The sequence below is a fragment of the Haemophilus seminalis genome, from assembly GCF_006384255.1.
Taxonomy (GTDB): domain Bacteria; phylum Pseudomonadota; class Gammaproteobacteria; order Enterobacterales; family Pasteurellaceae; genus Haemophilus; species Haemophilus seminalis.
The window spans coordinates 57672-100163 of sequence record NZ_VCED01000008.1; the positions used below are offsets into that span (position 1 = coordinate 57672).

General features: G+C 37.9%; 59 protein-coding genes (1 of these 59 cut by a window edge). 51 read left to right on the top strand and 8 right to left on the bottom strand.

Annotated elements, in window-relative coordinates:
* The 7 genes from FE813_RS10570 to FE813_RS09505 all read left to right on the top strand — a co-directional run.
* Positions 1-963, top strand: partial view of a YadA-like family protein gene (locus tag FE813_RS10570; protein ID WP_258038809.1) — the 3' portion only. It extends 3933 nt beyond the left edge of the window; the window shows 963 of its 4896 coding nt (coding positions 3934-4896); the start codon falls outside the window, past its left edge; it ends in the stop codon at positions 961-963.
* A 129-nt stretch (positions 964-1092) separates the two neighbouring features.
* Positions 1093-2667, top strand: a complete 1575-nt coding sequence (locus FE813_RS09480) for a DNA recombination protein RmuC (protein WP_139990344.1) — start codon at positions 1093-1095, stop codon at positions 2665-2667.
* A 207-nt stretch (positions 2668-2874) separates the two neighbouring features.
* Positions 2875-3807 (top strand): uridine-preferring nucleoside hydrolase UriH, encoded by a 933-nt coding sequence (uriH, locus tag FE813_RS09485; RefSeq protein WP_048953168.1) that lies wholly within the window; start codon positions 2875-2877, stop codon positions 3805-3807.
* A 43-nt stretch (positions 3808-3850) separates the two neighbouring features.
* Positions 3851-5098, top strand: coding sequence for a NupC/NupG family nucleoside CNT transporter (locus FE813_RS09490; protein ID WP_139990345.1), 1248 nt, complete (start codon positions 3851-3853; stop codon positions 5096-5098).
* An 82-nt stretch (positions 5099-5180) separates the two neighbouring features.
* A complete protein-coding gene (gene rbsK / locus FE813_RS09495; protein ID WP_048953170.1) occupies positions 5181-6104 on the top strand; it encodes a ribokinase in 924 nt (307 codons plus the stop codon).
* 27 nt (positions 6105-6131) lie between these two features.
* The gene (locus tag FE813_RS09500) at positions 6132-7136 is read left to right on the top strand and encodes a substrate-binding domain-containing protein (RefSeq protein WP_139990346.1); all 1005 of its coding nucleotides are present in this window, start codon (positions 6132-6134) and stop codon (positions 7134-7136) included.
* Between the two features lie 109 nt (positions 7137-7245).
* Positions 7246-7797 (top strand): TIGR00645 family protein, encoded by a 552-nt coding sequence (locus FE813_RS09505; RefSeq protein WP_139990347.1) that lies wholly within the window; start codon positions 7246-7248, stop codon positions 7795-7797.
* A gap of 128 nt (positions 7798-7925) precedes the next feature.
* On the opposite strand, the gene FE813_RS09510 is transcribed toward FE813_RS09505, so the two are convergent.
* Positions 7926-9350 (bottom strand): surface lipoprotein assembly modifier, encoded by a 1425-nt coding sequence (locus tag FE813_RS09510; protein WP_111408004.1) that lies wholly within the window; start codon positions 9348-9350, stop codon positions 7926-7928.
* Positions 9351-9442: 92 nt separating this feature from the next.
* On the opposite strand from FE813_RS09510, the gene FE813_RS09515 reads away from it, so the two are divergent.
* A complete protein-coding gene (locus FE813_RS09515) occupies positions 9443-9730 on the top strand; it encodes a type II toxin-antitoxin system RelB/DinJ family antitoxin (RefSeq protein WP_235898366.1) in 288 nt (95 codons plus the stop codon).
* 3 nt (positions 9731-9733) lie between these two features.
* On the top strand, positions 9734-10024 hold the full coding sequence (locus tag FE813_RS09520; RefSeq protein WP_111407995.1) for a type II toxin-antitoxin system RelE/ParE family toxin: 291 nt from the start codon (positions 9734-9736) through the stop codon (positions 10022-10024).
* 104 nt (positions 10025-10128) lie between these two features.
* Here FE813_RS09520 and FE813_RS10575 read toward each other — a convergent pair whose 3' ends face one another.
* The gene (locus FE813_RS10575) at positions 10129-11655 is read right to left on the bottom strand and encodes a factor H binding protein domain-containing protein (RefSeq protein ID WP_208430673.1); all 1527 of its coding nucleotides are present in this window, start codon (positions 11653-11655) and stop codon (positions 10129-10131) included.
* Positions 11656-11786: 131 nt separating this feature from the next.
* On the opposite strand from FE813_RS10575, the gene FE813_RS09530 reads away from it, so the two are divergent.
* Positions 11787-12197: a helix-turn-helix domain-containing protein gene (locus tag FE813_RS09530; protein WP_111407994.1), complete on the top strand. Its 411-nt coding sequence runs from the start codon at positions 11787-11789 to the stop codon at positions 12195-12197.
* A 231-nt stretch (positions 12198-12428) separates the two neighbouring features.
* On the opposite strand, the gene FE813_RS09535 is transcribed toward FE813_RS09530, so the two are convergent.
* A complete protein-coding gene (locus tag FE813_RS09535; protein WP_139990348.1) occupies positions 12429-13631 on the bottom strand; it encodes an aromatic amino acid transporter in 1203 nt (400 codons plus the stop codon).
* Between the two features lie 185 nt (positions 13632-13816).
* Here FE813_RS09535 and FE813_RS09540 point away from each other — a divergent pair, with 185 nt between their 5' ends.
* The gene (locus FE813_RS09540; RefSeq protein ID WP_139990349.1) at positions 13817-14680 is read left to right on the top strand and encodes a YicC/YloC family endoribonuclease; all 864 of its coding nucleotides are present in this window, start codon (positions 13817-13819) and stop codon (positions 14678-14680) included.
* 9 nt (positions 14681-14689) lie between these two features.
* Positions 14690-15529 (top strand): CAF17-like 4Fe-4S cluster assembly/insertion protein YgfZ, encoded by an 840-nt coding sequence (gene ygfZ, locus FE813_RS09545; protein WP_139990350.1) that lies wholly within the window; start codon positions 14690-14692, stop codon positions 15527-15529.
* A gap of 50 nt (positions 15530-15579) precedes the next feature.
* Here ygfZ and trmL read toward each other — a convergent pair whose 3' ends face one another.
* The gene (gene trmL / locus FE813_RS09550; RefSeq protein ID WP_139990351.1) at positions 15580-16062 is read right to left on the bottom strand and encodes a tRNA (uridine(34)/cytosine(34)/5-carboxymethylaminomethyluridine(34)-2'-O)-methyltransferase TrmL; all 483 of its coding nucleotides are present in this window, start codon (positions 16060-16062) and stop codon (positions 15580-15582) included.
* Between the two features lie 9 nt (positions 16063-16071).
* Positions 16072-16653, bottom strand: coding sequence for a 16S rRNA (guanine(966)-N(2))-methyltransferase RsmD (gene rsmD / locus FE813_RS09555; protein WP_139990352.1), 582 nt, complete (start codon positions 16651-16653; stop codon positions 16072-16074).
* A gap of 96 nt (positions 16654-16749) precedes the next feature.
* On the opposite strand from rsmD, the gene ftsY reads away from it, so the two are divergent.
* The 15 genes from ftsY to FE813_RS09630 all read left to right on the top strand — a co-directional run bounded on the left by ftsY (position 16750) and on the right by FE813_RS09630 (position 25397).
* A complete protein-coding gene (gene ftsY / locus FE813_RS09560; RefSeq protein ID WP_180978727.1) occupies positions 16750-18096 on the top strand; it encodes a signal recognition particle-docking protein FtsY in 1347 nt (448 codons plus the stop codon).
* Positions 18097-18114: 18 nt separating this feature from the next.
* Positions 18115-18771 carry a cell division ATP-binding protein FtsE gene (gene ftsE / locus FE813_RS09565; protein ID WP_005635730.1) on the top strand — a complete coding sequence of 219 codons (657 nt, stop codon included), beginning with the start codon at positions 18115-18117 and terminating at the stop codon, positions 18769-18771.
* 9 nt (positions 18772-18780) lie between these two features.
* Positions 18781-19713: a permease-like cell division protein FtsX gene (gene ftsX, locus FE813_RS09570; RefSeq protein ID WP_106013880.1), complete on the top strand. Its 933-nt coding sequence runs from the start codon at positions 18781-18783 to the stop codon at positions 19711-19713.
* Between the two features lie 319 nt (positions 19714-20032).
* Positions 20033-20344, top strand: coding sequence for a 30S ribosomal protein S10 (gene rpsJ / locus FE813_RS09575; RefSeq protein ID WP_001181005.1), 312 nt, complete (start codon positions 20033-20035; stop codon positions 20342-20344).
* Positions 20345-20360: 16 nt separating this feature from the next.
* Complete coding sequence (gene rplC, locus FE813_RS09580; RefSeq protein ID WP_005632753.1) at positions 20361-20987, top strand: 50S ribosomal protein L3; 627 nt, start codon at positions 20361-20363, stop codon at positions 20985-20987.
* Between the two features lie 15 nt (positions 20988-21002).
* Complete coding sequence (gene rplD / locus FE813_RS09585) at positions 21003-21605, top strand: 50S ribosomal protein L4 (RefSeq protein ID WP_139990354.1); 603 nt, start codon at positions 21003-21005, stop codon at positions 21603-21605.
* Positions 21602-21901, top strand: coding sequence for a 50S ribosomal protein L23 (gene rplW / locus FE813_RS09590; protein WP_005625900.1), 300 nt, complete (start codon positions 21602-21604; stop codon positions 21899-21901). Before rplD ends, rplW begins: the two co-directional genes overlap by 4 nt.
* A gap of 17 nt (positions 21902-21918) precedes the next feature.
* The gene (gene rplB, locus FE813_RS09595; protein WP_005625898.1) at positions 21919-22740 is read left to right on the top strand and encodes a 50S ribosomal protein L2; all 822 of its coding nucleotides are present in this window, start codon (positions 21919-21921) and stop codon (positions 22738-22740) included.
* A 25-nt stretch (positions 22741-22765) separates the two neighbouring features.
* A complete protein-coding gene (rpsS, locus tag FE813_RS09600) occupies positions 22766-23041 on the top strand; it encodes a 30S ribosomal protein S19 (protein ID WP_005539416.1) in 276 nt (91 codons plus the stop codon).
* Positions 23042-23052: 11 nt separating this feature from the next.
* Positions 23053-23385, top strand: a complete 333-nt coding sequence (rplV, locus tag FE813_RS09605) for a 50S ribosomal protein L22 (protein ID WP_005625897.1) — start codon at positions 23053-23055, stop codon at positions 23383-23385.
* A 17-nt stretch (positions 23386-23402) separates the two neighbouring features.
* Positions 23403-24110 carry a 30S ribosomal protein S3 gene (gene rpsC / locus FE813_RS09610; RefSeq protein ID WP_005625894.1) on the top strand — a complete coding sequence of 236 codons (708 nt, stop codon included), beginning with the start codon at positions 23403-23405 and terminating at the stop codon, positions 24108-24110.
* 13 nt (positions 24111-24123) lie between these two features.
* Positions 24124-24534, top strand: coding sequence for a 50S ribosomal protein L16 (rplP, locus tag FE813_RS09615; protein ID WP_005625890.1), 411 nt, complete (start codon positions 24124-24126; stop codon positions 24532-24534).
* Complete coding sequence (rpmC, locus tag FE813_RS09620) at positions 24534-24725, top strand: 50S ribosomal protein L29 (protein WP_005625888.1); 192 nt, start codon at positions 24534-24536, stop codon at positions 24723-24725. The genes rplP and rpmC overlap by 1 nt, the downstream gene beginning before the upstream one ends.
* Positions 24725-24982 (top strand): 30S ribosomal protein S17, encoded by a 258-nt coding sequence (rpsQ, locus tag FE813_RS09625; protein ID WP_053465800.1) that lies wholly within the window; start codon positions 24725-24727, stop codon positions 24980-24982. Before rpmC ends, rpsQ begins: the two co-directional genes overlap by 1 nt.
* A gap of 142 nt (positions 24983-25124) precedes the next feature.
* Complete coding sequence (locus tag FE813_RS09630) at positions 25125-25397, top strand: hypothetical protein (RefSeq protein ID WP_118861555.1); 273 nt, start codon at positions 25125-25127, stop codon at positions 25395-25397.
* A gap of 30 nt (positions 25398-25427) precedes the next feature.
* Here the strand turns inward: FE813_RS09630 and FE813_RS09635 are convergent, their stop codons facing one another.
* Positions 25428-26288 (bottom strand): viperin family antiviral radical SAM protein, encoded by an 861-nt coding sequence (locus FE813_RS09635; protein ID WP_139990355.1) that lies wholly within the window; start codon positions 26286-26288, stop codon positions 25428-25430.
* Entirely contained in the window at positions 26269-26508 is a 240-nt protein-coding gene (locus tag FE813_RS09640; RefSeq protein WP_118861557.1) for a hypothetical protein, read from the bottom strand. The genes FE813_RS09635 and FE813_RS09640 overlap by 20 nt, the downstream gene beginning before the upstream one ends.
* A 234-nt stretch (positions 26509-26742) precedes the next feature.
* Here FE813_RS09640 and FE813_RS09645 point away from each other — a divergent pair, with 234 nt between their 5' ends.
* From FE813_RS09645 to rplQ, 18 genes are all read left to right on the top strand, one after another.
* A complete protein-coding gene (locus tag FE813_RS09645) occupies positions 26743-27108 on the top strand; it encodes a hypothetical protein (RefSeq protein ID WP_139990356.1) in 366 nt (121 codons plus the stop codon).
* A 190-nt stretch (positions 27109-27298) separates the two neighbouring features.
* Positions 27299-27670: a 50S ribosomal protein L14 gene (gene rplN / locus FE813_RS09650; protein ID WP_005548786.1), complete on the top strand. Its 372-nt coding sequence runs from the start codon at positions 27299-27301 to the stop codon at positions 27668-27670.
* Between the two features lie 10 nt (positions 27671-27680).
* On the top strand, positions 27681-27992 hold the full coding sequence (gene rplX / locus FE813_RS09655; RefSeq protein ID WP_139990357.1) for a 50S ribosomal protein L24: 312 nt from the start codon (positions 27681-27683) through the stop codon (positions 27990-27992).
* A 17-nt stretch (positions 27993-28009) separates the two neighbouring features.
* Positions 28010-28549 (top strand): 50S ribosomal protein L5, encoded by a 540-nt coding sequence (gene rplE / locus FE813_RS09660; protein ID WP_139990358.1) that lies wholly within the window; start codon positions 28010-28012, stop codon positions 28547-28549.
* Positions 28550-28560: 11 nt separating this feature from the next.
* On the top strand, positions 28561-28866 hold the full coding sequence (gene rpsN, locus FE813_RS09665) for a 30S ribosomal protein S14 (protein ID WP_005625879.1): 306 nt from the start codon (positions 28561-28563) through the stop codon (positions 28864-28866).
* A gap of 36 nt (positions 28867-28902) precedes the next feature.
* Positions 28903-29295, top strand: coding sequence for a 30S ribosomal protein S8 (gene rpsH, locus FE813_RS09670; RefSeq protein ID WP_005625877.1), 393 nt, complete (start codon positions 28903-28905; stop codon positions 29293-29295).
* Between the two features lie 15 nt (positions 29296-29310).
* A complete protein-coding gene (rplF, locus tag FE813_RS09675) occupies positions 29311-29844 on the top strand; it encodes a 50S ribosomal protein L6 (protein ID WP_005625876.1) in 534 nt (177 codons plus the stop codon).
* Between the two features lie 13 nt (positions 29845-29857).
* Positions 29858-30211 (top strand): 50S ribosomal protein L18, encoded by a 354-nt coding sequence (rplR, locus tag FE813_RS09680; RefSeq protein ID WP_005625873.1) that lies wholly within the window; start codon positions 29858-29860, stop codon positions 30209-30211.
* Between the two features lie 14 nt (positions 30212-30225).
* Positions 30226-30726 (top strand): 30S ribosomal protein S5, encoded by a 501-nt coding sequence (rpsE, locus tag FE813_RS09685; protein ID WP_139990359.1) that lies wholly within the window; start codon positions 30226-30228, stop codon positions 30724-30726.
* A gap of 6 nt (positions 30727-30732) precedes the next feature.
* Complete coding sequence (gene rpmD / locus FE813_RS09690; RefSeq protein ID WP_005543631.1) at positions 30733-30912, top strand: 50S ribosomal protein L30; 180 nt, start codon at positions 30733-30735, stop codon at positions 30910-30912.
* Between the two features lie 3 nt (positions 30913-30915).
* On the top strand, positions 30916-31350 hold the full coding sequence (gene rplO, locus FE813_RS09695; protein ID WP_005625870.1) for a 50S ribosomal protein L15: 435 nt from the start codon (positions 30916-30918) through the stop codon (positions 31348-31350).
* A 7-nt stretch (positions 31351-31357) separates the two neighbouring features.
* Positions 31358-32683: a preprotein translocase subunit SecY gene (gene secY / locus FE813_RS09700; protein WP_005625869.1), complete on the top strand. Its 1326-nt coding sequence runs from the start codon at positions 31358-31360 to the stop codon at positions 32681-32683.
* 28 nt (positions 32684-32711) lie between these two features.
* Complete coding sequence (gene rpmJ, locus FE813_RS09705; protein WP_005625868.1) at positions 32712-32825, top strand: 50S ribosomal protein L36; 114 nt, start codon at positions 32712-32714, stop codon at positions 32823-32825.
* Positions 32826-32966: 141 nt separating this feature from the next.
* The gene (gene rpsM / locus FE813_RS09710; protein ID WP_005625867.1) at positions 32967-33323 is read left to right on the top strand and encodes a 30S ribosomal protein S13; all 357 of its coding nucleotides are present in this window, start codon (positions 32967-32969) and stop codon (positions 33321-33323) included.
* Positions 33324-33339: 16 nt separating this feature from the next.
* Complete coding sequence (gene rpsK / locus FE813_RS09715) at positions 33340-33729, top strand: 30S ribosomal protein S11 (protein WP_005543603.1); 390 nt, start codon at positions 33340-33342, stop codon at positions 33727-33729.
* Positions 33730-33758: 29 nt separating this feature from the next.
* The gene (rpsD, locus tag FE813_RS09720; RefSeq protein ID WP_005625866.1) at positions 33759-34379 is read left to right on the top strand and encodes a 30S ribosomal protein S4; all 621 of its coding nucleotides are present in this window, start codon (positions 33759-33761) and stop codon (positions 34377-34379) included.
* A gap of 31 nt (positions 34380-34410) precedes the next feature.
* Positions 34411-35400, top strand: coding sequence for a DNA-directed RNA polymerase subunit alpha (locus FE813_RS09725; protein WP_139990360.1), 990 nt, complete (start codon positions 34411-34413; stop codon positions 35398-35400).
* 40 nt (positions 35401-35440) lie between these two features.
* Positions 35441-35827, top strand: coding sequence for a 50S ribosomal protein L17 (gene rplQ / locus FE813_RS09730; RefSeq protein ID WP_065264904.1), 387 nt, complete (start codon positions 35441-35443; stop codon positions 35825-35827).
* Positions 35828-35962: 135 nt separating this feature from the next.
* Here the strand turns inward: rplQ and lpxH are convergent, their stop codons facing one another.
* Positions 35963-36673, bottom strand: coding sequence for a UDP-2,3-diacylglucosamine diphosphatase (gene lpxH / locus FE813_RS09735; protein WP_139990361.1), 711 nt, complete (start codon positions 36671-36673; stop codon positions 35963-35965).
* Between the two features lie 119 nt (positions 36674-36792).
* Between lpxH and FE813_RS09740 the strand changes: the two genes are divergently transcribed.
* The 6 genes from FE813_RS09740 (at position 36793) to hemG (ending at position 42182) form a co-directional block, all read left to right on the top strand.
* The gene (locus tag FE813_RS09740; protein WP_139990362.1) at positions 36793-37515 is read left to right on the top strand and encodes a 1-acylglycerol-3-phosphate O-acyltransferase; all 723 of its coding nucleotides are present in this window, start codon (positions 36793-36795) and stop codon (positions 37513-37515) included.
* A gap of 1 nt (position 37516) precedes the next feature.
* The gene (locus FE813_RS09745; protein WP_139990363.1) at positions 37517-38926 is read left to right on the top strand and encodes a multicopper oxidase domain-containing protein; all 1410 of its coding nucleotides are present in this window, start codon (positions 37517-37519) and stop codon (positions 38924-38926) included.
* Between the two features lie 70 nt (positions 38927-38996).
* Complete coding sequence (locus FE813_RS09750; RefSeq protein ID WP_235898367.1) at positions 38997-39470, top strand: PM0630 family protein; 474 nt, start codon at positions 38997-38999, stop codon at positions 39468-39470.
* A 111-nt stretch (positions 39471-39581) separates the two neighbouring features.
* The gene (locus tag FE813_RS09755; RefSeq protein ID WP_139990367.1) at positions 39582-40193 is read left to right on the top strand and encodes a YigZ family protein; all 612 of its coding nucleotides are present in this window, start codon (positions 39582-39584) and stop codon (positions 40191-40193) included.
* Positions 40194-40203: 10 nt separating this feature from the next.
* Entirely contained in the window at positions 40204-41667 is a 1464-nt protein-coding gene (locus FE813_RS09760; protein WP_139990364.1) for a TrkH family potassium uptake protein, read from the top strand.
* Positions 41667-42182 (top strand): menaquinone-dependent protoporphyrinogen IX dehydrogenase, encoded by a 516-nt coding sequence (gene hemG, locus FE813_RS09765; protein WP_139990365.1) that lies wholly within the window; start codon positions 41667-41669, stop codon positions 42180-42182. The genes FE813_RS09760 and hemG overlap by 1 nt, the downstream gene beginning before the upstream one ends.
* Positions 42183-42492 lie beyond the last annotated feature (310 nt).

Here is a 42492-nt window from a genome sequence, read left to right on the forward strand (position 1 = left end):
ACAACCGGTAATGTAAAAGTTAAATTAACTCAAACAAATGAAGGTTTGAAAGTATCTGATAATAACGATCAGGCAACACGTATTACCAATGTAAAAGCTGGTAAAAAAGATACTGATGCAGTAAACGTCAAACAATTAAACGCTGCGAAAACTGAAGTTACCGCAGGGGATAATATTGATGTGAGATCAAGTACAGGTGCTAATGGTCAAACTATCTATAAAGTGAGTGCTAATGATACTTCTGCAGCAGTTGAAGCTGGTTCTGATCACGTTAAAGTGACAAAAGCTGCTAATACGCATAAAGATGGTTCAACAACTGTGACTGACTATACCGTTGATCTTTCAGATAAAACGAAAGGTGATATTGGTAAAGGCGTTAAGGCATACGATAAAGTAACAAACGAAGGTTTAACCTTTAATGCAGATCACGGCACTACTGGTGTGAAAAAACTAGGTAGCAAGGTGGCTGTCAAGGGTGATGGCAAAAACATTACCACGACTGCAAATGAAAACGGTGTGACAGTATCGATGGAAGATAATATTAAAGTAAACTCTGTCACAGCAAAAGAAGTGAAAGTAGGTGACGTTAATATCAACGAAAACGGTATCAACGCTGGCGGTAAACGTATTACCAATGTTGCTCCAGGTAAAGATGGCACCGATGCTGTGAATGTAAACCAATTGAAATATGTTGCAGGTAATATCAGCAATCAAATCAATAATGTTGATAAAGGCTTACGTGCAGGTATTGCGGGTGCTTTAGCATCAGGTGGGTTATATCATGTTACGACAGCAGGTAAATCTATGGTGTCTGTCGGTGCAGGTACATATCGTGGACAAAATGCGTTGGCGGTGGGTTACTCTCGCTTATCAGATAATGGTAAAGTTGGGGTTAAATTCACAGTAAACAGCAATTCACAAGGCCACTCTGGTGCAAGTGCAAGTGTTGGCTACCAATGGTAATTAACTTGTAAGTAAAATAAAAACCCGGCGAAAGTCGGGTTTTTTGTTAATTGAGATTATTGCCTTCTATGGAAGGAGATAGACGGATTTCTATGTTACAATTCAGACCTTAAATTAAAGGGGGGAGTTATGTGGGATATGTCGTTATTATGGGTGATGGGCGTTGTTTCTATTGTCTTGATTTTACTGCTGATTCTATTTCAGCAGAAATATGCTTTACTTCATAAAACACTTCATAAAACCACAGAAGACTATAATCAACTGGCATCAAAATTTGATGGGATAAATAGCCTTAAAAATCAATTAGAACAGCAAATTATTAAAGCTCAAACAGAAAGCCAAGGGTTACAAATTCGCTTGAATGAACGAGATGAAAAAATTTACTATCTTACCCAAGAATTAGATGAGGAGCAGGCTCGCCATTCCGCCATCGCGGAGCAAATTACCGCATTAAAAGAGCGCTTCGGGATCGCTTCTGCGCAAGCTGAAAGTTTGAATGCCCAATTGCAACATACCCAAAACCAGTTATCTCGAAAAGAACAGGAACAACAACATTTAACCGAAAAATTGACCGCACTTTCTCAAGAGTTAACAGGATTAAAAACAACTTTAGCAGAGAAAGAAAAACATTTTTCAGAGCAACAACAGAACTTTGAACAATCGAAACAGCAATTGGGTGTGGAATTTCAAAATCTAGCCAATCGTATTTTGGATGAAAAAAGTCGATCATTTAGTCAATCAAATCAAACTGCCTTGGAAACGTTGCTCAAGCCTTTCCGTGAGCAAATTGAAGGTTTTCAAAAACGTGTCAATGAAATTCACTCCGAATCCGTGAAAGGTAATGCTGGATTGGAAGCGGAAATCAAAAAAGTGATGGAAATTGGCCTGAATATGTCGCAAGAGGCGAGTAATCTAACTTCTGCGCTGAAAGGCGAAAAGAAAACTTTAGGTAACTGGGGCGAAGTGCAATTAGAACGAGCGTTGCAACTGGCTGGACTTGAAGAAAATGTGCATTACCGCGCGCAAGCACATTTTAAAGATGAACAAGGCGGACGCAATTACCCTGATTTTGTGTTGAATTTACCCGATGAAAAACACTTAATTATCGACAGCAAAATGTCATTGGTAGCTTACGAAAGTGCGGTGAATTCTGACGATGATTTTGAACGTGAGCGTTTACTAAAAGAACATATATCCGCATTGAAAAGTCATATTAATGATCTGCATAAAAAAGATTACAGTAATCTTATTGGCATGCGTAGCCCGAATTTTGTTCTCATGTTTATTGCAGTGGAACCCGCATATATTGAGGCTTTAAAATCTGATCCTGCTTTATTTAATTACGGTTATGAACGTAATGTCATTATGGTTTCTCACACCACCTTAATGCCGATTTTACGAACCGTAGCAAACCTATGGCGTATCGAACGCGGTAATGCAGAGGCAAAAGAAATCGCTGAAAAAGCAGGTGAAATTTATAACCAAATTTGCTTGGTCGCAGAACGTTTAAGTAAGCTTGGTAATACGCTTTCTACCGTCAGCAACCAATACAACAGCACAGTAACCGCACTTGTTGGCCAACAAGGTTTAGTTGGTAAAGTTGAACGATTTAAAACCCTTTCCGCAAAAGCGAATAAAACGATGCCGGAAGTGGAGTTATTGAATAATCAGATCGATTTGGCTAGGTTGGATACGTTGAACTAAGATAATTTCAAATAATTTATTCTCCGATTAAATGTGAATTTGGTCGGAGAATTTTTTATTTTATCTAATCAAAAAATTTTGTGATTAATATCTCAAATTTGAAATTTCTCAGTTGTTTTTCTGTTTTTGTTCTTTATATTTATCTTATCGAAACGTTTCGATGTGGCGGTCAGCAGTTTATGACTATGAAAAATATAGGAGTAAAGAATGCGTAAAAAAATTATTTTAGATTGTGATCCTGGACATGATGATGCGATAGCGATGTTACTCGCTTATGGCAATCCAGAGATTGAACTACTTGCAGTCACTACTGTAGTAGGTAATCAAACATTGGAGAAAGTATCACGAAATGCTTTGGCAATTGCTGAAATTGCTCAAATGAAAAATGTTCCTTTCGCTAAGGGTGCAGACAGACCTATTGTTAGGGAAATTGAGGTCGCACCTAGTATTCATGGTGAATCAGGGTTAGATGGTCCAAAATTACCTGAATCTAATCGAACTTTCAATGAAAAGCATGCTGTGGAATTAATCATTGATCTTATTATGTCTCACCCTGAGAAAACAATTACTCTTGTCCCAACAGGAGGGCTGACGAATATTGCTTTAGCGGCAAGATTAGAACCGAAAATTATTGAGAGAGTAAAAGAAGTTGTATTAATGGGAGGCGGGTATCATACTGGAAATTGGAGTGCCGTAGCTGAGTTTAATATAAAAATTGATCCCGAAGCAGCACATATTGTATTTAATGCTGGATGGAAAGTGACTATGGTTGGATTAGATTTAACACATCAAGCATTAGCCACCCCTGATGTTGTTGAGCGTATCGCAAAAATTGATACTAAGCCTGCCGAATTTGTTGTCGAATTACTTGAATTTTTTGGAAAAATGTATAAACAAGCTCAAGGCTTTAATTATCCTCCAGTTCATGATCCTTGTGCTGTGGCTTATGTTATTGATCCAACATTAATAGAAACAGTAAGTGTACCAGTTAATATTGAATTAACGGGAACGCACACATTAGGCATGACAGTTGCAGATTTCCGTTATCCACCTAAACCTTGCAATACGCAAGTTGCTACAAAGTTAGATAAAGAACGATTTTGGAATTTAATTATTGATGCAATCAAACGATTAAATTAGCAATAAAGTTTATCTTTCCTTTTACTTTCAATGAGGTCAAATTATGGACGCATTTATTAGTATTTTAGGGATTTTTGTATTATTAGGCATAGCCTATCTCCTTTCCAATAATAGAAAAGCTATTCGTGTAAGAACGGTATTTGGTGCATTAGCAATTCAAATCGCTATTGGTGCCTTTATTTTGTATGTACCTATTGGCAGAGATTCCCTCTTGGGTATGTCTAATGCAGTAAGTAAAGTTATTGCTTACGCAAATGAGGGTATTTCATTTGTTTTTGGTGGATTGGCATCAGGTGAAAGTGTTGGTTTCATTTTTGCTATTAAGGTGCTTCCTGTCATAGTTTTTTTCTCTGCATTGATTTCCTTGCTTTATTATATAGGTGTAATGCAATGGGTCATCAAATTAATTGGAGGTGGATTGCAAAAAGTCTTGGGAACATCAAAAGCAGAGTCTATGTCTGCTGCAGCTAATATTTTTGTTGGACAAACAGAAGCGCCATTGGTTGTAAAACCCTATATTAGCAAAATGACGGAATCAGAGCTTTTTGCTATTATGTGTGGAGGACTAGCATCCATTTCAGGTTCTGTTTTAGCTGGATACGCTGGATTAGGTGTACCTTTAACCTACCTAATCGCAGCCTCTTTTATGGCTGCACCAGCGGGTTTATTATTCGCAAAAATATTATATCCACAAACTGAAAAATTTAACGACGAAATCGAAAATGTTGAATTAGATAAACCATCTAATGCGCTTGAAGCCATTGCTTCTGGTGCTGGTGCGGGAATGACTATGGCATTAAGTATTGGAGCTATGTTAGTTGCATTTATCGCTCTAATTGCTCTTATTAACGGTATTTTAGGCGGCATTGGAGAATGGTTTAATCAACCAGAACTCTCTTTAGGTATAATTTTAGGTTGGATTTTTAAACCATTGGCATGGGTTATGGGAGTACCTTGGAGTGATGCTGAAGTAGCTGGTCATATGATAGGTATCAAATTAACCGTAAACGAATTTGTTGGTTATTCTGAATTTTCAACTTACCTAGGTATCAATCCACCAGTAGAACTTTCTGATAAAACAAAGGCTATCATTACTTTTGCTCTTTGTGGCTTTGCTAATTTTGGTTCTATAGCTGTATTAATTGGTGGGGTTGGTGGTATGGCTCCAAATCGTCGTGGAGATATTGCTCGATTAGGAATTAAGGCTGTTATTGCTGGCTCTTTAGCTAATTTATTAAGCGCAACTATTGCAGGTTTTTTTATTGGCTTAAGTGGTGTCGCTTTAGCTTAAGTTTCAAAAGTGCGGTAAAAATAGCCGCACTTTAGGTTTATAATTGCTTGATATATGCCTACTTTTATAGTGGAGAATAATTATGAAAGGGAAGACTCTCACAATTCTCGGTAGTATCAATGCTGATCATGTTATTTCAGTGCCTTACTTTGCTAAACCCGGTGAAACACTAACAGGTCAAAATTATCAAATTTCCTATGGTGGCAAGGGGGCGAATCAAGCGGTGGCAGCTGCTCGCTTAGGGGCAAAGGTAGCGTTCATTAGTTGCATTGGATCAGATAGCATTGGCGAAACAATGAAAAATGTGTTTGTCAAGGAAGGGATTGATACAACCTATATTAATACCGTTCCACAGGAAATGACGGGAATGGCATTTATTCAAGTTGCCAAGTCTAGTGAGAACTGTATTGTACTGGCTAGCGGTGCAAATGCACATTTGGGGGAGATGGTTGTTCGTCAAAGTGAGGCGCAAATTGCACAATCGGATTGCTTATTAATGCAATTAGAAACCCCACTTTATGGTGTGGAGCTGGCTGCTCAAATCGCTAAGAAAAATGGTGTTCAGGTTGTGCTAAATCCTGCTCCAGCGCAGATTTTATCGGACGAATTATTGAGTTTGATTGATATTATTACACCAAATGAAACAGAAGCTGAAATCCTGACTGGGGTAGCAGTAACCGACGAGCAAAGTGCGGTGAAAGCTGCGAGTGTTTTTCACGATAAAGGCATTGAAACTGTGATGATTACCCTTGGCGCGAAAGGCGTGTTTGTCAGTCGAAAAGGTAAAAGCCGCATCATTAAGGGCTTTTGTGTGCAAGCAATAGATACTACCGCAGCTGGTGATACATTTAATGGCGGTTTTGTTACGGCTTTATTGGAAGAAAAATCCTTTGATGAAGCCATTCGTTTTGGGCAAGCTGCCGCTGCGATTAGTGTGACAAAAAAAGGGGCCCAATCCTCTATTCCAACGCGTCAGGAAACTTTAGATTTTCTTGAACACGCTTAAAGTGCAGTGAATTTTTGAGGTGTTTTTATGGCGACAATGAAAGATATTGCACGACTGGCGCAAGTTTCGACTTCCACAGTTTCGCATGTCATTAATGGATCGCGTTTTGTTAGCGATGAGATTCGTGAGAAAGTGATGCGTATTGTCGCTGAACTGAATTACACCCCCTCAGCTGTTGCACGAAGCCTTAAGGTACGCGAAACCAAAACTATCGGGCTACTTGTCACCGCAACAAATAATCCATTCTTTGCTGAAGTGATGGCTGGCGTGGAGCAATATTGTCAGCAGCATCAATATAATCTTATTATTGCTACCACGGGGGGGGATGGCAAGCGTTTGCAGCAAAATCTACAAACCTTAATACATAAACAAGTAGATGGTGTATTACTGATGTGTGGCGATAGTCGTTTTCAAGCGGATATGGAGCTTGAAGTATCTTTGCCTTTAGTTGTGATGGATTGGTGGTTTACTGAGTTAAATGCAGACAAAATTCTAGAGAACTCAGAATATGGCGGTTATCTTGCAACGAAATCTATGGTTGATGCTGGACACCAGAAAATTGGCATTATTACGGGTAATCTCAGAAAGTCAGTAGCTAAAAATCGTTTGCAGGGATATAAGAAAGCTTTGTCTGAAGCTAATATAGTTTTAAATCCTGATTGGATTGTAGAAAGTCATTTTGATTTTGAAGGAGGGATCGTTGGGGCGCAAAAACTGCTTTCGTTATCTGATAGACCGACCGCTATTTTTTGTTGTAGCGATACTATTGCCATTGGTGCCTATCAGGCAATTCAGAATCAAGGTTTACGTATTCCGCAAGATATTTCTATCATGGGATACGATGATATTGAATTAGCTCGTTATCTTTTTCCTTCTTTATCTACAATTAGTCAACCTAAAGCTGAATTAGGTAGGCTTGCTGTTGAGACTTTATTGCAACGTATACAAGAACCCAATGAAAATTACCGCACTTTAGTGTTAGAGCCGGCCTGTATTTTGAGAGAATCAGTTTCCTCCCCTTCAAATGTATAAATAAAATAACAATAACTCGATTTCTTTATTGCTATTTTCAAAAAAACTGCTATCTTCCTGCAGTTTTTTTATTTATTTAACCAACTTTTTAATTTAGGAATAAAATCTAATGGAAGAAAACAAACCTGTTGATCTTTATGCGAAATATAACGAACAATCGAATATTATCGCGAAAATAATTTTTGCTAGTCGCTGGTTGCAAGTGCCGATTTATTTGGGGTTGATTGTAACGCTAGCGATCTACTCTTATAAGTTTATTAAAGGCTTATGGGCATTGGTAATTAATGTCAATGAGATGGATTCCAACACGATTATGTTGGGTGTGTTGAATTTGATTGATGTCGTGATGATCGCAAACTTGCTTGTGATGGTGACTATCGGTGGCTATGAAATTTTCGTATCCAAATTGCGTACGCGTAATCACCCCGATCAGCCTGAATGGATGAGCCATGTAAATGCGACGGTATTGAAGGTTAAACTTTCTATGTCTATTATCGGTATTTCATCTATCCATATGCTGCAAACCTTTGTGAATGCGAGCAATACGTCAGAAAAAACGATGATGTGGCAGTTATTATTGCACTTAGGCTTTTTGGTGTCAGCAATCGCCTTGGCTTATACGGATAAAATTTTGTATAGCACAAGCCATAAAACGCATTAAAAATTTATCATTTGATAACACCATTCAAAATCGATCTGTTTAATTATAAAAAATCTGCACCTGAATTAGTTATTTAGTCCAACATTTAGGTGCAGATCAATCTGTAAACGGTTATTGGTATTCTGAACTTAAAAATCTTTTTCCACAGAAATAAACCATTCCTCACTTTTTCTTGAATAAAATTCAGGGATATTACTATCAATTTTACGATAACGATAATTCAGCTTCGGTATAAAACCCTGCCATTGCAAACGGTTATACCACACCGACGCATTTAAGCTATATTCCTTGTCTTGGCGTTTTTGAGTGGGAAAATAAAAGTTCTCCGCACGAAAATCTCGCTTCACATAACGTAAGCTAACACGGCTGACAAACTCTTTAAGCTCCCATACTGAACCGATATTCACCCCACGGCGAAGAGAAGATTCTGCTTTATCTTTGCTACGATCAACACTGCCTTCCACGCCACTAAAAAGCAACCAATTCGGCTTGGCTTGATAGCTTAACGAAAGTGAAACACCGTTTAAGTAACCATTATGACGACGAGCGACAGAAGCATCGGCATAGCGTTTTTGCGTATGCGAAAAAGCTCCTGAAATTGCCCAGTAAGCGCTCAATTCTCGACGAAAATCTGCAACTGCACCAAAATTTTTGCTATAACGTGGTGAGCCGAGCCAATTCTGTTCAAAAAATGGAGAAAATCCGACCGCTTGCAAGGCTGAACGGTATCGATAACCGAGCGAGGCATACAGCGATTTTTCGCTGTAATCTTGGTTATCCCAATAATGTACACCACCCAAACGACCATTTGCTGTAACAAAATGATTGCCGGATATGTTCAATTCACGGTTTACACCCACACCGTAGCGCAGGCCGTGTGCCTTTTGCGGCAAGGAGCCCGCATCTTTTTTAAACCGCAAACCGCCTAACATAATATCTTGCTGAGAAGAAGCATTGTTCACGTTATCAGTTTGGGTATATTGTAGCTCCATATCAGACTGCCAACTTTGTCGCTCTGCCATCGCCTGAATATAACGTTCGGTAAATTGCTGCATTTGTGGTGAAAGTTCGGGTTTAGCACGTTCCAACTCCGCTTTTGCTTGGCGATATTGTTTATTCTCAAACAACATCACACCCAAATCAAAACGTGGATAAGACAACTCAGGTTTTTCTGCCACGATCTGTTGATAAAGCGAAATCGCCTCATCATATTTTTGCTCCGCCCGCAGCATTGCTCCCATCGCATAACGATAAAGCATTTCATCATAATCCGCTTGTTGTTGATACAACGGAAGAAGCTGCTTCAACAAATGCCATTGCTGTTTTAATACACCATAGTTAATCAACTTCTCGAGCTTGGTTTTGGTACTGTCTGCATCAGAAAGGGCAAACGAAGAAGCAGGCGGATTTTCTGTTTTTGGTTGCGTTTTTATTTGTGGTTCAATCTGTTTAGGCAAAGTATTGTTCTCAAAGAAAACAGGTTGAGGGGCGTGAAAGGTCTCCGCTTGTGTTGCAAACGGTAAAAAAATAAGGAAATTTGCGAGTTTTTTCATAGTAAATTTATTTATAAGTAAACATTGTTTTACAATGCAAGACATTCTATCTATAATGATTTGTACTGCATTGTTAGACAAAGGAGATAATTATGGCAATGACACAAAATGCATCTTTTAGCTTTCGTTTATCAGAAAATTTAAAACAAGAGGCATTTAATGTAATTGAAAATTACGGTTTCACCCCTTCGCAAGTGTTTAACTTATTCTTAACAGAAATTGCGAATACAAAAACGATTCCAGTAAACCTTTCTTATTTGAAACCAAATGCTGAAACATTGCGTGCGATGCAAGAAGCTGAAAATGGTGATGTTGATATCATTAGTGAAGCAAACTCTGGAGCTAATATTATGGAAAACCTGTTAAAATCAGCGGAATAAATAATGTGTATGGAATCTGTTAAAACATTAAAAGTAACCGCAACTAAAACATTTCAACGAGATATTAAAAAGCTCACAGCTAAGCAACAATTCTCAGCAGAAATGACCGAGGTTTTGTATCTTTTACAAAGAAATCGACCGCTTCCAAGAAAATATTTAGACCACGCACTACAAGGCGAAATGCAAGGTTATCGTGACTGCCATATTTTTAACGATCTTGTGCTGATTTACCAAATTAGTGATGACGAAGAATTAAAGCTCATTCGTATCGGTTCACATTCGGAAATTTTCTAATAGTTAAATGCCGTTTCAATCCACTTTAAACGGCATTTTCTTGTAGGGGTAAATCGCATTTGCTCTAAAAATTAGGGCGAATGTAATTCGCCCCTACAGAAAGGTTATTTTTGAATTTCACCACGGGTACCACCGAAGCCAACCACATCTTTTCCATCAAAGGAAACCTTACCACCAATTTCTTCTGCGTTTTTGCCGAAGAAATCTAATGAGTAAGAGCCTGATTTATAGCTTTGTGTTGCAGTAGATGAAATACCTGCTCCAGAAATAGAGCCTTGTGCTAGTGCAATATCGTTTCCTAAGCCTGTAATACTGCCTGAACCTGTTTTATTTGAGAAATCAACACGATAAGCCAATACCCCTTCTTCTTTAGCATCAAACGCTTTGCCACTATAATTAGCAGTTCCCTCAGTTGGAATCGCTTCTAATTTTGTTTTTAGACCAGTAATTCTCACATTAGATAATTCATTAATAGTAGAATAATTACGCATACCTGATGTAGTATCAGCAATAATGATTGAATACGGTTGATTATAGATTGCTTTACCGGTAGTAATAGTTTCTTCTACTGAATAGCAACGTCCATTTGTACAACCAGATGAGGAACTACTTGATGTGCCATATTGGTTTGTAGTTAGCCCATTACGATATTGTCCATTATAAATTCCTTTAGCATTATTGATGATAAGTGTTTCAAGGTTAGCTTTTGCTGTATCTTCATCTAAATCTACATTATTTTTAGCAAAATCAGCGGCTTGATATTTATCAAGACCTTCAGCAATAGCAAGTTTTGTCAAATCTTTTATTTTAATCATTTTATCTAAATTTGCTTTAGATACATCATCTTCATTATTGATATTATTTTGCGCAAATTGTTTTGCTTCGTCATCGTTTAGCCCTTTAGCTTTAGCTTGTTCAATTAACTCAGCAGTTTTTTGTGCAATACGAGCTTCTTCTGCTTTACGTGCTTCTTCAGCTTTACGAGCTTCTTCGGCTTTACGAGCTTCTTCGGCTTTGCGTGCTTCTTCGGCTTTGCGTGCTTCTTCAGCTTTACGAGCTTCTTCGGCTTTGCGTGCTTCTTCAGCTTTACGAGCTTCTTCGGCTTTGCGAGCTTCTTCGGCTTTGCGAGCTTCTTCGGCTTTGCGTGCTTCTTCAGCTTTACGAGCTTCTTCAGCTTTACGAGCTTCTTCGGCTTTGCGAGCTTCTTCGGCTTTGCGAGCTTCTTCGGCTTTGCGTGCTTCTTCAGCTTTGCGTGCTTCTTCAGCTTTACGAGCTTCTTCGGCTTTGCGAGCTTCTTCGGCTTTGCGTGCTTCTTCGGCTTTACGGTTTTCTTCCGCGATACGAGCTTCTTCAGCCTTACGAGCCTCTTCGGCTTTACGGTTTTCTTCCGCGATACGAGCTTCTTCGGCTTTACGAGCTTCTTCGGCTTTACGAGCTTCTTCGGCTTTACGAGCTTCTTCAGCTTTACGAGCTTCTTCAGCTTTCTTAGCATCAGTTACTTGCTGACGACTTTGTTCATTTTGAGCGGTTGGTTGATTGGTGTTTAGTGTGCTTGAATTGCCACCACTACTTCCACAGCCTGTTAATACAGCTAAAATTGCTGTTGCAATAGTTACATTTTTTAATTTCATAGAGCCTCAATAAATAAAAGTAGGAGAAAAAATCCAAAACCATTATAATTTGGCAAAAATTATGTACAATAAACCAACAGTTACATTTAGTTACCGAATTAAGGTAACGGCTTACCTTTAGAGGGCAATGCATGAAAATTAATGAGAAAATCCGTCAATTACGCGAACAGCATCAGTTATCGCAAGAAAATATGGCGGATAAATTAGGGATGTCGGTAACAGGTTATGGGAAAATTGAGCGAGGTGAAGTGCGTTCAAATCTATCTCGTTTAGAACAGATCTCTGAAGTATTTGATATGGATATTTGTGAGCTGCTCTCAGTGGGAGAAACTGAAAAAATATATTTTAATAATACTGATAATGATTTTAGTAATTCTCATAATTTTTGCTTTGCTGTTGGGAATGGAAATACAGATCAAATCATTCAACAATTACAATTAATATTAAGCCATAAAGATGAATTATTAGCTCAAAAAGATAAAATTATAAATGGGTTAGAAAGAGAAATTGCGTTATTAAGAAAATTAAAAGAAAATCAATAAATTAGTTTTTATAAGGACAAGTAACAGCTTATAGTATAATTTTATTTTTTCTTCTTTTTAATAGCTAATATAAAGTTAGATAATTTCGTCTATTGATTCAAATTCCTTGCCATAAAAACATTCTGCTTTTAAATCCAAGATTATAAAAAATCTGTACCTTAATTAGCTAGCTATTTAGCCTAACTTTTGGAGTACAGATTAATTGAATAATGTTTTTTGATATTTATATTATTAACCCACTACAAATGGCAAGTAACCCGCACGAATCGTAAATGGAATGGATGTAATGATTACGCCTAATACTAATACGATAATTAAAGTCAGATTTCCTCCCCATACTTTGTATGGCAAATCGGTGTGAGTTCGACGAGCTTTCCAAACGAGGCTAACTGGTAATACTACGGCATAGAATGCAAACATTTGACCTGCGTAGCCTAGTGCTAAAATAAAACCTTCAGGGTAAAATAATGCAAAAACAAGTGGTGGAATAAAAGTCAGTAAACCAAGTGAAATTCTGCCTGCTGTAACGTTAAATGAACGTTTTAGTAAATCTTCAATACATTCTAATAAGCCAAGCCCTACGCCCAAGAAAGAAGTAACCAACGCCAAAGTTGAGAATAATTTTACCGCACCTGCGATCATGTTACTACCAGTGATAGCAAGCGTTGCTTTTACTAAACCATTTAAGGTGGCGTCTTCTTTTAAGATTTGTAAAAACTCATTTTGTGTGAGCAAGCCATGAGTGGACATTTGCCACAAAATATAAGCGAAAAGGGTAATTGCTGAACCTGCCAAAATAGAAATGCGTAATGCTTTTACGTTTCCGTCTAAGTATTTATTTAAACTTGGAATGGAACCGTGGAAACCAAATGCTGTGAAAAATACAGGGCTTGCAGAGATAATTAAAGCATTATCAATTGGCGTCGCCATTAAGTTATCAAATTTGATTTCAGGCAACATTAAGCTTAACACCACGGCAAAGGCTGCAAGCATCACAAAAAATAACACGCGATTAATTTTATCTACGCTATGTGTGCCGATGACAATAAATGAACCGAAAATCACGGTAAATAATAAGATGCTAACTTTATCGCCAAAACTTTCTGGTAATAAATCTTTTAGTAGTGAACCGCCACCGCTGACATAAGCAGCAATTAATGCGTATAAGAAAATAATTAGCACGGCTGTGGCAATAATGCGTCCTGCTTTACCAAAATATTGCTCAGCGAGAGTGCCGATACCTGCATCACTTTCTGCAGTTTGATAGAGCTCAACGAATAAAAGTGCACTAAAAGTTAATAATGCCCAAAGCCCTAATAATAAGACTAAAGTAAAGCCGAATCCGATACCGGCGGAAGTGAGTGGCATAGCCAACATCCCCGCGCCAATCATCGTACCGGCAACGAGAAGTGTGCTGCCTACAGTTTTGTTCATGTTTGCTTCCTTATTGTGTAATAATAAATTTACGATGATTGTATTTTAAAATTTACAGTGTGTAAACGGCAGAATACAAAATATCTTTATTATTTACCGCACTTTTCTTTTCCCTTTCTACGTTCATCTCGTTAAAATACTTAGCGAATCAACTAAGACAAAGCTAAGACAAAATAGGAGAGCTTATGATTTACAGTATGACCGCTTTTGCACGCCTTGAAGTGAAAAAAGATTGGGGCGATGCAGTATGGGAAATTCGTTCCGTTAACCAACGTTATTTAGAAAACTTTTTCCGTTTGCCAGAGCAATTCCGAGGATTAGAAAACACGTTGCGTGAAAAACTTCGTCAAAGTCTTACTCGCGGCAAAATCGAATGTTCTTTGCGCATTGAAACAAAAAAACAAACAAATGCTGAATTAAATTTAAATAAAGAGCTTGCGAATCAAGTGATTCAATCTTTGCAATGGATTAAAGCTCAAGCTGGAGAAGGTGAAATTAATTTGACAGACGTGTTGCGTTACCCTGGTGTGGTGGAAGCGCAAGAGCAAGACTTAGATGCGATTAGTCAAGATTTGTTGACAGCTTTTGATGATTTACTGACAGATTTTATTGCAATGCGTGGTCGTGAAGGTGAAAAACTGAACGATATTATTCAACAACGCTTAGATGCCATTGCTGTGGAGGCCGATAAAGTGCGGTCACAAATGCCGGCAGTTTTACAATGGCAACGTGAGCGTTTATTGCAACGTTTTGAAGATGCTCAAGTTAATCTTGATCCTCAACGTGTGGAACAAGAAATGATTTTATTGGCTCAACGCGTTGATGTGGCGGAAGAGCTCGATCGTTTACAAATGCACGTGAAAGAAACCACGAATATTTTGAAAAAAGGCGGTGCAGTTGGTCGTAAATTAGATTTTATGATGCAAGAATTGAATCGTGAATCCAATACCCTTGCGTCCAAATCCATTAATGCCGATATCACGGCTTCTGCGGTTGAGCTAAAAGTGCTTATCGAACAAATGCGTGAGCAAATCCAGAATTTAGAATAGGAAAGCAGAATGTCTCAATTTATTTCTCTTACTCAATATCAACTGATTGAGGCACATGGTGCTGATGCAGAAAAATATTTGCAAGGGCAGTTAACCACGGATGTTGTGCGATTAGCAAGTGGAGCAACAACACTTACAGCTCACTGCGATCCAAAAGGTAAAATGAATGCAATTTATCGTTTGTTTAAAGTAAGTAGTGAGCAATTCTTTTTACTTATTAAGAAAGATCTTTTGCCAAGCGGACTAGATGCCTTGAAAAAATATGCGGTATTTTCAAAAGTTAGTTTTGATTTACGTGATTGGAAAATCATTGGTGTGATAGGTGAAAAATGTGAAAAAATTACATCGCACTTTTCATGGGAAATGGATGGACTGCGTTCAATTTTATTGAATGAAACTGAATTACCTGTGAATTTTAATGGCGATGAAAAAATTTGGGATGTAGCCGATATTCAAGCGGGATTGCCAAATTTAAGTCCGCAAACGCAAAATGAATTTATCCCACAGGCGCTAAATTTACAGGTTATTGAGCAAGCCATTTCTTTTACTAAAGGTTGCTATATTGGACAAGAAACGGTAGCTCGTGCGAAATATCGTGGTGCGAACAAACGTGCAATGTTTGTCTTTAAAGCACAAACCCAGCAGGAAGCTGAAATTGGCAGTGAAATCGAAATGCAGATTGAATCTAATTGGCGAAAAACAGGCACGATTACAAGTGAGGTCAATTTAGACGGTATTTTATGGTTGCAAGTTGTGATGAATAACGACACGACAGCTAAACAAAAATTTCGCTTACTAAATGGGGTACCGCTGGAGTATGTCGTATTGCCTTACTCACTGGGTGAATAAGGCAGTTTAAAAAACAGGTGATCGAGTTGATTTTATCGATCACCTATTTTTTATTTGGCTTCAGGTAAATTGATTGCGCCTTCATAGCCTAATTGTCGCCACGCTTCATAAACCGTTACTGCGACCGAATTAGACAAGTTCATACTGCGGCTATTGGCTATCATTGGAATGCGGATTTTTTGTTCCATAGGTATTTCATTTAAAATTGACATTGGAATACCACGAGTTTCTGGGCCAAACATTAAATAATCACCAAGTTCAAACTTCACTTGGCTATGTGCAGGACTGCCTTTTGTTGTGAGTGCAAAGAGACGTTTGGGTTTCTCGCTTTCTAAAAAGGCTTCAAAAGTCTTGTGACGTTTGATTTCCGCAAATTCGTGATAATCCAAACCTGAGCGGCGTAAGCGTTTATCATCCCAGGTGAAACCTAGTGGTTCAATTAAGTGCAAGCGAAATCCTGTATTGGCACAAAGGCGAATAATGTTACCGGTATTTTGTGGGATCTCAGGTTCATATAAAACGATATCTAACATAATTTTTCTCTAATTCTGATATAAACGATAACTCACCATTCCCGTTGTTTTTTCTTTCAATAACGTCCAGTTTTCAGGTGTGATGAGTGGTTTATCTTTCTCTGTTTCTACGTAAATTAACGCATTGGGTTTTAGCCAATTATTTTCACAAAGCAAGTTAATTGCTTGTTCTGCCAAATTAAAATGAAAGGGTGGATCTAAAAACACGACATCAAAGTGCGGTTGATTTTGTGGCTGTTTTAGAAAATCCAAACTACTTTGATTAATTACTTCAGCCTGTTCTGATGAGCATTTGAGCGTTTGTAAATTCTTTTTTAATTGATTGGCGACGGTTTTATCTAATTCTAAAAAAGTCACTTTTTTCGCTTGGCGAGAAAGTGCCTCAAAACCTAATGAGCCACTCCCCGCAAAGCCATCTAAACATTCAGACTGATGGATATAAGGCATTAACCAATTAAAAAGCGTTTCTTTCACTCTATCGCCAGTTGGGCGTAAGCCTTCTGAATTTAATACTGGAAGTCTTCGCCCTCGCCACAGTCCAGCAATAATGCGAACCTCGCCCTTTGCATTTGGCGTTTGTATTTTTTTCATAAAGATTCGATTTTTATTGAAAATTGTGCTTAGTTTAGACGATTTTTTGCTAGAATAAACGACATTTTTATCGGATTACAGTTAAGAGAGCATTTTATGGCTGAAGAAAATAAAAAAGGCGGATTTTGGGCATCGTTATTTGGGCGTAATAAAAAGCAAGATGAACCTAAAATTGAGCCGATAATAGAAGAAGAAAATATTACAGATATCGAGCCGTCTATTGAAAAACTTGAAACTCATGATTTAGTTGAAGAACCGTCTGAATTAGAGGCAGTAGAAAGTGCGGTGGATTCTGAGCCGTTTTTAGCAGAAAGCATTGAGACGAATGAAATTGTTGAAGAAGAAAAAATACAGGAAATTTCAACCGCACTTGAGCCGGTCGAAGAAATCATCGAAGCGAAAAATTTAGAAGATGACCTTCCGATTACAGAAACAGTGGTTGAATCTGAAATTGTTGAAGATATTAAAGATGAGCTTCAGCCTGTTGTTGAAATTGAAACTCGCGAAAAGCCAAGTGAAGGGGGATTTTTTAGTCGTTTAGTTAAGGGATTACTGAAAACTAAACAAAATATTGGCGCGGGTTTTCGTAGTTTTTTCTTAGGAAAGAAAATTGATGATGAGTTGTTTGAAAAATTAGAAGAACAACTTTTGATTGCGGATATTGGCGTGCCGACAACAAGTAAAATTATCAAAAATTTGACTGAGCATGCAAGTCGCAAAGAATTACAAGATGCTGAGCTTTTATATCAACAACTAAAAGTAGAAATGGCGGATATTCTTGAGCCAGTGGCACAGTCTCTTGTGATTGATACTACGAAGAAACCTTACGTAATTTTAATGGTGGGTGTAAATGGCGTGGGTAAAACGACGACAATTGGTAAACTTGCACGTAAATTTCAGGCTGAAGGAAAATCAGTGATGCTTGCGGCGGGCGATACTTTCCGTGCTGCGGCCGTTGAGCAGCTTCAAGTTTGGGGCGAGCGTAATCATATTCCAGTTGTTGCCCAAAGCACCGGTTCTGATTCTGCATCGGTGATTTTTGATGCGATGCAATCAGCGGCTGCACGCAATATTGATATTCTTATTGCGGATACGGCGGGTCGCCTGCAAAATAAAAATAACTTAATGGACGAACTGAAAAAAATTGTTCGTGTTATGAAAAAATATGATGAAACTGCGCCACATGAAATTATGCTTACGCTGGATGCTGGCACGGGACAAAATGCTATTAGCCAAGCGAAATTATTTAATGAAGCTGTGGGTTTAACAGGGATATCTCTAACAAAATTAGATGGCACGGCAAAAGGAGGCGTGATTTTTGCTATAGCCGATCAGTTTAAGTTGCCTATTCGGTATATCGGTGTAGGCGAGAAAATTGAAGATTTACGTGAGTTTAATGCCAAAGAATTTATTGAGGCATTATTCGTTCACGAAGAAGAATAAAAAGAATAAGGAAAAATTGTGATTAAATTCTCAAATGTTTCTAAAGCCTATCATGGTGCAACGCAGCCAGCGTTACAAGGCTTGAATTTTCATCTTCCTGTGGGAAGTATGACTTATTTGGTTGGACATTCAGGCGCAGGGAAAAGTACATTGCTCAAGCTTATTATGGGTATGGAAAAAGCCAACGCGGGTCAAATTTGGTTTAACGGACACGATATTACTCGCTTGTCAAAATATGAAATTCCGTTTCTACGTCGCCAAATTGGCATGGTTCACCAAGATTATCGTTTATTAACAGATCGTACGGTGGTGGAAAATGTAGCATTGCCATTGATTATTGCAGGTATGCATCCAAAAGATGCGCATACACGAGCGATGGCATCTTTAGACCGTGTAGGATTGCGTAATAAAGCGCACTATTTGCCACCACAAATTTCTGGTGGGGAGCAGCAACGCGTGGATATTGCACGTGCGATTGTGCATAAACCTCAACTCTTACTAGCAGATGAACCAACGGGTAATTTAGACGATGAACTTTCTTTAGGCATTTTTAATTTGTTTGAAGAATTTAATCGTCTAGGAATGACTGTGTTAATTGCTACTCACGACATTAATTTAATTCAACAAAAACCAAAACCTTGTCTTGTGCTTGAACAAGGTTATTTACGTTATTAAGGAATAATCATGAGCCGACCAACGGATGCATCCTTTTTTGTTCAAACAGCCTATACTTTGCGTGCAGTATGGGCGGATTTATGGCAACGTAAATTTGGCACACTACTCACGATTTTGGTGATTGCTGTATCTCTGACGATCCCAACCGTGAGCTATTTAATGTGGAAAAATTTACATTTAGCGACCACGCAATTTTATCCAGAAAGTGAATTGACGATTTATCTTCACAAAAATTTAAGTGAAGAAGACGCGAATTTAGTGGTAGAGAAAATTCGTCAGCAAGAAGGGGTAGAATCATTGAATTATGTTTCTCGCCAAGAAAGTTTAAAGGAATTTAAAAGCTGGTCAGGCTTTGGCGAAGAGTTAGAAATTCTAGATGATAATCCATTACCTGCTGTCGTTATGGTAAAACCAACGAGCGAATTTAATGTTTCAGAAAAACGTGATGAGTTACGTACCAATTTAACTAAAATTAAAGGGGTACAAGAAGTTCGTTTAGATAACGATTGGATGGAAAAATTAACCGCACTTTCTTGGTTAATCGCCCATGTGGCAATTTTCTGCACTGTATTAATGACGATAGCGGTATTTTTGGTTATTGGTAACAGCATTCGCTCTGATGTGTACAGTAGCCGATCAAGTATTGATGTGATGAAATTGCTTGGTGCAACAGATCAATTTATTCTTCGTCCTTATCTTTATACAGGGATGATTTATGCCGTGTTAGGTGGGTTAGTTGCAGCAATTTTTAGTAGCTTTATTATCAGCTATTTTACTTCTGCAGTGAAATATGTAACGGATATTTTTGCCGTCCAATTCAGTTTGAATGGATTAGGCGTTGGCGAGTTTGTATTCTTATTAGTGTGCTGTTTAATTATGGGATATGTTGGTGCGTGGATTGTAGCAAAACGACATATCACGCTATTAGATAACCATCATTAATTTTAATATGTGAAGTGCGGTGATTTTTCTAAGTGTTTTTTGATGAGAAAATACGGCGATAAATGACCGCACTTTTTATTTGCTTTGAATAAATCCCTTGCAATTTGTTTAACTTTTGTGTAGTATTTGCGAGCTTTCAATATGAAAGCCGTTTAATGTAATCATTTATTAAACGAGCATGACGATATGTCACGCTAAACAATGTTTCCGATTTGGAGACTATATAACAGGTAACTTGCACCTCCTTTTCTATTTTGAAGTTAGAATTGTGATTGGTGTTAGTTTTTTATTAGCTAAATTTTATTGGAGCTCTGGTCTAATGCAGAACCAAAGAATCCGTATCCGCTTAAAAGCTTTCGATCACCGTTTGATCGATCAATCTACTGCGGAGATCGTAGAAACAGCTAAACGTACTGGTGCACAAGTTCGTGGTCCAATTCCTTTACCAACTCGTAAAGAGCGTTTCACCGTGTTGATTTCTCCACACGTAAACAAAGACGCACGTGACCAATACGAAATTCGTACACACAAACGTTTAGTAGATATCGTAGAGCCAACAGAAAAAACTGTTGATGCATTAATGCGTTTAGATTTGGCTGCCGGCGTGGACGTGCAGATCAGCCTAGGTTAATTAAGAGGTTATTACAATGATTGGTTTAGTCGGTCGTAAAGTTGGTATGACCCGTATCTTCAATGAAGACGGTGTTTCTGTACCAGTTACCGTTATCGAAATCGAAGCCAACCGCGTAACTCAAGTTAAAACTCTTGAAAACGATGGCTATACTGCAGTTCAAGTTACTACTGGTTCTAAAAAAGCGAATCGAGTAACTAAACCTGAAGCAGGTCATTTCGTGAAAGCAGGTGTTGAAGCTGGTCGCGGTTTATGGGAATTTCGTACTGAAGGTGAAGAATTCACTTTAGGTCAAGAAATCAATGTTGACATCTTTGCAGATGTTAAAAAAGTAGATGTTACCGGTACTTCTAAAGGTAAAGGTTTCCAAGGTGGTGTTAAACGTTGGAACTTCCGTACTCAAGATGCGACTCATGGTAACTCTTTATCACATCGTGTACTTGGTTCTATTGGTCAAAACCAAACTCCAGGTCGTGTGTTTAAAGGTAAAAAAATGGCAGGACATTTAGGTGCTGAACGTGTAACTGTTCAATCACTTGAAGTTGTTCGTGTAGATGCTGAGCGTAAATTGCTATTAGTAAAAGGTTCTGTACCTGGTGCTATCAATGGCGATGTTATCGTTAAGCCAGCAGTTAAAGCATAAGTCTAGGAGATAGAGATGGAATTACAAGTTGTAGGTGCAAGCGCACTAACTGTTTCTGAAACTACCTTCGGACGTGAGTTTAACGAAGCGTTGATCCACCAAGTTGTTGTTGCTTATGCAGCAGGTGCGCGTCAAGGTACTCGTGCGCAAAAAACTCGTGCTGAAGTGTCTGGTTCAGGTAAAAAACCTTGGCGTCAAAAAGGTACAGGTCGTGCTCGTGCTGGTGATATCAAATCACCAATCTGGCGTTCTGGTGGTATAACCTTCGCGGCTAAACCACAAGATCACAGCCAAAAAGTGAACAAGAAAATGTACCGTGGTGCTATCAAAAGCATTCTTTCTGAATTAGTTCGTCAAGACCGTTTGGTTGTTGTTGAAAAATTCGAATTAGATGCACCAAAAACTAAAGTTTTAGTACAAAAATTAAAAGATTTAGCAGTTGAAGATGCATTAATTATCACAGCAAGTTTAGATGAAAATCTATTCTTAGCAGCACGTAACTTATACAAAGTTGATGTACGTGATGTTCAAGGTATCGATCCAGTTAGCTTAATCGCTTTCGATAAAGTGATTGTTACTGTTGACGCTGTGAAACAAATTGAGGAGATCCTAGCATGAGTCAAGAACGTTTGCTAAGCGTGCTACGTGCACCGCACATCTCTGAAAAAGCAACTAACAATGCTGAAAAATCTAACACTGTTGTACTTAAAGTTGCTTTAGATGCGAACAAAGCTGAAATTGCTGCTGCTGTTGCTCAATTATTTGAAGTAAAAGTTGACTCTGTTCGTACCGTGGTTGTTAAAGGTAAAACTAAACGCCGTGGTAGCAAAATGGGTCGTCGCAGCGACTGGAAAAAAGCTTATGTAACTTTAGCCGAAGGCCAAAACTTGGACTTCGTGGACAGTGCAGAGTAATCGGAGGAAATTAGAGAATGGCTATCGTTAAATGTAAGCCGACCTCCGCTGGTCGTCGTCACGTTGTTAAAATCGTGAACCCTGAATTACACAAGGGTAAACCTTACGCACCTCTTCTAGATACTAAATCTAAAACTGGTGGTCGTAACAACTATGGTCGTATTACTACTCGTCACATTGGTGGCGGTCATAAACAACACTACCGTTTAATCGATTTCAAACGTAACAAGTTAGACATCCCAGCGGTTGTTGAGCGTTTAGAATATGATCCAAACCGTTCTGCTAACATTGCTTTAGTGCTTTATAAAGATGGTGAACGCCGTTATATCTTAGCACCTAAAGGTCTGTCAGTAGGCGATCAAATCCAAGCTGGCGTAAACTCACCAATTAAAGTGGGTAACTCATTACCAATGCGTAATATCCCAGTTGGTTCAACAGTACATAACGTTGAATTAAAACCAGGTAAAGGCGGTCAAATCGCTCGTTCTGCTGGTGCTTATGTACAAATCATCGCACGTGAAGGCAACTATGTAACTTTACGTTTACGTTCAGGTGAAATGCGTAAAGTATTAGCTGAATGTGTTGCAACAATCGGTGAAGTTGGTAACTCAGAACATATGCTTCGCGTATTGGGTAAAGCTGGTGCTAACCGCTGGAGAGGTATTCGCCCTACAGTTCGTGGTACTGCAATGAACCCAGTAGATCACCCACACGGTGGTGGTGAAGGTCGTAACTTTGGTAAACACCCAGTAACTCCTTGGGGCGTTCAAACCAAAGGTAAGAAAACTCGTCACAATAAACGTACTGATAAATATATCGTACGTCGTCGTGGCAAATAATAGATTAAATTAAAGAGGATTAGCCATGCCACGTTCTCTCAAGAAGGGTCCTTTCCTTGACCTACACTTGTTGAAGAAGGTAGAGAAGGCGGTGGAAAGCGGGGATAAAAAACCAATCAAAACTTGGTCCCGTCGTTCAATGATCATTCCATCAATGATCGGATTGACCATCGCAGTCCATAATGGTCGTCAGCACGTTCCTGTTTATGTATCTGATGAAATGATCGGTCATAAGCTTGGTGAATTTGCACCGACTCGTACATACCGCGGTCACGCGGCAGATAAGAAAGCTAAGAAATAAGAGGTAAATAGATGGAAACTATCGCAAAACATCGTTACGCTCGCACTTCTGCCCAAAAAGCTCGCTTAGTTGCCGATTTAATTCGTGGTAAAAAAGTTGCGCAAGCACTAGAAATCTTAACTTTCACTAACAAAAAAGCAGCAGCTTTAGTGAAGAAAGTTTTAGAGTCAGCTATTGCAAACGCAGAGCACAATGACGGTGCAGATATCGATGATCTTAAAGTTGCTAAAATCTTCGTTGACGAAGGTCCTAGCATGAAACGTGTTATGCCACGTGCTAAAGGTCGTGCAGATCGTATTTTAAAACGTACTAGCCACATTACTGTGGTTGTGTCAGATCGTTAATAAGTAGAGGAATAGCAATGGGTCAAAAAGTACATCCACATGGTATTCGCCTAGGTATTGTTAAACCTTGGAGCTCTACTTGGTTCGCGAATACACAAGACTTCGCTGATAATCTTGAAGGCGATTTCAAAGTACGCAAATTCTTAAATAAAGAATTAGCAAATGCTTCAGTTTCACGTATTACTATTGAGCGTCCAGCTAAAAGTATTCGTGTAACTATTCACACAGCTCGTCCTGGTATCGTAATCGGTAAAAAAGGCGAAGATGTTGAAAAATTACGTAACGCAGTGTCTAAAATCGCTGGCGTTCCTGCTCAAATCAACATTGCTGAAGTGAAAAAACCTGAATTAGATGCGAAATTAGTTGCAGATAGCATCGCTTCTCAGTTAGAACGTCGTGTAATGTTCCGTCGTGCAATGAAACGTGCGGTACAAAGCGCAATGCGTTTAGGTGCTAAAGGTATCAAAGTTGAGGTTAGCGGTCGTTTAGGTGGTGCAGAAATCGCACGTTCAGAATGGTATCGTGAAGGTCGCGTACCTCTACATACTCTTCGTGCGGACATCGATTATAACACTGCAGAAGCTCACACAACTTACGGCGTAATCGGCGTGAAGGTGTGGATCTTCAAAGGTGAAATTCTTGGTGGAATGGCTGCCGTTGCGCAATCAGAACAACAACCTGCCGACAAGCCTAAAAAGGCTCCTCGCGGTAAAGGTCGTAAGTAAGGAGAAACGCTAAATGTTGCAACCAAAACGTACAAAATTCCGTAAAGTTCACAAAGGCCGCAACCGTGGTATCGCGGGCGGTACTGAAGTTAGCTTCGGTACTTACGGTTTAAAAGCAGTTGGTCGTTGTCGTTTAACCGCTCGTCAAATCGAAGCGGCACGTCGTGCAATGTCACGTGCAGTAAAACGTCAAGGTAAAATCTGGATTCGTGTATTCCCAGATAAACCAATTACTGAAAAACCATTAGAAGTCCGTATGGGTAAAGGTAAAGGTAACGTTGAGTACTGGGTAGCCTTAATCCAACCGGGTAAAGTGCTTTATGAGATGGATGGTGTGTCTGAAGAAGTAGCAAGAAACGCATTTGCATTAGCAGCTGCTAAATTGCCAGTTAAGACCACTTTCGTAACTAAGACGGTGATGTAATGAAAGCTCAAGATTTACGTACAAAAAGTGTTGAAGAGCTGAATGCTGAATTAGTAAACCTTTTAGGTGAACAATTCAAGTTGCGTATGCAGACAGCCACCGGTCAGCTTCAACAAACCCATCAGGCTAAACAAGTGCGTCGTGATATTGCACGTGTAAAAACTGTATTAACCGAAAAGGCGGGTGAGTAATGACTGATAAAATTCGTAGCGTACAAGGTAAAGTTGTTAGCGACAAAATGGAAAAATCTTTCGTTGTTGCTATTGAACGTAAGGTAAAACACCCTTTATATGGTAAATTTATCCGTCGTACAACTAAATTACACGTACACGATGAGAACAATGAAGCCAACGTTGGTGATATCGTAGAGATTCGCGAATGCCGCCCTCTATCAAAAACCAAATCTTGGACTTTAGTTCGTGTAGTTGAAAAAGCAGTTATTGCTTAATTTTCTACATTAAAAAATTAAAAGCCTTAGCGAAAGCTAGGGCTTTTTATGCTTTAAAGTGCGGTTAAAAAAACTTGATTTTTTTAATATAAATAAAAGTATATTATGTGTGAAATTTTGTTTAAGTAAGTTGAGATAGAAAATGGAATGGACAAGAGCTAAGAAAGTAACCGTAACAGCAGTTATTTTAGGTGCTGTTGCGGGTTATCAATTTAATGATTATGTTGAACAAACAAGATTTCCTATTGAAGTAGAATATCAATTAATGAGCAATTGTATTGGAAATTATGCTACCTTAGAAAAAAGAAAGATTTGTGCATGTGCGTTAGCTAAAGCAATAAATACAGTAGGAAAAGGTGGCGGAGAATATGAGTTTAAACAAAGTTTTAGTAAATATTATCAGAGATGTGATTAATTTGCTCTCTTTTTCAGAGAGCAAATTGTATTAGTGGTAACGATGTAAAAATTTTACTATTTCAAATGGAATTTGTTGAAATGCTTTTTCAATACCAACAGATAAAATGGGTTCACTATATTGATAACCTGTTTGCTGTTCGATGTTTTGAAAAAAACGCCCTGAAGGATCAACCATCAAATAGGAATGAGTCATTTCTTCGTTATTCTCTGCGCTAATGATATTTTCAAATTCGCGATGATTTTCAAGAAAATAGTGAAATTGCTGATCATTAATTGAAAGAGCATCATTTATAATTGGTAAAACTTTAAATATTTTCCATTTTGTTGGTTTTACCTGTGAAATGAATTCCGATAATGATTCTGAGTAGTTATGTTTATTTACGACAGTATTAATTTTAATTTGAATAGTTGGGTTAATGCTGCGAATTATTTCAATATTCCGCAATAATAACTGATAATCCATAGCTTTATTATTAGTTTGGCGACCAATAAGTAGGTTTGTATTATCTTTAATTGAATCAATACTAAAGCCGATCATTTTAAATTGATTGGCAATAATTTGATTTAATTCTGGAGTTAATTTGCTACCATTTGTAATAGCGGATAAAATCATATTATGCTTTTTAGCTTGCATAATAATGTTCTTTATTGCACTACGATATAAGAAAGTTTCACCGCCAACAAGATTTAATCGAATTTGTTCAAAGTGGCTTTGATATTTGTGATTAATTAAGGTTAAAAGCGTTTGAAATTGTTCAATTAGTTGAGAAACATCATTATCAGAACGCAAGAGTTCTTTTTTACATGGTTTTTGCCATTTGGCAAAACAGTATTGGCATTTAAAATTGCAGGCTTCCGTAATATGCCAATTAATAACTAGCTCGTTCATTTTTTGCTCCATTATAATATTTTTTAAACCCAAATTTTTTCACATGCTTTTTAATATTTAAAAAAGCACGCTTGTCGCTAGGAGATGAAGCAACAAAAATATGTTGCAAGCCATCTGGAGAGATGAGTAAACTATGCTTACTTCTACGTGTGAATAGCCAACCAATTTTTACAAGTTGAGTCACAAATTGATTAATATGTTTATCTGATGAATATTTCATATCAATTTCCTCTAATCTTAGCGCTTGGTGGTTCATTTTCACGATGAGAGCCTGATGTTCTTTGTGTATTACAAAGAGAAAATGTTTCCCGATACAGTTGTTTTCGAATTTTCATAACGAAATCCTTTTATTGATGAACATAATTTAATGTCCTAAAGCAATTGCTTTAGTGGAAACTAGTATAAGCAGCGAGATGGGGACAAATCGGGACAATTTGATAAAAATGAGGAAATTATGGAGAGCGTTCAATCATTATTACTCAAAAAAGAACTTAAGATTCTATTACGAAACGTGGGCTGGGATGTAAGAAGACTTGCTAAAGAATTATGTGATGATTATGCTAGAGCGGGAGGGTGTGATGTTGATGAAGAAAAAGAATATGAAAAAATAAAAAAACAGCTTTCTCGTTCGTCAACTAAGCCTGAGGTTTGGCACAGGTATATAAAGTTTATAACAGAACATAGATGCAATAAGCAAAAATATCAATATATACCAATAAATGAAAATGGTTTATCTGAATTTGATGAGTTAGCTAATTGGATTAGAGATTTTACGTTGCAAACTGATTATAGTGTCGAACGTCGTAAACAGCATTTTTAGTTAAAGAGCGGTTAAAAAAAACAACGTTTTTGGACCGCTCTTTTTTTGTGTGATTACAATTAATCTTAGTGGTAAACTGAAAATTCAGTTGCTTTTAAGTGGTGAATTTGCTAGACTCAACAGCCTGTTTACCTTAGGGTAACAGGTTCGTCCCGAAAGGGTGTTTTTTTAATCTTAACGGAGCACTAATATGATCCAAGAACAGACTATGCTGGATGTTGCTGATAATTCAGGCGCTCGCAGCGTAATGTGTATCAAGGTTCTAGGTGGATCGCACCGTCGTTATGCTGCGATTGGTGACATCATCAAAATTACTGTAAAAGAAGCAATTCCACGCGGTAAAGTAAAAAAAGGTGATGTATTAAAAGCAGTTGTTGTGCGCACCAAGAAGGGTGTTCGTCGCCCAGATGGCTCAGTTATTCGTTTCGATGGTAACGCTTGTGTAATTTTAAATAATAACACTGAGCAACCAATCGGTACTCGTATTTTTGGACCAGTGACTCGTGAACTTCGTTCTGAGAAATTCATGAAGATCATTTCTTTAGCTCCAGAAGTACTGTAAGGGGAATGTAATGGCTGCTAAAATCCGTCAAAATGATGAAGTAATTGTTCTTGCTGGTAAAGATAAGGGCAAACGTGGCAAGGTAACTAAAGTGTTACCAAACGGTAAAGTGTTTGTTGAAGGTATCAACATTATTACTAAACATGAAAAACCAGTTCCTGCATTAGGAAAAGCTGGTGGTTTAGTGAAAAAAGAAGCTGCAATTGACGCTTCAAATGTTGCGATTTTCAATCCTAAAACAAATAAAGCTGACCGTGTAGGTTTTAGATTCGAAGACGGCAAAAAAGTACGTTTCTTCAAATCTAACAATGAAATTATCTAACAAACTGGAGTAATGCGATGGCGAAACTGCATGATTACTACAGAGATCAAGTAGTAAGCGAATTAAAAAATAAATTCGGCTACAAATCTGTCATGCAAGTCCCACGAATCGAAAAGATTACCCTGAATATGGGTGTGGGTGAAGCATTGACCGACAAAAAATTGCTAGACAACGCAGTAGCGGACTTAGCAGCAATCAGCGGTCAAAAACCTTTAGTAACTAAAGCTCGTAAATCTGTTGCTGGCTTTAAAATCCGTCAGGGATATCCAATCGGTTGTAAAGTAACACTACGCGGTGAGCGTATGTGGGAGTTCTTTGAACGTTTAATTACAATTGCTGTTCCACGTATTCGTGACTTCCGCGGTTTAAGCGCGAAATCATTCGATGGTCGTGGTAACTATAGCATGGGTGTGCGTGAACAAATCATCTTCCCTGAAATCGATTACGATAAAGTAGATCATGTACGTGGTTTAGATATCACTATCACAACTACTGCTAAGAATGATGAAGAAGGTCAAGCGCTACTTGCTGCCTTTAATTTTCCATTCCGTAAATAAGGCAGGTTATAATGGCTAAACAATCAATGAAAGCACGCGATGTAAAACGCGTTAAATTGGCTGAAAAATTCTACGCAAAACGTGTTGAATTAAAGAAAATCATTTCTGATGTCAATGCCTCTGATGAAGATCGTTGGGATGCAGTGTTAAAGTTACAAACTTTACCACGTGATTCTAGCCCATCTCGTCAACGTAACCGTTGCCGCCAAACTGGACGTCCTCATGGCGTTTTACGTAAGTTTGGTTTAAGCCGAATTAAGGTTCGTGAAGCTGCAATGCGCGGTGAAATCCCAGGCCTTAAAAAAGCGAGCTGGTAATATACCACTTTATTTTGGAATCGGAGAAAAAGTACAATGAGTATGCAAGATCCAATCGCAGATATGCTGACCCGTATTCGTAACGGTCAAGCTGCGAACAAAGTTGCAATCAATATGCCTTCTTCCAAGCTAAAAGTGGCAATTGCCAACGTATTAGCTGCTGAAGGTTATATCGAAAGCGTAAAAGTTTTAGAAGGTGCTAAACCTGAATTGGAAATTACTTTAAAATATTTCCAAGGCAAACCAGTTGTAGAAAGCATCCAACGTGTAAGTCGTCCTGGTCTTCGTATTTACAAACGTAAAGATGAATTACCAAAAGTTATGGGCGGTTTAGGTGTTGCAGTTATCTCTACATCTAAAGGTGTTATGACTGACCGCGCTGCTCGTCAAGCAGGTTTAGGCGGTGAGATCATCTGTTATGTAGCTTAATAGAGAGGTAGGAAAATGTCTCGTGTTGCAAAGGCACCTGTTAATATTCCTGCCGGCGTTGAAGTTAAACTCGACGGTCAGCTATTAACAGTAAAAGGTAAAAATGGCGAGTTATCTCGCAAAATTCATGAATCAGTTGAAGTAAAACAAGATAACGGACAATTTACGTTCACTCCACGTGAAGGTTTTGTTGAAGCAAATGCTCAATCGGGTACTGCACGTGCATTAGTTAATGCAATGGTTATCGGTGTTACTGAAGGTTTCACTAAAAAATTAGTATTGGTGGGTGTAGGTTACAGAGCTCAACTTAAAGGTAACGCAATTGCATTAAGTTTAGGCTATTCTCACCCAGTAGAGCACACTTTGCCGGCAGGTATTACTGCAGAATGTCCATCTCAAACCGAAATCGTATTGAAAGGTGCAGACAAACAGTTGATCGGTCAAGTTGCAGCAGATATTCGTGCTTATCGCCGTCCTGAACCTTATAAAGGTAAAGGGGTACGTTACGCTGATGAAGTGGTACGTATCAAAGAGGCTAAGAAGAAATAATTAAGGTAACACTATGGATAAGAAATCAGCTCGTATCCGTCGTGCAGCTCGTGCTCGTCATATGATGAGAGAGCAAGGTGTAACTCGTTTAGTTATTCACCGCACTCCACGTCATATTTATGCACAAGTTATTGCACCAAACGGTTCAGAAGTGCTTGCCGCTGCTTCAACTGTTGAGAAAGCAATTCGTGAGCAAGTAAAATACACCGGTAATAAAGATGCTGCTGCTGCAGTAGGTAAAGCTGTTGCAGAACGCGCATTAGCAAAAGGCGTTCAAGCTGTTGCTTTTGATCGTTCCGGTTTTAAATATCATGGTCGTGTCCAAACTTTAGCGGACGCTGCACGTGAAGCTGGTCTACAGTTCTAATGAGGTAAATTGAGATGTCAAACATCGAAAAACAAGCTGGTGAACTGCAAGAGAAGCTAATCGCAGTAAACCGTGTATCAAAAACTGTAAAAGGTGGTCGTATTATGAGTTTCACTGCATTAACTGTGGTGGGCGATGGTAATGGCCGAGTAGGTTTTGGTTATGGTAAAGCACGCGAAGTTCCAGCAGCGATCCAAAAAGCAATGGAAAAAGCACGTCGTAATATGATTAACGTTGCTTTGAATGAGGGTACATTACAGCATCCAGTTAAGGGTGTTCATACTGGTTCACGTGTATTTATGCAACCAGCAAGCGAAGGTACAGGTATCATCGCGGGTGGTGCAATGCGTGCAGTATTGGAAGTTGCAGGTGTACGTAACGTTCTTTCTAAAGCGTATGGTTCTACCAACCCAATTAACGTTGTTCGTGCAACTATTGATGCATTAGCAAACATGAAATCACCAGAAATGGTTGCTGTAAAACGCGGTAAAACTGTTGATGAAATCTTGGGGTAATGAATAATGGCTAAAACTATTAAAGTAACACAAGTTCGTAGCTCAATTGCTCGTTTACCGAAGCATAAAGCTACCTTGCGTGGTCTTGGTCTTCGCCATATGCACCACACTGTTGAGTTAATTGATACGCCAGCAGTACGTGGTATGATTAACCAAGTTTCATACATGGTTAAAGTGGAGGAGTAAGAGATGCGTTTAAATACTCTATCTCCGGCTGAAGGTGCAAAGCATAGCGCTAAACGCCTTGGTCGTGGTATTGGTTCAGGTTTAGGCAAGACTGGTGGCCGTGGTCATAAAGGTCAAAAATCTCGTACTGGTGGCGGTGTTCGTCGCGGTTTCGAAGGTGGTCAAATGCCGTTATACCGTCGTTTACCAAAATTTGGTTTTACTTCAATGAAAGCTGCAGTAACTGCAGAAGTTCGTTTGAATGAGTTAACCAAAGTTGAAGGTAATGTAGTAACCTTAGAAACATTAAAAGCAGCAAATATCTTAACTAAAGATATCCAATTCGCTAAAGTAGTTTTAGCGGGTGAAGTGAAATCTGCAGTAACAGTTCGTGGTTTGCGTGTAACTAAGGGTGCAAAAGCAGCAATTGAAGCTGCTGGCGGTTCAGTTGAGGAATAATTAGCAAATGGCTAAACAACCAGGTTATCAAGCAAGAAGTACTAATAGCGGTAAAGGTGAATTAAAAAGCCGATTACTTTTCGTTTTAGGTGCGCTTATCGTTTACCGAATTGGTTCTTTCATTCCGGTTCCTGGTATTGATGCGGCTGTGCTAGCTCAATTAGTTGAACAACAAAAAGGCACCATCATTGACATGTTTAACATGTTCTCTGGTGGTGCATTAAGCCGTGCATCTATCTTAGCATTAGGTATTATGCCGTATATCTCGGCATCTATTGTAATTCAGTTGCTTGCAACGGTTTCTCCTGCTTTAGCAGAATTAAAGAAAGAAGGTGCTGCTGGTCAACGTAAAATTTCTAAGTATACTCGGTATGCGACAGTTGTTTTTGCAACCATTCAGGCAGTAGCTATTTCAACAGGTTTACCAAATATGTTACCTGGTTTAGTACCAAATGTTGGATTTGGTTTTTACTTCACTTCAGTTGTTAGCTTAGTAACTGGAACTATGTTCCTCATGTGGTTAGGTGAACAAATTACTGAAAGAGGTATTGGTAACGGTATTTCAATTCTTGTTTTTGGCGGTATCGTAGCTGGTTTACCATCAGCTATACTTCAAACTATTGAGCAGGCTCGTCAAGGACAGATGCATCCATTAGTGCTTCTTCTGATCGCAGCTATTGTATTTGCAGTAACTTATTTCGTTGTTTTTGTTGAAAGAGGACAACGTAGAATTCGCGTTGAATATGCAAAGCGTCAACAAGGTCGTCAAATTTTAGGTGGTCATTCAACACATCTACCATTGAAAGTAAATATGGCAAACGTAATGCCGGCAATTTTTGCCTCAAGTATTATTTTATTTCCAGCTACCTTAACTCAATGGTTTGGACAAAATGATAAGTTTGAGTGGTTAAATAACTTATCTATGTTGTTGAATCCTGGTCAGCCTCTTTATTTACTTGTTTATGCTGTAGCAATTATTTTCTTTAGCTTCTTTTACACTGCAATGCAGTATAATCCGCGAGATACAGCAGATAATCTAAAAAAATCTGGTGCATTTATTCCAGGAATTAGGCCAGGGGAACAAACCTCTCGTTATATTGATAAAGTTATGACTCGTCTTACACTGATTGGCGGTCTTTATGTAACGTTTGTGTGTTTAGTTCCTTATATTATGACATCGGCTTGGGATGTTAAATTTTACTTCGGTGGAACATCTCTTTTAATTGTAGTCGTTGTAATTATGGATTTCATCGTGCAGGTTCAGAGTCACTTAATGTCGTCTCAATATGAATCTGCGTTGAAAAAAGCAAACCTTAAAGGTTTTGGACAATAATTGTTCATTTAGTAGAAAAGGATAAGCAATGAAAGTTCGTGCTTCCGTAAAGAAAATGTGTCGTAACTGTAAAATTGTTAAACGTGAAGGTGTTGTACGTGTATTGTGCAGCGATCCTAAACATAAACAACGTCAAGGTTAATTCATATTTTTTCTTGCAAAGAACCAGTTGAGCAGTTATACTGCTCAACTCATTTATGTCCTTGGTATTCTGTTTGAGTATCCTGAAAACGGGCTTTTCAAGATCAGAATACCAAATTAGTTAAAATAATAGGAGTGCATAGTGGCCCGTATTGCAGGCATTAACATTCCTGATCACAAACACGCTGTAATCGCTTTAACTGCAATTTACGGTATTGGTAAGACTCGTTCGAAAGCTATTTGTGCTGCAGCGGGTATTGCTGAAGATGTTAAGATCAGAGAATTGTCTGAAGAGCAGATTGACAAACTGCGTGACGAAGTTGGTAAATTTACCGTTGAAGGTGATTTACGTCGTGAAGTAACACTAAACATCAAACGTCTTTTAGACTTAGGTTGTTATCGTGGTTTACGTCACCGTCGTAGTTTACCGGTACGTGGTCAACGTACTAAAACTAATGCGCGTACCCGTAAGGGTCCACGTAAGCCGATCAAAAAATAGTCGGGGTAAATAAAGAATGGCTAAAACACCAGTTCGCGCACGTAAACGTGTAAAAAAACAAGTCGTAGATGGCGTAGCACATATTCACGCATCTTTCAATAATACAATCGTTACTATTACTGACCGTCAAGGTAACGCTCTAGCATGGGCGACTGCAGGTGGTTCAGGTTTCCGTGGTTCTCGTAAATCTACCCCGTTCGCTGCGCAAGTTGCTGCTGAACGTTGTGCTGAAATTGTTAAAGAATTCGGCTTAAAGAACTTGGAAGTTATGGTTAAAGGTCCGGGTCCAGGTCGTGAATCTACAATTCGCGCGTTAAACGCAGCGGGTTTTCGTATCACGAATATTACTGATGTGACTCCGATTCCTCATAACGGTTGTCGTCCACCGAAAAAACGTCGCGTTTAAGACGTATATAGGATAGTTGGAGAAAGAAAATGGCAAGATATTTGGGTCCAAAACTCAAGCTCAGCCGTCGTGAAGGTACTGATTTATTTCTTAAATCAGGCGTGCGTGCGATTGATTCAAAATGTAAAATTGATACAGCACCTGGTCAACATGGTGCTCGTAAACCGCGTTTGTCTGACTATGGTAGTCAATTACGTGAAAAACAAAAAGTTCGTCGTATCTATGGTATTTTAGAACGTCAATTCCGTAACTACTATAAAGAAGCAAACCGTTTAAAAGGTAACACTGGTGAAAATTTATTAGTGTTATTAGAAGGTAGATTGGATAACGTTGTTTATCGCATGGGATTTGCTGCAACTCGTGCAGAAGCTCGCCAATTAGTGAGCCATAAAGCGATTGTTGTAAATGGTCGTGTTGTTAACATTCCATCTTTCCAAGTTTCTGTAAATGATGTTGTTGCTGTTCGTGAGAAATCTAAAAAACAAGCACGTATTAAAGCATCATTAGAATTAGCAGAACAAAGAGAAAAACCAACATGGTTAGAAGTTGATTCTGCAAAAATGGAAGGTGTGTTCAAACGTGTTCCTGAACGTTCTGATTTATCAGCAGATATTAACGAACATCTGATCGTTGAGCTTTACTCTAAATAATAGTTAAGCTTAAAAGCAAAGAGAGGATAAAATGCAGGGTTCTGTTACAGAATTTTTAAAACCACGTTTAGTAGATATTGAACAAATTAGTTCAACTCATGCTAAAGTGATCTTAGAGCCGTTAGAGCGTGGTTTTGGCCATACTCTAGGTAATGCATTACGTCGTATCCTTCTGTCTTCAATGCCAGGTTATGCTGTAACTGAAGTGGAAATTGATGGCGTATTGCACGAATATAGTAGTAAGGAAGGTATTCAAGAAGATATTCTTGAAGTTCTTTTAAACCTTAAAGGTCTAGCGGTTAAAGTACAGAATAAAGATGATGTTATTCTGACACTAAATAAATCTGGAATTGGCCCTGTTGTTGCAGCGGATATCATCCATGATGGTGATGTTGAAATTGTGAATCCGAATCATGTAATCTGTCACTTAACTGACGAAAATGCATCAATCAGTATGCGTATTCGAGTTCAGCGTGGTAGAGGATATGTTCCAGCTTCAGCTCGTACTCATAATCAAGCGGAGGAGCGTCCAATTGGTCGCTTACTTGTTGATGCTTGTTACAGCCCAGTTGATCGCATTGCATATAATGTTGAAGCAGCTCGTGTTGAACAGCGTACTGACCTAGATAAACTTGTTATTGAGTTAGAAACTAATGGTACGCTTGAGCCTGAAGAAGCAATTCGTCGTGCTGCAACAATCTTAGCAGAGCAACTCGATGCATTCGTTGATTTGCGTGATGTTCGTCAACCTGAAATTAAGGAAGAAAAACCGGAATTTGATCCGATTTTATTACGTCCTGTAGATGATTTAGAGTTGACAGTTCGTTCTGCTAACTGTTTGAAAGCAGAAACAATTCATTATATCGGTGATTTAGTACAACGTACAGAAGTTGAATTATTAAAAACACCTAATCTTGGTAAGAAATCTCTTACTGAAATTAAGGATGTGCTCGCTTCACGTGGCTTGTCACTAGGTATGCGCCTTGAAAATTGGCCACCAGCAAGTATTGCTGAAGACTAGTTTGGTCATAGGTTAAGATTTTTCTGAGAAGGATAAGATCATGCGCCATCGTAAGAGTGGTCGTCAACTAAACCGTAATAGCAGCCATCGCCAAGCGATGTTTCGTAACTTAGCAAGTGCTTTAGTTAGTCATGAAATCATTAAGACTACTTTGCCTAAAGCTAAAGAATTACGCCGTGTAGTTGAACCGTTAATTACATTAGCAAAAGTAGATAGCGTTGCAAACCGTCGTTTAGCATTCGCTCGTACTCGCAACGTTGAAACTGTTGCAAAATTATTCAATGAATTAGGTCCACGTTTTGCTCAACGTGCAGGTGGCTACACTCGCATCTTGAAATGTGGTTTCCGTGCAGGTGATAATGCTCCAATGGCATATATTGAGCTAGTTGATCGCCCAGAAGTTGTTGATACAGCATCTGCGGAATAGTAGTTGATATTTTAAGAAAAACCCACTTTATAGTGGGTTTTTTTATATATTTAGAGAATTAATGATATAAAGTAGAAGAGCTTAGTTTCTAATATGTTTTTATGGATTTTTAGAAAATTATTTAATAGTCCATGATTATTTCTTAAAATGAATGAGAGAATCTTCTCTTAACTCTAAGATAGATGCATGTTCCTTGCGCCAGTCTCCCAGAACAATTCTAGTCATTCCCTCTTCTTTATGAATATTTTCTCTATGGGTATGTCCGTGAATTAGCAAATCCACATTAAACTCCTGCATTTTTTGTATAGTGAATGTTTTATTTACATCCATGATTTTTACTGATTTTTTTTGTTTATCTTGATTACTTTTAGAGCGGATCTTTTCAGCAATTTTTATTCTAAGTTTTAATGGTAAACATAGAAATATTCGTTGTAGCCACTTATTATTAACTTTGTTGCGAAATTTCTGATAGGCAGTATCATCAATACAAAGGCTATCACCATGACATAATAAGATATTTTTTCCGTAAAGATTGATGAGCTTGTATTCTGGTAATAATTCAACCTCCGTTTCCCTTGAAAAACGCTCTCCAATAAGAAAATCGCGATTTCCATGTTGGAAATAACATTGCACTCCTTTATCATGCAAGGATTTTAGTAAGTTCTTTATTTTTATAATTAGTGGAGACTGTTCATCATCACCAACCCAGAAATCGAATAAATCACCTAATATATAAACTCGTTCAGTTTCTGGCTCGATGTTTTGTATGAAGTTTATAAAAAGTGCGGTCAATTCAGGTTTTTTTTCACTTAGATGCAAATCAGAAATAAAATAAGAATGTTTCATAAATATTCCATTAATCTCTTCTAGATAGACGTAAACTATAACTTAATTTGTTATAATTTGAAAAATATTTTAGTTTATTAACTATAGATGTGAATTAAAAAATTAAATAGGATCAAGATATGTTAAAGTTACTTAGAATTTTTATTGTTACAGTTTGTTGTATTCTGATTTGTGTATTGGGTACAGTTTATTCATTTATTAGGTTTAAAAATCCGAGTAATGTAGGGATTATGGCTCGTTGGTTTGGGCGCTTACATCCTTTGTTTGGTTTGAAAGTAGAATATCGTTTTCCAAATTCTATCAATAAATTAAGTCCAGCTATTTATATTGGCAATCATCAAAATAATTATGATATGGTGACGATATCTTATATGGTTCGTCCGCGAACTGTGAGTGTTGGTAAGAAAAGTTTAATTTGGGTTCCTTTTTTTGGGATCCTATATTGGATTACAGGTAATATATTTTTAGATCGTGAGAATCGGACTAAAGCTCATAGTACTATGGCGCAACTTGCTCACCGAATTAATGAAGACAATTTGTCTATTTGGATGTTTCCAGAGGGTACTCGTAGTCGAGGCCGTGGGTTATTGCCTTTTAAGACAGGGGCGTTTCATGCAGCAATTTCTGCGGGGGTACCAATTATTCCAGTTGTTTGTTCAACAACACACAACAAAATTAATTTAAATCGTTGGAATAATGGAATCGTGATTTGTGAAATGTTAGATCCCATTGATGTTTCTGGTTACAGTAAAGATAATGTGCGTGATCTTGCTACTTATTGTCATGATTTGATGGAGAAACGCATTGCTGAACTAGATATGGAAATTGCGAAAAGGAATTAAAATGCAAACTTTCTCTCGTCGTCAATTATTAAAAAATACTACTATTTCAGCTGCACTTTTTAGTTTACCAATGCCATTGTGGGCTGCTGTACGTGATAAATTAATTGTTCCACCTTTGATAGAAGTTCGTCGAGGACGTCCAATAGTGCTTACTATGCAGGAAGTTAATTATGAATTAGATGGAAAACATAATGTAACAGCATGGGGATTCAATGGCAATTATTTGGGGCCAACGATAAAGATCAAATCAACTAATTTTGCCAAACTAAATTACCATAATAATTTGCCACAATCGATAGCTTTATCCATTCAAGGGTTACAGGCTTCAGGGGAGCTCTTTGGAGGTGCTGCTAGGGTATTAAAAGAAGGCGAGACCTGGGCTCCAATAGTACCGATTGAGCAAGCTGCGGCAACGTGTTGGTACCGTTCTTCTATATTAGCGAATTCGGCTTATCAAACATACCGAGGGCTTATAGGAATGTGGTTAGTTGAAGATGAGCAAAGTATTCAGGCGAATATTCCTCATAAATATGGTATAGATGATATTCCTTTGATTTTACAGGATATGTCATTTAATAGTAATGGTCTTCAACTTTTTAAGCAAAATCAACCAAATTTTGTTGGAAATCGTTTATTAGTTAACGGTGTAGAAGCACCCTATTTAAATGTTGTTCGTGGTTGGGTTCGTTTACGATTATTAAATGCATCTTTAGCGCGAGCTTATGATTTACGTCTAGATAATGAGCAGAATATGCTATTGATTGCTAAGGATCTGGGTTTTTTACCTAAGGCAAAAAGTATTCAGTCTGTGATTCTTGCTCCAGGAGAACGAGTTGAAGTACTTATTAATATGAGTGAGGTTGATTCTGTTTCATTGATTGATGGTAAAAAACGAGGTGTGTTAGATAAGATAAAAAATATTTTTAGCAGTGGTGATGATTTACTGGATAATACAGTTATTGAGTTACGAGCAGAAGGTGAAGCTACAGTTTTTAGTAAGACATTAAATCTTACTTTTGATACAGATGCACCAGAAATGTTAGCTCAACCTATAGCGCAAATTCGTGAGTTCAATATTGATGTGACGAATGGGCTAATTAATCAAAGACGTTTTGACCCTAGAAGAATTGATGTAGTGGTTCGAAAAGGTACTGTAGAGCGTTGGATTTTAAATGCTAATTTACCTGTGGGGTTTACTATTCAGGGGGCAAAATTTGTCGTAGAAAGTCAGGATGATCATATTTATCAAGCGGATGAGTTAGCCTGGAAAGATACTGTTTGGGTAAAAGGAAAAACACATATATTAGTTCGGTTTGATCAGGTTTCTTCAAATAATTACCCATTTTTATTTGGTGTATCGAATTTAATGTTAGCTGATATGGGATGTATTGGTGTTATGGTTGTTCAGTAAGTGAAATGAAAGTGCGGTAGATTTTTGTGCGATTTTTTGTATAATCAGTACCTCTATTAAGAGGGATATAATGATGAAAAAAGCTTTAATTATTGCTGCATTATCAGCAAGTCTAAGTGCTCAGGTGGCTCTTTCTGAAACACCAAATGCTCAAGAACAACAATCTCGTCTTTATTTAGGTGTTTATGATGTATCACGTAAACTGCCAGTTTTATTGAATAAATTAGAAATTTCACGTTCTTCTAAAAAACAGCAATTATGCTGGCAAATAAATGGCTCATTTGGAAAGAAAGTTCAAGCCACAGAGATTTTTACATCTCCAGCTAAAGCAAATTTTTATATTTCATCAGATATAGGAATGGTAACTTCATCTGAAGATAAAAAAACACATACAATAACGAGTCAGCGCGATTCCTTAAACGATGGGAAATTAGTAATAAATTGTTGGAGTTTTGATCAAAAAGATCCTCGAGGTAAATATACTATCTTTATTAAGTTAGGAGAGATGGAATATGGTCCTTTAACATTTACGGTTGTGAAATAATTAGATGATAACCCAGGTTTTACTGGGTTTTTTATTACTGTGAATATATTGTATTTGATAAATTACTTGTTTTATTGACGGCTGATGTAATCAAAAATGAACAAAAATAATATGTCTGCGTATCTTGTTCCTAAAAGTGAGGTTATTTTTGAAGAGGAAATTAAGAAAAGCCGTTTTATCACTTATTTACAGAAGACTACAGGGATCGCTGAAGCTAAAGCTTTTTTGGAAGAGATTAAACGAGAGCATAGAGCAGCGCGCCATCATTGTTGGGCTGCGGTAATGGGAAATCCAGTAGATTCTTTACAATTTGCTTTTTCTGATGATGGCGAGCCATCAGGTACGGCGGGTAAACCAATGCTTAGTGTTCTTCAAGGTAGTAATATTGGTGAAATTAGCGCTATAGTGGTACGTTATTATGGTGGAATTTTGTTAGGTACAGGAGGATTAGTTAGAGCCTATAGTAATGGAGTACAGCAAGCATTGAAATTATTAGAAACAGAAATAAGAGTAGAACGTTCCCTTTTTGGTTTAGATTGTCATTATAGTCAATTGAGTCTAGTACAGTTACTTTGTGATAAGTATGAAGTAGAAATATTAGCTCAAAATTTTCAGTCCCAAGTATTTTTAACATTGGGTATTAGTAAACAAACGGTTGAATCTTTTGTTAGAGAATTGAGAGATAAATCAATGGGAAAACTAGTGATTAAATCAATTGAATAGGCGAATAACTGTGCATATTTTATCTATAATACGAATTATTGGTATCCTGATTATCTGTTTTTCCGGAACGATGCTTATTCCGGCATTCATTGCATTGATTTATGGTGATGGAGGCGGAAAAGCTTTCATACAGGCATTTACTTTTAGCTTGACTGTTGGAGTACTGCTCTGGTGGCCTTGCCATCACTACAAACAAGAATTGCGTTCTCGTGATGGTTTTTTAATTGTTGTCGCATTTTGGTTTGTTCTAGGTGGTTTAGCGACGTTACCATTTTTATTATTTGATGCACTAAATTTAACAGTTGCTTCAGCAGCATTTGAAGCCTTTTCTGGATTAACGACAACTGGTGCAACAGTAATGAGAGGATTGGATAACCTTCCAAAAGCGATGTTATTTTATCGTCAATTTTTGCAATGGCTTGGTGGAATGGGAATTATTGTACTCGCAATAGCTATCATTCCATTATTAGGTGTGGGGGGGATGCAACTTTATAGAGCTGAAATGTCGGGGCCAATGAAAGAACAAAAAATTAGACCAAGGATTACTGAAACAGCAAAAGTTCTTTGGGTGATTTATATTTCTTTAACTGTTTTTTGTGCATTAGCATATTGGTTGGCTGGGATGGGAGTTTTTGATGCTATAACTCATAGCTTTTCTACTGTTTCAATCGGTGGCTTTTCAACTCATGATGCGAGTATCGGCTATTTCAATAGTCCATTAGTTAATTTGATCACCGTATTATTTTTACTGATTTCCGCCTGTAATTTTGGATTACACTTTCGTGCGTTTTCGACCATTGGCCATGAGAATTTTTTTAAGATTTATCTACGTGACCCTGAATTTCGTTTTTTTATAAGTATCCAGACTATACTAGTAATAATATGTACATTAGTAATGTGGAGTCATAATTATTTTACTTCATCCTGGAAAGATTTTGAGCAAGTATTGTTCCAGACGGTATCTATTTCAACAACAACGGGCTATACAACTTCTGATTTCACTGTTTGGCCTTCTTTTGTACCTGTTCTTTTAATATTGGCTTCATTTATGGGCGGTTGTGCTGGATCTGTCGGTGGTGGTTTACGTGTTGCGCGTATACTTGTACTGTATTTACAAGGGAAACGAGAACTTAAACGTGTTGTTCACCCTAATTTAGTTTACCCCATCAAGTGGGGAAGAAATGTGTTAGATGAAAGAGTGATTAGTAGTATTTGGGCATTCTTTTCAGCTTATCTTCTAGTGTTTATTATCTGTTTACTTGGTGTCGTTGCTTGTGGTGTTGAGCCTTTTAATGCCTTTAATGCCGTATTGGCAACCCTAAATAATTTAGGACCAGCACTAGGGGAAGTAAATAGTAATATGGTGAGTATACCCGATAGTGCTAAGTGGATTTTAATTATCGCAATGGTATGTGGGCGACTTGAAATTTTTACTCTTCTTGCTTTATTTACACCTACTTTTTGGAAAAACTAATGAAAACGTTAATATTATATTCAAGCCATGATGGACAGACGAAAAAAATTGCTGACTTTTTATCTAGATATATTGATGGAGAGGTTTATGTAGATGCATTAATGGAAAATTATACGATTGAGTCTTTTGATCTTGTAATAGTTGGTGCATCTATACGATATGGGCACTTTAATAAAGCGCTTTATCGCTTTGTTGAAAGCAATCGTTATCAACTTGAACAAAAAAGTGCGGTTTTTTTTGGGGTTAATTTAACTGCTCGTAAAGAGGGCAAAGATAATCCAGAAAGTAATACTTATGTACGTAAATTTTTACAACGTACAGAATGGAAACCTAAATTAGCCGCAGTATTTGCAGGTGCACTCTTTTATCCACGATACAGATGGATTGATCGTGTTATGATTCAGATTATTATGAAAATTACTGGTGGCGAGACAGATCCTAAAAAAGAGATCGAATATACAAATTGGGATAAAGTGAAGAAATTCGCTAATCAAATTAATGAGATGGGCGTTTAGCTTTGGAGAAAAATTTATATAAATTGATTGAGGTTTAATCAAAAGATCATTTTTTTAAATATTTTTACAAAAAAGTACTTGCAAGGGATTTGAAAATCCCTATAATGCACCGCACACAACGACGCACTGTTGTGAAGAATTTAAGTTTCCACGTGCGTCGTTGTTTTTTGCTCTTTAACAATGTATCAGACAATCTGTGTGGGCACTTGTTGATTGACTTGTTTTAAAATATTTTTAATTTTGAAGTCTTAATAGGTGCTTAACTGAAAATTCATAATTACTTTTTTAAGTAGTGTTTTATTTATAGCTA

What these genes read in the sequence shown, in the direction of transcription:
- FE813_RS09510 (WP_111408004.1), bottom strand. Translation starts at nt 9,350, where the DNA reads ATGAAAAAACTCGCAAATTTCCTTATTTTTTTACCGTTTGCAACACAA.
- rplN (WP_005548786.1), top strand. Translation starts at nt 27,299, where the DNA reads ATGATCCAAGAACAGACTATGCTGGATGTTGCTGATAATTCAGGCGCT.
- rpmJ (WP_005625868.1), top strand. Translation starts at nt 32,712, where the DNA reads ATGAAAGTTCGTGCTTCCGTAAAGAAAATGTGTCGTAACTGTAAAATT.
- ftsX (WP_106013880.1), top strand. Translation starts at nt 18,781, where the DNA reads ATGAGCCGACCAACGGATGCATCCTTTTTTGTTCAAACAGCCTATACT.
- rplF (WP_005625876.1), top strand. Translation starts at nt 29,311, where the DNA reads ATGTCTCGTGTTGCAAAGGCACCTGTTAATATTCCTGCCGGCGTTGAA.
- FE813_RS09530 (WP_111407994.1), top strand. Translation starts at nt 11,787, where the DNA reads ATGAAAATTAATGAGAAAATCCGTCAATTACGCGAACAGCATCAGTTA.
- rpsN (WP_005625879.1), top strand. Translation starts at nt 28,561, where the DNA reads ATGGCTAAACAATCAATGAAAGCACGCGATGTAAAACGCGTTAAATTG.
- FE813_RS09500 (WP_139990346.1), top strand. Translation starts at nt 6,132, where the DNA reads ATGGCGACAATGAAAGATATTGCACGACTGGCGCAAGTTTCGACTTCC.
- rpsE (WP_139990359.1), top strand. Translation starts at nt 30,226, where the DNA reads ATGTCAAACATCGAAAAACAAGCTGGTGAACTGCAAGAGAAGCTAATC.
- trmL (WP_139990351.1), bottom strand. Translation starts at nt 16,062, where the DNA reads ATGTTAGATATCGTTTTATATGAACCTGAGATCCCACAAAATACCGGT.
- rpmC (WP_005625888.1), top strand. Translation starts at nt 24,534, where the DNA reads ATGAAAGCTCAAGATTTACGTACAAAAAGTGTTGAAGAGCTGAATGCT.
- FE813_RS09630 (WP_118861555.1), top strand. Translation starts at nt 25,125, where the DNA reads ATGGAATGGACAAGAGCTAAGAAAGTAACCGTAACAGCAGTTATTTTA.
- FE813_RS09535 (WP_139990348.1), bottom strand. Translation starts at nt 13,631, where the DNA reads ATGAACAAAACTGTAGGCAGCACACTTCTCGTTGCCGGTACGATGATT.
- rpsQ (WP_053465800.1), top strand. Translation starts at nt 24,725, where the DNA reads ATGACTGATAAAATTCGTAGCGTACAAGGTAAAGTTGTTAGCGACAAA.
- FE813_RS09645 (WP_139990356.1), top strand. Translation starts at nt 26,743, where the DNA reads ATGGAGAGCGTTCAATCATTATTACTCAAAAAAGAACTTAAGATTCTA.
- FE813_RS09745 (WP_139990363.1), top strand. Translation starts at nt 37,517, where the DNA reads ATGCAAACTTTCTCTCGTCGTCAATTATTAAAAAATACTACTATTTCA.
- rplR (WP_005625873.1), top strand. Translation starts at nt 29,858, where the DNA reads ATGGATAAGAAATCAGCTCGTATCCGTCGTGCAGCTCGTGCTCGTCAT.
- FE813_RS09505 (WP_139990347.1), top strand. Translation starts at nt 7,246, where the DNA reads ATGGAAGAAAACAAACCTGTTGATCTTTATGCGAAATATAACGAACAA.
- rplQ (WP_065264904.1), top strand. Translation starts at nt 35,441, where the DNA reads ATGCGCCATCGTAAGAGTGGTCGTCAACTAAACCGTAATAGCAGCCAT.
- rplB (WP_005625898.1), top strand. Translation starts at nt 21,919, where the DNA reads ATGGCTATCGTTAAATGTAAGCCGACCTCCGCTGGTCGTCGTCACGTT.
- ygfZ (WP_139990350.1), top strand. Translation starts at nt 14,690, where the DNA reads ATGTCTCAATTTATTTCTCTTACTCAATATCAACTGATTGAGGCACAT.
- rpsH (WP_005625877.1), top strand. Translation starts at nt 28,903, where the DNA reads ATGAGTATGCAAGATCCAATCGCAGATATGCTGACCCGTATTCGTAAC.
- uriH (WP_048953168.1), top strand. Translation starts at nt 2,875, where the DNA reads ATGCGTAAAAAAATTATTTTAGATTGTGATCCTGGACATGATGATGCG.
- FE813_RS09635 (WP_139990355.1), bottom strand. Translation starts at nt 26,288, where the DNA reads ATGAACGAGCTAGTTATTAATTGGCATATTACGGAAGCCTGCAATTTT.
- FE813_RS09540 (WP_139990349.1), top strand. Translation starts at nt 13,817, where the DNA reads ATGATTTACAGTATGACCGCTTTTGCACGCCTTGAAGTGAAAAAAGAT.
- rpmD (WP_005543631.1), top strand. Translation starts at nt 30,733, where the DNA reads ATGGCTAAAACTATTAAAGTAACACAAGTTCGTAGCTCAATTGCTCGT.
- FE813_RS09480 (WP_139990344.1), top strand. Translation starts at nt 1,093, where the DNA reads ATGTGGGATATGTCGTTATTATGGGTGATGGGCGTTGTTTCTATTGTC.
- FE813_RS09725 (WP_139990360.1), top strand. Translation starts at nt 34,411, where the DNA reads ATGCAGGGTTCTGTTACAGAATTTTTAAAACCACGTTTAGTAGATATT.
- rplW (WP_005625900.1), top strand. Translation starts at nt 21,602, where the DNA reads ATGAGTCAAGAACGTTTGCTAAGCGTGCTACGTGCACCGCACATCTCT.
- FE813_RS09755 (WP_139990367.1), top strand. Translation starts at nt 39,582, where the DNA reads ATGTCTGCGTATCTTGTTCCTAAAAGTGAGGTTATTTTTGAAGAGGAA.
- hemG (WP_139990365.1), top strand. Translation starts at nt 41,667, where the DNA reads ATGAAAACGTTAATATTATATTCAAGCCATGATGGACAGACGAAAAAA.
- rpsC (WP_005625894.1), top strand. Translation starts at nt 23,403, where the DNA reads ATGGGTCAAAAAGTACATCCACATGGTATTCGCCTAGGTATTGTTAAA.
- FE813_RS09515 (WP_235898366.1), top strand. Translation starts at nt 9,443, where the DNA reads ATGGCAATGACACAAAATGCATCTTTTAGCTTTCGTTTATCAGAAAAT.
- FE813_RS09520 (WP_111407995.1), top strand. Translation starts at nt 9,734, where the DNA reads ATGTGTATGGAATCTGTTAAAACATTAAAAGTAACCGCAACTAAAACA.
- lpxH (WP_139990361.1), bottom strand. Translation starts at nt 36,673, where the DNA reads ATGAAACATTCTTATTTTATTTCTGATTTGCATCTAAGTGAAAAAAAA.
- secY (WP_005625869.1), top strand. Translation starts at nt 31,358, where the DNA reads ATGGCTAAACAACCAGGTTATCAAGCAAGAAGTACTAATAGCGGTAAA.
- rplX (WP_139990357.1), top strand. Translation starts at nt 27,681, where the DNA reads ATGGCTGCTAAAATCCGTCAAAATGATGAAGTAATTGTTCTTGCTGGT.
- FE813_RS09750 (WP_235898367.1), top strand. Translation starts at nt 38,997, where the DNA reads ATGATGAAAAAAGCTTTAATTATTGCTGCATTATCAGCAAGTCTAAGT.
- rplD (WP_139990354.1), top strand. Translation starts at nt 21,003, where the DNA reads ATGGAATTACAAGTTGTAGGTGCAAGCGCACTAACTGTTTCTGAAACT.
- rsmD (WP_139990352.1), bottom strand. Translation starts at nt 16,653, where the DNA reads ATGAAAAAAATACAAACGCCAAATGCAAAGGGCGAGGTTCGCATTATT.
- rpsK (WP_005543603.1), top strand. Translation starts at nt 33,340, where the DNA reads ATGGCTAAAACACCAGTTCGCGCACGTAAACGTGTAAAAAAACAAGTC.
- FE813_RS09740 (WP_139990362.1), top strand. Translation starts at nt 36,793, where the DNA reads ATGTTAAAGTTACTTAGAATTTTTATTGTTACAGTTTGTTGTATTCTG.
- rplP (WP_005625890.1), top strand. Translation starts at nt 24,124, where the DNA reads ATGTTGCAACCAAAACGTACAAAATTCCGTAAAGTTCACAAAGGCCGC.
- rplE (WP_139990358.1), top strand. Translation starts at nt 28,010, where the DNA reads ATGGCGAAACTGCATGATTACTACAGAGATCAAGTAGTAAGCGAATTA.
- FE813_RS09640 (WP_118861557.1), bottom strand. Translation starts at nt 26,508, where the DNA reads ATGAAATATTCATCAGATAAACATATTAATCAATTTGTGACTCAACTT.
- rpsD (WP_005625866.1), top strand. Translation starts at nt 33,759, where the DNA reads ATGGCAAGATATTTGGGTCCAAAACTCAAGCTCAGCCGTCGTGAAGGT.
- rpsJ (WP_001181005.1), top strand. Translation starts at nt 20,033, where the DNA reads ATGCAGAACCAAAGAATCCGTATCCGCTTAAAAGCTTTCGATCACCGT.
- rplO (WP_005625870.1), top strand. Translation starts at nt 30,916, where the DNA reads ATGCGTTTAAATACTCTATCTCCGGCTGAAGGTGCAAAGCATAGCGCT.
- FE813_RS09490 (WP_139990345.1), top strand. Translation starts at nt 3,851, where the DNA reads ATGGACGCATTTATTAGTATTTTAGGGATTTTTGTATTATTAGGCATA.
- FE813_RS10575 (WP_208430673.1), bottom strand. Translation starts at nt 11,655, where the DNA reads ATGAAATTAAAAAATGTAACTATTGCAACAGCAATTTTAGCTGTATTA.
- rplV (WP_005625897.1), top strand. Translation starts at nt 23,053, where the DNA reads ATGGAAACTATCGCAAAACATCGTTACGCTCGCACTTCTGCCCAAAAA.
- rbsK (WP_048953170.1), top strand. Translation starts at nt 5,181, where the DNA reads ATGAAAGGGAAGACTCTCACAATTCTCGGTAGTATCAATGCTGATCAT.
- rpsS (WP_005539416.1), top strand. Translation starts at nt 22,766, where the DNA reads ATGCCACGTTCTCTCAAGAAGGGTCCTTTCCTTGACCTACACTTGTTG.
- rplC (WP_005632753.1), top strand. Translation starts at nt 20,361, where the DNA reads ATGATTGGTTTAGTCGGTCGTAAAGTTGGTATGACCCGTATCTTCAAT.
- ftsY (WP_180978727.1), top strand. Translation starts at nt 16,750, where the DNA reads ATGGCTGAAGAAAATAAAAAAGGCGGATTTTGGGCATCGTTATTTGGG.